The sequence below is a fragment of the Streptomyces sp. NPDC093085 genome, assembly GCF_040683935.1.
Classification (GTDB): Bacteria; Actinomycetota; Actinomycetes; order Streptomycetales; family Streptomycetaceae; genus Streptomyces.
Window position 1 is genome coordinate 113,685 of sequence record NZ_JBFBFB010000004.1, and the last position, 56,956, is coordinate 170,640.

The 56,956-nt window shown below is 73.1% G+C and carries 47 protein-coding genes, 1 tRNA gene, 2 pseudogenes and 1 riboswitch (2 of these 51 only partly in view); of the genes and pseudogenes, 26 read left to right on the forward strand and 24 right to left on the reverse strand.

Annotated elements, in window-relative coordinates; genetic code table 11:
- On the reverse strand, positions 1 to 952 hold the 5' portion of the coding sequence (locus AB0O07_RS14265) for an ABC transporter substrate-binding protein (RefSeq protein ID WP_365632997.1). 98 nt of this gene lie to the left of the window's left edge; 952 of the gene's 1,050 nt are visible here — the first part of the coding sequence; it begins with the start codon at positions 950 to 952; the stop codon falls past the left edge of the window.
- A 212-nt stretch (positions 953 to 1,164) separates the two neighbouring features.
- A riboswitch (cobalamin riboswitch) is annotated at positions 1,165 to 1,350 on the reverse strand.
- Between the two features lie 111 nt (positions 1,351 to 1,461).
- Here AB0O07_RS14265 and AB0O07_RS14270 point away from each other — a divergent pair.
- Positions 1,462 to 2,142 carry a response regulator transcription factor gene (locus AB0O07_RS14270; protein WP_365631830.1) on the forward strand — a complete coding sequence of 227 codons (681 nt, stop codon included), beginning with the start codon at positions 1,462 to 1,464 and terminating at the stop codon, positions 2,140 to 2,142.
- 144 nt (positions 2,143 to 2,286) lie between these two features.
- Here AB0O07_RS14270 and AB0O07_RS14275 read toward each other — a convergent pair whose 3' ends face one another.
- From AB0O07_RS14275 to AB0O07_RS14315, 9 genes and pseudogenes are all read right to left on the reverse strand, one after another.
- Complete coding sequence (locus AB0O07_RS14275; protein WP_365631833.1) at positions 2,287 to 3,612, reverse strand: hypothetical protein; 1,326 nt, start codon at positions 3,610 to 3,612, stop codon at positions 2,287 to 2,289.
- Positions 3,605 to 4,948, reverse strand: a complete 1,344-nt coding sequence (locus AB0O07_RS14280; protein ID WP_365631836.1) for a hypothetical protein — start codon at positions 4,946 to 4,948, stop codon at positions 3,605 to 3,607. The genes AB0O07_RS14275 and AB0O07_RS14280 overlap by 8 nt, the downstream gene beginning before the upstream one ends.
- Positions 4,949 to 5,495: 547 nt before the next feature.
- The gene (locus tag AB0O07_RS14285; protein WP_365631839.1) at positions 5,496 to 6,680 is read right to left on the reverse strand and encodes a 4-hydroxybenzoate 3-monooxygenase; all 1,185 of its coding nucleotides are present in this window, start codon (positions 6,678 to 6,680) and stop codon (positions 5,496 to 5,498) included.
- Between the two features lie 268 nt (positions 6,681 to 6,948).
- Entirely contained in the window at positions 6,949 to 8,334 is a 1,386-nt protein-coding gene (locus AB0O07_RS14290) for a S1 family peptidase (protein ID WP_365631842.1), read from the reverse strand.
- Between the two features lie 293 nt (positions 8,335 to 8,627).
- A pseudogene (locus AB0O07_RS14295) lies at positions 8,628 to 8,752 on the reverse strand (VapC toxin family PIN domain ribonuclease); the annotation flags it as partial.
- Between the two features lie 34 nt (positions 8,753 to 8,786).
- Positions 8,787 to 10,970 (reverse strand): iron ABC transporter permease, encoded by a 2,184-nt coding sequence (locus AB0O07_RS14300; RefSeq protein ID WP_365631845.1) that lies wholly within the window; start codon positions 10,968 to 10,970, stop codon positions 8,787 to 8,789.
- A gap of 52 nt (positions 10,971 to 11,022) precedes the next feature.
- The gene (locus tag AB0O07_RS14305) at positions 11,023 to 12,015 is read right to left on the reverse strand and encodes an iron-siderophore ABC transporter substrate-binding protein (protein WP_365631848.1); all 993 of its coding nucleotides are present in this window, start codon (positions 12,013 to 12,015) and stop codon (positions 11,023 to 11,025) included.
- A gap of 17 nt (positions 12,016 to 12,032) precedes the next feature.
- Positions 12,033 to 12,839, reverse strand: coding sequence for an ABC transporter ATP-binding protein (locus AB0O07_RS14310; protein ID WP_365631851.1), 807 nt, complete (start codon positions 12,837 to 12,839; stop codon positions 12,033 to 12,035).
- Between the two features lie 361 nt (positions 12,840 to 13,200).
- The gene (locus AB0O07_RS14315) at positions 13,201 to 13,374 is read right to left on the reverse strand and encodes a CsbD family protein (protein WP_365631854.1); all 174 of its coding nucleotides are present in this window, start codon (positions 13,372 to 13,374) and stop codon (positions 13,201 to 13,203) included.
- A gap of 152 nt (positions 13,375 to 13,526) precedes the next feature.
- Between AB0O07_RS14315 and AB0O07_RS14320 the strand changes: the two genes are divergently transcribed.
- Positions 13,527 to 13,697: a hydrophobic protein gene (locus tag AB0O07_RS14320; protein WP_365631857.1), complete on the forward strand. Its 171-nt coding sequence runs from the start codon at positions 13,527 to 13,529 to the stop codon at positions 13,695 to 13,697.
- Positions 13,698 to 13,833: 136 nt separating this feature from the next.
- Here the strand turns inward: AB0O07_RS14320 and AB0O07_RS14325 are convergent.
- Positions 13,834 to 13,905, reverse strand: a tRNA-Arg gene (locus AB0O07_RS14325).
- Between the two features lie 195 nt (positions 13,906 to 14,100).
- Complete coding sequence (locus tag AB0O07_RS14330) at positions 14,101 to 15,108, reverse strand: Ku protein (RefSeq protein ID WP_365631860.1); 1,008 nt, start codon at positions 15,106 to 15,108, stop codon at positions 14,101 to 14,103.
- Between the two features lie 84 nt (positions 15,109 to 15,192).
- On the opposite strand from AB0O07_RS14330, the gene ligD reads away from it, so the two are divergent.
- The gene (ligD, locus tag AB0O07_RS14335; RefSeq protein ID WP_365631863.1) at positions 15,193 to 16,089 is read left to right on the forward strand and encodes a non-homologous end-joining DNA ligase; all 897 of its coding nucleotides are present in this window, start codon (positions 15,193 to 15,195) and stop codon (positions 16,087 to 16,089) included.
- Positions 16,090 to 16,149: 60 nt separating this feature from the next.
- Here ligD and AB0O07_RS14340 read toward each other — a convergent pair whose 3' ends face one another.
- Positions 16,150 to 17,055: a nuclease-related domain-containing protein gene (locus AB0O07_RS14340; protein ID WP_365631866.1), complete on the reverse strand. Its 906-nt coding sequence runs from the start codon at positions 17,053 to 17,055 to the stop codon at positions 16,150 to 16,152.
- 160 nt (positions 17,056 to 17,215) lie between these two features.
- Between AB0O07_RS14340 and AB0O07_RS14345 the strand changes: the two genes are divergently transcribed.
- The 6 genes from AB0O07_RS14345 (at position 17,216) to AB0O07_RS14370 (ending at position 24,458) form a co-directional block, all read left to right on the forward strand.
- The gene (locus AB0O07_RS14345) at positions 17,216 to 17,587 is read left to right on the forward strand and encodes a zinc-ribbon domain-containing protein (RefSeq protein WP_365631869.1); all 372 of its coding nucleotides are present in this window, start codon (positions 17,216 to 17,218) and stop codon (positions 17,585 to 17,587) included.
- A gap of 124 nt (positions 17,588 to 17,711) precedes the next feature.
- On the forward strand, positions 17,712 to 18,605 hold the full coding sequence (locus tag AB0O07_RS14350; RefSeq protein WP_365631872.1) for a hypothetical protein: 894 nt from the start codon (positions 17,712 to 17,714) through the stop codon (positions 18,603 to 18,605).
- Positions 18,606 to 18,751: 146 nt separating this feature from the next.
- A complete protein-coding gene (locus AB0O07_RS14355; RefSeq protein WP_365633000.1) occupies positions 18,752 to 20,101 on the forward strand; it encodes a HAMP domain-containing sensor histidine kinase in 1,350 nt (449 codons plus the stop codon).
- A gap of 45 nt (positions 20,102 to 20,146) precedes the next feature.
- A complete protein-coding gene (locus AB0O07_RS14360) occupies positions 20,147 to 21,655 on the forward strand; it encodes an FtsW/RodA/SpoVE family cell cycle protein (protein WP_365631875.1) in 1,509 nt (502 codons plus the stop codon).
- Positions 21,652 to 23,115, forward strand: coding sequence for a penicillin-binding transpeptidase domain-containing protein (locus AB0O07_RS14365; RefSeq protein WP_365631878.1), 1,464 nt, complete (start codon positions 21,652 to 21,654; stop codon positions 23,113 to 23,115). Before AB0O07_RS14360 ends, AB0O07_RS14365 begins: the two co-directional genes overlap by 4 nt.
- Before the next feature lie 32 nt (positions 23,116 to 23,147).
- On the forward strand, positions 23,148 to 24,458 hold the full coding sequence (locus tag AB0O07_RS14370) for an amidase family protein (RefSeq protein ID WP_365631881.1): 1,311 nt from the start codon (positions 23,148 to 23,150) through the stop codon (positions 24,456 to 24,458).
- An 80-nt stretch (positions 24,459 to 24,538) separates the two neighbouring features.
- On the opposite strand, the gene AB0O07_RS14375 is transcribed toward AB0O07_RS14370, so the two are convergent.
- Positions 24,539 to 25,456, reverse strand: a complete 918-nt coding sequence (locus tag AB0O07_RS14375) for an ADP-ribosylglycohydrolase family protein (RefSeq protein WP_365631884.1) — start codon at positions 25,454 to 25,456, stop codon at positions 24,539 to 24,541.
- Positions 25,457 to 25,709: 253 nt separating this feature from the next.
- Here AB0O07_RS14375 and AB0O07_RS14380 point away from each other — a divergent pair, with 253 nt between their 5' ends.
- A complete protein-coding gene (locus AB0O07_RS14380) occupies positions 25,710 to 26,222 on the forward strand; it encodes an RICIN domain-containing protein (protein ID WP_365631887.1) in 513 nt (170 codons plus the stop codon).
- Between the two features lie 507 nt (positions 26,223 to 26,729).
- On the opposite strand, the gene AB0O07_RS14385 is transcribed toward AB0O07_RS14380, so the two are convergent.
- Positions 26,730 to 27,107 (reverse strand): nuclear transport factor 2 family protein, encoded by a 378-nt coding sequence (locus AB0O07_RS14385; RefSeq protein ID WP_365631890.1) that lies wholly within the window; start codon positions 27,105 to 27,107, stop codon positions 26,730 to 26,732.
- A 179-nt stretch (positions 27,108 to 27,286) separates the two neighbouring features.
- On the opposite strand from AB0O07_RS14385, the gene AB0O07_RS14390 reads away from it, so the two are divergent.
- Positions 27,287 to 27,586 (forward strand): hypothetical protein, encoded by a 300-nt coding sequence (locus tag AB0O07_RS14390; protein ID WP_365631893.1) that lies wholly within the window; start codon positions 27,287 to 27,289, stop codon positions 27,584 to 27,586.
- 69 nt (positions 27,587 to 27,655) lie between these two features.
- On the opposite strand, the gene AB0O07_RS14395 is transcribed toward AB0O07_RS14390, so the two are convergent.
- Positions 27,656 to 28,510 carry an SDR family NAD(P)-dependent oxidoreductase gene (locus tag AB0O07_RS14395; protein ID WP_365631895.1) on the reverse strand — a complete coding sequence of 285 codons (855 nt, stop codon included), beginning with the start codon at positions 28,508 to 28,510 and terminating at the stop codon, positions 27,656 to 27,658.
- Between the two features lie 144 nt (positions 28,511 to 28,654).
- On the opposite strand from AB0O07_RS14395, the gene AB0O07_RS14400 reads away from it, so the two are divergent.
- Positions 28,655 to 29,242, forward strand: coding sequence for a TetR family transcriptional regulator (locus tag AB0O07_RS14400; RefSeq protein ID WP_365631898.1), 588 nt, complete (start codon positions 28,655 to 28,657; stop codon positions 29,240 to 29,242).
- A 450-nt stretch (positions 29,243 to 29,692) separates the two neighbouring features.
- Positions 29,693 to 30,781 carry an NlpC/P60 family protein gene (locus AB0O07_RS14405; protein ID WP_365631901.1) on the forward strand — a complete coding sequence of 363 codons (1,089 nt, stop codon included), beginning with the start codon at positions 29,693 to 29,695 and terminating at the stop codon, positions 30,779 to 30,781.
- Between the two features lie 275 nt (positions 30,782 to 31,056).
- Here the strand turns inward: AB0O07_RS14405 and AB0O07_RS14410 are convergent, their stop codons facing one another.
- The 4 genes from AB0O07_RS14410 to AB0O07_RS14425 all read right to left on the reverse strand — a co-directional run bounded on the left by AB0O07_RS14410 (position 31,057) and on the right by AB0O07_RS14425 (position 35,990).
- Positions 31,057 to 31,701, reverse strand: a complete 645-nt coding sequence (locus tag AB0O07_RS14410) for an ATP/GTP-binding protein (RefSeq protein ID WP_365633003.1) — start codon at positions 31,699 to 31,701, stop codon at positions 31,057 to 31,059.
- 223 nt (positions 31,702 to 31,924) lie between these two features.
- A complete protein-coding gene (locus tag AB0O07_RS14415; protein ID WP_365633006.1) occupies positions 31,925 to 32,341 on the reverse strand; it encodes a DUF742 domain-containing protein in 417 nt (138 codons plus the stop codon).
- A 206-nt stretch (positions 32,342 to 32,547) separates the two neighbouring features.
- Positions 32,548 to 33,054 carry a roadblock/LC7 domain-containing protein gene (locus AB0O07_RS14420; RefSeq protein ID WP_365633009.1) on the reverse strand — a complete coding sequence of 169 codons (507 nt, stop codon included), beginning with the start codon at positions 33,052 to 33,054 and terminating at the stop codon, positions 32,548 to 32,550.
- Between the two features lie 35 nt (positions 33,055 to 33,089).
- Positions 33,090 to 35,990 carry a nitrate- and nitrite sensing domain-containing protein gene (locus AB0O07_RS14425; RefSeq protein WP_365631904.1) on the reverse strand — a complete coding sequence of 967 codons (2,901 nt, stop codon included), beginning with the start codon at positions 35,988 to 35,990 and terminating at the stop codon, positions 33,090 to 33,092.
- 765 nt (positions 35,991 to 36,755) lie between these two features.
- Between AB0O07_RS14425 and AB0O07_RS14430 the strand changes: the two genes are divergently transcribed.
- Positions 36,756 to 37,538, forward strand: a complete 783-nt coding sequence (locus tag AB0O07_RS14430; RefSeq protein WP_365631907.1) for a hypothetical protein — start codon at positions 36,756 to 36,758, stop codon at positions 37,536 to 37,538.
- Positions 37,539 to 37,674: 136 nt separating this feature from the next.
- Here the strand turns inward: AB0O07_RS14430 and AB0O07_RS14435 are convergent, their stop codons facing one another.
- Entirely contained in the window at positions 37,675 to 38,106 is a 432-nt protein-coding gene (locus AB0O07_RS14435) for a MarR family transcriptional regulator (protein ID WP_365631910.1), read from the reverse strand.
- Positions 38,107 to 38,379: 273 nt separating this feature from the next.
- On the opposite strand from AB0O07_RS14435, the gene AB0O07_RS14440 reads away from it, so the two are divergent.
- Complete coding sequence (locus AB0O07_RS14440; protein WP_365631913.1) at positions 38,380 to 39,276, forward strand: lysozyme; 897 nt, start codon at positions 38,380 to 38,382, stop codon at positions 39,274 to 39,276.
- Positions 39,277 to 39,495: 219 nt separating this feature from the next.
- Here the strand turns inward: AB0O07_RS14440 and lon are convergent, their stop codons facing one another.
- Positions 39,496 to 41,931, reverse strand: coding sequence for an endopeptidase La (gene lon / locus AB0O07_RS14445; protein WP_365631916.1), 2,436 nt, complete (start codon positions 41,929 to 41,931; stop codon positions 39,496 to 39,498).
- A gap of 254 nt (positions 41,932 to 42,185) precedes the next feature.
- Positions 42,186 to 42,824 carry a LysE family translocator gene (locus AB0O07_RS14450; RefSeq protein WP_365631919.1) on the reverse strand — a complete coding sequence of 213 codons (639 nt, stop codon included), beginning with the start codon at positions 42,822 to 42,824 and terminating at the stop codon, positions 42,186 to 42,188.
- Positions 42,825 to 42,931: 107 nt separating this feature from the next.
- On the opposite strand from AB0O07_RS14450, the gene AB0O07_RS14455 reads away from it, so the two are divergent.
- Positions 42,932 to 43,150: a hypothetical protein gene (locus tag AB0O07_RS14455; RefSeq protein ID WP_365631920.1), complete on the forward strand. Its 219-nt coding sequence runs from the start codon at positions 42,932 to 42,934 to the stop codon at positions 43,148 to 43,150.
- A gap of 48 nt (positions 43,151 to 43,198) precedes the next feature.
- Positions 43,199 to 43,672, forward strand: a complete 474-nt coding sequence (locus AB0O07_RS14460) for an N-acetyltransferase family protein (RefSeq protein ID WP_365631923.1) — start codon at positions 43,199 to 43,201, stop codon at positions 43,670 to 43,672.
- Here AB0O07_RS14460 and AB0O07_RS14465 read toward each other — a convergent pair.
- Positions 43,641 to 44,675, reverse strand: coding sequence for a rhomboid-like protein (locus AB0O07_RS14465; RefSeq protein WP_365631926.1), 1,035 nt, complete (start codon positions 44,673 to 44,675; stop codon positions 43,641 to 43,643). The genes AB0O07_RS14460 and AB0O07_RS14465 overlap by 32 nt on opposite strands.
- Positions 44,676 to 44,898: 223 nt before the next feature.
- Here AB0O07_RS14465 and AB0O07_RS14470 point away from each other — a divergent pair, with 223 nt between their 5' ends.
- The 9 genes and pseudogenes from AB0O07_RS14470 to AB0O07_RS14510 form a co-directional block, all read left to right on the forward strand.
- Positions 44,899 to 45,507: an RNA polymerase sigma factor gene (locus AB0O07_RS14470; protein ID WP_365631929.1), complete on the forward strand. Its 609-nt coding sequence runs from the start codon at positions 44,899 to 44,901 to the stop codon at positions 45,505 to 45,507.
- Positions 45,508 to 45,518: 11 nt separating this feature from the next.
- Positions 45,519 to 46,610, forward strand: a complete 1,092-nt coding sequence (locus tag AB0O07_RS14475; protein WP_365631932.1) for a zf-HC2 domain-containing protein — start codon at positions 45,519 to 45,521, stop codon at positions 46,608 to 46,610.
- A 71-nt stretch (positions 46,611 to 46,681) separates the two neighbouring features.
- A pseudogene (locus tag AB0O07_RS14480) lies at positions 46,682 to 47,359 on the forward strand (ABC transporter ATP-binding protein); the annotation flags it as partial.
- 392 nt (positions 47,360 to 47,751) lie between these two features.
- Positions 47,752 to 49,131, forward strand: a complete 1,380-nt coding sequence (locus AB0O07_RS14485; RefSeq protein ID WP_365631935.1) for a hypothetical protein — start codon at positions 47,752 to 47,754, stop codon at positions 49,129 to 49,131.
- Between the two features lie 166 nt (positions 49,132 to 49,297).
- Complete coding sequence (locus tag AB0O07_RS14490; RefSeq protein ID WP_365631938.1) at positions 49,298 to 50,071, forward strand: spermidine synthase; 774 nt, start codon at positions 49,298 to 49,300, stop codon at positions 50,069 to 50,071.
- 116 nt (positions 50,072 to 50,187) lie between these two features.
- Positions 50,188 to 50,925: a response regulator transcription factor gene (locus AB0O07_RS14495; RefSeq protein ID WP_365631941.1), complete on the forward strand. Its 738-nt coding sequence runs from the start codon at positions 50,188 to 50,190 to the stop codon at positions 50,923 to 50,925.
- Positions 50,926 to 51,127: 202 nt separating this feature from the next.
- A complete protein-coding gene (locus AB0O07_RS14500) occupies positions 51,128 to 52,201 on the forward strand; it encodes an ATP-binding protein (protein WP_365633012.1) in 1,074 nt (357 codons plus the stop codon).
- A 305-nt stretch (positions 52,202 to 52,506) separates the two neighbouring features.
- A complete protein-coding gene (locus tag AB0O07_RS14505; RefSeq protein WP_365631944.1) occupies positions 52,507 to 56,340 on the forward strand; it encodes a multifunctional oxoglutarate decarboxylase/oxoglutarate dehydrogenase thiamine pyrophosphate-binding subunit/dihydrolipoyllysine-residue succinyltransferase subunit in 3,834 nt (1,277 codons plus the stop codon).
- Between the two features lie 222 nt (positions 56,341 to 56,562).
- Positions 56,563 to 56,956: the 5' portion of a glucose 1-dehydrogenase gene (locus AB0O07_RS14510; protein ID WP_365631947.1), read on the forward strand. The gene runs 353 nt beyond the window's last position; only the first 394 of its 747 coding nucleotides appear in the window; it begins with the start codon at positions 56,563 to 56,565; its stop codon lies off the right edge, out of view.

Genomic DNA, 56,956 nt, shown 5'->3' on the forward strand with positions numbered 1-56,956 from the left:
CGAACCGCTTCTCCTTGACCGCGTCCATGTTCTTGGTGACCGGGTTCCTCTCCAGGAACTCGATCTTCTTCTCGGCCGTCTCCGCGGTCTCCTGCCTGCGCGTGAGATCCCCGATGACGAGGAAGGTGGGGTTGCGGTCGGCGACCGTCTCCCAGTTGATCTGGGGCCACTCGTCGTGTGTGTCGTCGAAGACGTTCCGCGCGCCGACCGCGTGGGTGATGATGCCGGGCGCGCCGCAGCAGCCGCCCATGTACGGGGAGTCGGAGTTCGCGAACCAGTAGAGGAACGTCGCGTCCCCCGCCTTCTTCGCGTCGATCCCCGCCACGGCCTTGGCCATCCGCGCCTTGAGCTCGGCGACGAGCCGGTCGCCGCGCTCCCGGACGTCGAAGATTGTGGCCAGGTCGCGGATCTCGCCGTAGATGTCCTCCATGGTCAGCGGCTTGGCGCGGGTCCCGTCGCCGTCGCCGCTGTTGTCCTTGACGCAGTCGGACGGCGAGACGTACGTGGGGACGCCGACCTTCGCGAACTGGGCCCGGGTGGCGACGCCGCCCTTGCCGAGGGTGGAGACGAAGGAGGCGGCGACGAAGTCGGGTTCGGCGTCCAGCACCTTCTCGAAGGAGGGGTTGTTCTCGGCCAGCCGGGGGACCTTGGCGTTCTCCTTCGCCAGGCCGGCGGGGAGCGGGTCGGTCCAGGTGGCGGTGCCCGCCATGCGGTCGCCGAGGCCGAGGGAGAGCAGGATCTCGGTGGTGCCCTGGTTGAGCGAGACGGCCCGGCGCGGGGGCGCGTCGACCCGTACCGTCTCGCCGCAGTTGGTGAGGGTACGGGCGGCGGCCGTGCCCTTGCCCGGCGCTCCGCCCCCGTCCGTGGCGCCGGAGGTTCCCGGCCCGCCGCAGCCGGTGACCAGCAGGGCCCCGGCGGCGAGGAGCAGCGCGGCCCGGCGGGCCCGGGATATACGGGGCCCGGAGAGGCGGGCGCGGAAGGGGCCGGCAAGGAAGGGGCCGGCAAGGGGGGTACGGGCCCGGGAGGTACGGGTCCGGGGGAGGCGGCCGGAGATGCGGGCGCCGAAGGGACGGGTGAGCTGACGTGCGATCGGCACGGGGTCGTTCCTCTGCGTCGAGGGCCCATGCGCGGAGCCCGGTCGTACGGTGCTCCCCCGCCGACGGTCCGCGGACGGGGGCCGCCAGCAGGTCTTCGGACTCGGGGTCACGCGGACGGAGCGCCTTCCCGGACCGAGTGCGGTCCAGTGGCCGATGCCCCGCCCGTCGCCCTCACCGCTGCGCGTCAGTTCCGGATTCCCACCGGATTCCCTGACCCAGGTGCCTGGGTACGACTGGCCCCGGCAAGCTATCACAGGCGGTTTTCCGCCCCGCCCCCCTACTTTTCGGGCACTTTCCCGGCCCGTACGGCCCTCGTCCCGGCAGGATGGCGGACACCCCGCGCCGGGGCGCCGGAGAATGCCGTATGGCCGAAACCACGTCACCGGCGACTGCCGCCACCGCCCCCGTGACGGTCGCGCTGATCGACGACCACCCGGTGGTCCTCGCGGGCATAGAGTCCTGGTACGCGGCCTCCGAACGCCCCATCACCGTGGTCGCCAAGGGGCCCTCCGTCGCGGTGGCGACCACCGGTCCCGGCCGGGAGGCGGATGTGGTGGTCCTCGATCTCCAGCTCGCCAACGGCGTGCCCGCCTACCCCGAACTGCGCCAACTCGTCGCCGGGGAGCGGCAGGTCATCGTCTACACGATGCAGGACAGCCAGGAGACCGCCCTGACCTGCCTGGACCTGGGCGCGTTCACGTATCTCACCAAGGCGGAGGGCGAGCGCCATCTGATGGCGGCGACGCTGGCGGCGGCGGACTGCCGCCCGTACACGCCGCCCGCGCTGGCCGGGGCGTTCGGCAGCGACGCGCGGACGGGGCGGCCCTCGCTGACCCCGCGTGAGGTGGAGGTGCTGCTGGAGTGGTTCCAGTCGGAGTCGAAGGCGATGGTCGGGGAGAGCCTGGGGCTCTCGGTCCGTACGGTCAACACCTATCTGGAGCGGGTGCGCATCAAGTACGCCAACGCCGGGCGCCCCGCGACGACCAAGGCGAACCTGGTCGCGCGGGCCATCCAGGACGGGTGGACCTCGCTGGACGAGCTCTGAGCGGGGCGGTGGCCGGCCGGCGGGTGGACCGGCCGACGACGCACCGGCCGACGGTGGACCGGCCGACGGTGGGCCCACCAACGCCGGCCCGGCCAGCCGCAGGCCGGCGGTGGACCGGCCAGCCGCAGGCCGGCGGTGGACCGGCTAGCCGCAGGCCGAGGCGTCGGGGGCGGCTGAGACAGGGCTTCGGGTACGGGTACGAGGCTTCCCTGACCCGGCCCCCGGCCCCCCGGCCCCTCCCCCGGCACCTCCCGCGGTCCCTCCCGCGGCCCCGGCGCCGACGGTGCAGGACGCCTCGACCCGGAGCCGCCCCTCGCTCCGTACGGTACGCACCCGCACCGCCGCCCCGGCCCCTTCGCCGCCGTCGCCACCGTTGCCGTCGCCGCCCTCCGTCGCCCCCGGGATCTCCGTCCCCGGCGCGTCCGTCACCACGCTCACCCGGATCAGGCCGCCGCCCCGGATCACCGTGGCGCGGGCGCTGCGTTCGGCGGTGGCGAGGGCGGCGAGCACCGGCTCGGTGAGGGCGCGGCGCAGCCGCCGGTCGACCGGGGCCGAGGCGCCGCGCACGGCGAGCTGGACATCGACGCCGTGGCGCTCGGCGACATCGATACCGGCCCGCAATTCGTGGAGCAGCGGGTCGTGCGCGTGGTCGCGCTCCGCGAAGAGCCGCCGGAGCCGGGCCGCCTCGATGGCGGAGCGGCGCCGTACCGCCTCGTCCCCCGGTTCCAGCGTGCCGTCGGCGAGGCCGGTGAGCAGGGGCAGCACGGAGGAGTCGAGTTCGGCGTAGCGGGCCCGCTGGTCGGCGTGGATCTGGGCGGCCACGGCGGCCTCCGTACGGACCCGCTCCCGCTCGCGCCCCGTCGCGCTCGCCGCGGCGGCGCAGTCGCCCAGCGAGCGGGCGAGGATCGCGGCGGCGACCTGGAAGGTGCAGATGGCGAGGGCGCTGACGGCCATCCCGGCGGCGGCCTGCCGGCCCGGGTCGCCCGCGAGGAGCAACTGCCCGAGGGTGAGGAGGAGATGGCCGCCGATGAAGAGGAGCGTGGGCCCGAACCCGGCGTCGAAGAGCAGCAGCACCCCGAACCAGCCGATCTCCAGGAAGGTCCAGTGCGGGGTGCCGACGAAGTCCCCCACGGGCAGGTCGCCGGTGGAGACGGCGGAGGCGACGAGGGCGCAGGCCAGCCCGAGCGCCACCCACCAGCGGGGCCGCCCGCGCCGGTCGGCGCCGAGCAGCGCGTCCGCCATGATCAGGAGGGTGAGCAGGGTGAAAGCGGCGAGCTGGACCCAGGGCCGCTGGTAGCCGCGCAGGCTGGCGAGGAGGGCGGGCAGGGCGAGCCCGAGGTGGACGGCGGTGAGGATGAAGAGCCCGGCAGCGCGGAGCCCGGAACGGAGCGCACGGGCGATCCGCTCGGCCCCCGGGTCGGGCCGGGGGCCGGGGGCGTTGCCGCCGGGGGGCCGCGCGCGGTCAGCCACGGGGCCACTCCAGCCGTACGGTCGTCCCGGCGCCGGGCCGGGAGTCGACGGTGGCCGCGCCGCCCGCCGCCGCCATCCGCTCGACGACGGAACGGGCCAGCCCCCGGCGGTGCGCGGAGACCCGGGCCGGGTCGAAGCCGTGCCCCTCGTCGCGGACGACGACGGTGACGGTGAGATACACCCCGGCGTCCAGGGCCCGCGCGTAACCCGTACGCGGTGCGGGCCGGTCGGGCCGGCCGGATCCGCCGGGTCCGCCGGGCCGGTCGGGTCCGCCGGGCCGGTCGGATCCGCCGGGCCGGTCGGATCCGCCGGGTCCGCCGGGCCGGTCGGATCCGCCGGGTCCCCCAGGTCTGCCCCGGGTGGCCGTCACCGTGGCCGTACGGACCCCCGCGTGCCGCGCGACATTGCGCAGCGCCTCGCCGAGGGCACCGCGCAGGGCGACGGCGACGGGGCCCGGTACCTGGCCGAGGGAGCCGGGCGTACGGTCGAACGCGGTACGGACGGAGAGCGGGTGGCCGTCGAGTTCGGCGAGGAGTTCCCGGGTCAGATCGGCCGGGGCCGCCGGGTCCGGGGCGGCGGGGCCGGCCGGTGCGCCCGGGGCGGCGCCCGGATCCCGGGCGGCCGGCGGGTCGGCGAGGGCGAGGCGCCGCAGGTCCTTCGCGGCCTGGGCGCGGACCACCGCCGGGCTGAGCGAGCGGCCGTGCGCCGAGACCATCAGCAGCGTGGCGCACGCGGTGTCGTGGAGCGTGGCGAGGTGTTCCCGCTCGGCGGCCCGCTGCGCCTGGGCGATCTCGTGCCGCCGCCGGGCCCCCTCCGCCCGGGCCGCCGCCGCGTCGGCGGCTCTGCTGCCCCGCAGAATGAGCCGGTACATGGCCTGGCAGAGGAGGGTCTGCACAAAGAGCCAGCCGACATTGGGCAGTGCGTACGTCCAGCCGTCGGGCCGGTCGAGGGCCACCCCCGCCAGGTCCACGGCGGCGAGCAGCGTGGCCACCGGCAGCGCGATCCTGGCCGGGTGGGTGAGCTGGTAGGCCACCGCGACGATGCTGATGACGACCAGCACCCACGTACTGCCGTACCGGGTCTGGGAGTCGGGGACGGTCAGGTGCTGCGTGAGACAGACCCCGGCGAACACGGCGAGGTCCGCGCCGAGGAGCCCGCGCGGATGGCGGCCGGCCAGCGCGAGCCGGCAGTACAGGACGCTCCAGGCGATGACGGCGGCGGAGACGGCCGAGGCGGCGGCCATCTCGGGCACGGGCATGGCGGGGACGGCGAGCGCGGCGCCGGAGCAGACGACGACGGCCCGGATCGGGTGGGCGTAACGGAACACGAACGCCACGAACTCACGCTCGGCGGGCCCGGGGGCGGGTGCGGGTGCGGGCCCGGGTGTGGGTGCGCTCACGGGAACCCGGGCCTGGTCCGGCCCCTGACCGCCCGGACTGTCAGGACCGTCAGGGCCGCCCGGACCGCCCGGACCGCCCGGACCGTCCGGGCGGCCCTGACTCTGTTGAGGGAGGCCCCTTAAGGGACCCGTGTCGTTCTCATCCGGCTCATGCACCATGCGGCGCCTCATCCGTCGCTCTTTCTCCGGCAATTGTCGGTCGAATGACCGTCACACGTCGAGGGCGTCCGGCGATACCGTTTCACGCGTCAGGGCCCTGGCGCCGCGACCGCTCTCGGGGGTGAGCGGCCACCGCGGCCGCACGCACCCCTGCCTCATGGGGGTGGGCAGGGGTACGTGCGGAAAGGGCCCCAGTGTACGGGCGGCCTCGGCGGAGATCCGAGCTCTGGCCAACGCTGAGCCGGGCCGGCACGCGGCGCCCGGGAACTCGGCCGGCACCGCCCCCGAGTCCGCTCCCCGCCGAGTCGGCTGCCCCCCGACTCCGCTACCCCCCGAAAGCCAGGCCCGTGTAGTTGTCGGCGAGTTCCGCGGCGGCGTGCGGGGACGCGGCGATCCGGTCGAGTTCGGAGAGCTGGAGCCGGGTGTCGAAGGCGGACTGCGCGGGGTCGGTATGGAGGGTGGTGGTCATGAAGTACGAGAAGTGCTCGGCCCGCCAGACCCGGCGCAGCGCGGTGGCGGAGTACGTGTCGAGGAGTTCCGTGGACCCGGTCGCGTACCGCGCGGCGAGGGCGCGGGCCAGGACGATGACATCGGCGGCGGCCAGATTCAGCCCCTTGGCCCCGGTCGGCGGGACGATGTGCGCGGCGTCCCCGGCCAGCAGCACCCGGCCGTACCGCATCGGCTCGGTCACCGAACTCCGCATGGGGAGCACGGACTTGGCGGTGACGGGCCCGCGCTCCAGCCGCCACCCGGGCGCCGCGTCGAGCGCGAACCGGGCGTCCAGCTCGTCCCAGATCCGGGCGTCGGGCCAGTCGGCGGGGTCGGTGCCGTTGGGGACCTGGAGGTAGAGCCGGCTGACGCTCGTGGAGCGCATGCTGGCCAGCGCGAAGCCGCGCGGCGAGTGCGCGTACACCAGCTCCTCGTACACGGGCGGCGCGTCGGCGAGGATGCCGAGCCAGGAGTACGGGTAGGTCCGCTCGTACGTCGTCCGCACGCCCTCCGGTACGGCGTCCCGGGCGACCCCGTGGAACCCGTCGCACCCGACGACGTAATCGCAGGTCAGCACCTGCTCCCGCCCCTCGTGCCGGAACCGTACGGCGGGCGTGTCGGTGTCGGCGCCGGTCACCGCGAGCGCCTCCGCCCCGAAGAGCAGCGGCCCGCCCTCGGCGAGCTGGAGGGCGATCAGGTCCTTGACCACCTCGGTCTGCGCGTACACCATCACCCGCCGCCCGCCGGTGAGTCCGGGGAAGTCGATCCGGTGGCCCCGCCCGCCGAAGCGCAGCTCGATCCCGTCATGGACCAGCCCCTCCCGGTCCATCCGGGCCCCGGCCCCGGCGGCGCGCAGCGCGTCCACGGTGGGCTGCTCCAGGATCCCGGCGCGCTGCCGCCGCTCGACGTACCCCCGGTCGCGGCTCTCCAGCACGACGGAGGCGATGCCCGCGCGGTGCAGCAGGCGGGCCAGCAGCAGACCGGCCGGGCCGCCGCCCACGATGCCGACGGTGGTACGCATCAACTTCCCCCGCCCGTCCCGTTGTCCGACGGTATTCATCCGGAAGGAGCCGGAGTCCGTCCTTTTCCGGGCCCCGAGTCTGTGCTGACCAGGGACACCTGTCAACGCCCCCGTACAACGAAAGCCCACCCCGGTGGACGGCGGAGAAGACTGAAGACGACTGGACACGACTGGACACGGCTGGACACGGCTGGACACGGCTGGACACGGCTGGACACGGCTGAAGGGCCCCACCCGGCGGTGAGGCCCTTCAGCAGCTCAGTAGCGACTACTGGTTGTTGTGCCCGTTGCCGCCGCCCTTGCCATTGCCGTTGCCATTTCCGTTGCCGTTGTTGCCCTGGCCCTGGCCCTGGTTGCCGTCACCGGCACCGGCGTCGCCCGCGTCACCCGCGCCGGCATTCACAGCACCCGCGTCGTCCGCCGCACCGGCGCCACCATTGCCGTTGCCCTGGTCAGCGCCCTGAACGGCGCCCTGGTCGGCGCCACCGTCACCATTGCCGCCGTTGCCGTTACCGGCATTGCCGTTGCCGCCGCCACCGTTGCCGCCGTCGCCGATCTGCGCGCCGACCGCGTCCAGCGCGGTGGTCACCGGCTGGAAGAAGGTGATGCCGCCGACGGTGCAGTCGCCGCTGCCGCCGGAGGTGAGGCCGACGGCCCCGCCGTTCGCGGTGAAGAGCGAGCCGCCGCTGTCGCCCGGCTCGGCGCAGACGTCGGTCTGGATGAGGCCGTTGACGATGTCGCCGTTGCCGTAGTTGACGGTGGCGTCCAGCCCGGTGACCGCGCCGTCGCTCAGCCCGGTGGTGGAGCCCATCCGGATGACTTCCTGGCCCACGGTCGCCTCTTCGGCGCCGACGATGTTCACGGTCTGGTTGCCCGTGTTGACGGTGCTGGGCGCCTCGGTCGTGGGGTCGTCGTACGTGGCGAGGGCGAAGTCGCCGCCCAGGTCGAAGGTCGCGTCCTGGATGGTGGCGACCGGCTGCCCGTTCTGGGCGTCCGACCACTCGGCGGCGGCGACGCCGCAGTGCCCGGCGGTGATGAAGCCGGGGGCGCCGTCCGCCGTCACGACATTGAACCCGAGGGAGCAGCGCGCGCCGCCACCGAAGATGGCGTCACCGCCCTCGGCCAGCGGCTTGAACGCGCCCGCGCTCCGCTGGATCCGGGCGACGTCGGAGCCGAGCGACTTGACGGTCGACTCGATCCGGTTCCACCCGTCACCCGTGACGGTGCTGTCGGCGGTGACCTGGACCTGGTTGGTCCTGGGGTCGATGGACCAGGCGGTGCCGGGAACGGTCGCCTCGGCCTTCAGCGTCTTCGAGGCGGCCTTCAGCGCGGCCGTGCTGTTCTTGACGTTTCTGACGACGGCACCGGCCTGCTTGACCTGGAGCTCGACCTTGTTGTTGCTGCCGACGACATTGATGACGACCTGCTGCTTCTGGGAGTCGTAGAACGACCCGGCGACCGCGTCACCCAACTGGGCCGCGATCTGCGACGCGAGCTCCCCGGCGGCCGCGGCGTTGACCTTCTTCGGCGTCAGCTCCGGCTCGCCGTCCTGCGAGGCATTGGCGTTCGGCAGCAGGATCGCGGCCGCCGCAATGGCTACAGCGCCACCCCCGGCGAAGACGAACTTCCGCTTGGGTATGCGTTTGTGGCTCAACTCAAGACCTCCTGTGGGGGACGGGAGTCCGCTCGCCGGCAGCAGACGTGGAACGCGCTATGGGCCTGAATACGGACGGGGCCCGAGAGGCGTTCAACACAACTTCCCCGCAACCGAGTTCACCCCCTCCGCAGCCCTCCCCCACGCCCGTCCCCACCTGCTGGGATCCCTGTCGGGGCGCCCCGCGAAAAAAATCAAGGGAACGGGCCCTGCGGGGCCGTGCGCCGGATCCCGCCGTCAGCGGCCGTGAAGAGCCACGGGGCGTGTGACCGGCACGGCGGCCTCCGCGCCGACGGAATGGGGGCGAACCCGTTCTCGGCACGCTGGAGCACATCGAGCCGCCGAGCCCGTTCGGCGGCTCGTCGTAGCCGGACTGCTCCTCGTCGCGGCGGACCTCGTGGGGCCCGGCGGAGAGTTCCCGGGGGTCGAACCGCCCCTGCCCCGCGCTCCCCCTACCCCTCCCCCCGCGACCGCCAGAGCAGCCAGCCGAAGTAGGGTGCGCCGATCACCGCTGTGACGAGGCCCACCGGGATCTGGGCGGGGGCGATGACGCTCCGGCCGACGGTGTCGGCGACGACCACCAGGACCGCGCCGATCAGCGCGGTCACCGGGAGGACCCGGGCGTGCCGCCGCCCCACCAGGGCACGCGCCGCGTGCGGGGCGACCAGGCCGACGAAGCCGATCACACCGACCGCGGCGACGGCCCCCGCGGTCAGCGCGACGGCGAGGGTGAGGAGTCCCAGGCGGGCGGTGGCGGGCCGGATGCCGAGGAGGCGGGGGGTGTCGGCGTCGAGGCCGATCAGGTCGAGGACGCGGCGCAGGACGACGAGGGCGGGCACCGCGACGGCCAGCGCGAGGGCCACCGGGATCAGTTCGGGGAACGTACGTCCGTACGTGGAGCCGGAGAGCCAGACCAGCGCCTTCGTCGCGTTGTACGGGTCGGTCAGCACGATCAGCAGGCTGACCAGGGCGCCCGTACCGGCCGAGACGCCGATGCCGATGAGGACCAGCCGGTTCTGCTCCAGGCCGTGGCGGGCGGCGAGCCCGAAGACCAGTCCGGCCGCCGCGCCCGCGCCCGCCAGCGCCGCGCCGCCGATCAGCCAGAACCCGGCGAAGGGGACGAGGGTGAGCACGGTGACCGCGCCGACGCCCGCGCCGCCGACGACGCCGAGGACGCCCGGTTCGGCGAGCGGGTTGCGGGACACGGCCTGGACGACGGCCCCGGCGAGCGCCAGCGCCGTACCGGCGAGGAGGGCGCCGGCGACCCGGGGCAGCCGGGTGTCGAGGACGAAGGTGACCAGGCGGCCGGAGCGTCCGGTGAGCCAGTTGGCGACATCGCCGAGGAGCAGGGTGGCGTCGCCGAGCAGGGTCGCTGCGACGAGCGCGCAGACCAGCGCCGTACCGGTGACGAGGAGGGTGAGGAGGTACGTACGCCGGCCGCGCAGCCGGGTGAACGCGGTCGCCCCGCCCCCGCCGCCGCTCCCGGCCCCGCTCCCGGCCCCCGTGGAGCCGTCGTGGCGGGCCCGGTGGGCGAGCGCGACCAGGAGGACGGCGCCGAAGAAGGTGGTGACGACGCCGGTCGGCACCGCGACCCCGGCGCCCGCGCCGAAGAGGGCCCGCAGCAGGACATCGGCGCCGAGCACCACGAGCACCCCGGCGAGCGCGGAGACCGGCAGGAAGACCCGGTGGCGCAGGAGCCCGGGGGCGCGGGCCCCGGCGAGCCGGACGAGGGCGGGCGCGCAGAGGCCGACGAAGCCGATGGGCCCGGCGATGGTGACGGCGACGGCGGCGAGCAGCACGGCGAGGACGACCGCGAGGACGCGGGTCAGCCGGGGGTTGACGCCGACGACCGCGGCGCCGTCGTCGCCGAGCGCGAGGATGTCGAGCCGTCCGCCGAGCAGGACGAGCCCGAGCAGCGCGGCGAGCCCGACCGGCGCGAGCGGGGCGATGGTGCCCATGCCGATCTGGGCGAGGGAGCCGTTGCCCCAGGCGAAGAGCCCGGTGGTCTGCTGGGCGCGCAGCAGCAGGAGGGTGCCGCTGAGGCCGCCGAGCGCGAGGGTGAGCGCCGACCCCGCGAGGACGAGCCGGATCGGCCCGGCCCCGGCCCGCGAGAGCGCGAGCACGACCCCGGCGGCGAGCAGCCCGCCGGCGAAGGCGGTGGCCCCGGCGGGGAGCGCGGGCAGTTGGATGCCGAAGGCGGCGACGGCGACAACGGCGAGGTAGGCACCGGCGTTGACGGCGAGCGTGTCGGGCGAGGCGAGCGTGTTCCGCGACACGGACTGCAACGCCGCCCCCGCCGCCCCGAGCGCGCACCCGACGGCCACCCCCGCGGCGAGCCGGGGCAGCCGGGAGGCGAGCAGCACGGCCGACGCCTGATCGCCGGGGGCGCGCCAGAGGGCGGAGAGGTCGACGGCGGCGGTGCCCTGCCCGAGATGGACGGCGGCGAGGCCGGCCAGTACCACCAGGGCACCGCAGACGGCGAGCCAGGTGCGGAGACGGCCCGAGGCGGGCGGTGCGGCAGCGCGGCCGGCGGCGATGTCGTCGGCGGCGGTACGACCCGCATCGGCACGGCCCGTACCGGTACGGCCCGCGCCGGTACGGCCCGCGCCGGTATGACGTCTGGTCCCGATACTCATGACAGCAAGTTCAACCGGTTATGGGGCGGATCTGATGATGGGGCAGCTCTGATCAGCCGGTGAGGGCGGTGACGACGGCGTCCACATAACTCCGCATGGAGGCGGTGGACCCGAACATCCAGATGCCGTCGGGCAGCCGGTGGACCTCGTCCTTCTTCACGAACGGCAGGGACTTCCAGACCGCGTTGTCCTTGAGCCCGGCCGCGAACGGGTCCTCGGCCTCGTCGTTCGTGATGTACATGAACCGGGCGCTGCCGATCTTCGTCAGCCCCTCGACATCGGTGGAGGCGAGTCCGTACGCCTTGTCGCCCTTGAGCTTCCACGGGTTGGTGAGCCCGAGTCCGGTGTTGACGTCACCGAGCAGCGAGCCCTCGGCGTACGGGCGTACGGTGACCTGGTTGCCCTCCTTCCAGCCGTCTGCGAAGGCGACCTCGGCGCCGCCGAGTCCGGCCGTCGCGAGCTTCTTCCTGCCGTCCGCGACCTTCTCGCGGTACGCGGCGATCTCGGCGCGGGCCTTCTCCTGGGTGCCGGTGGCCTCGGCTATCAGGTTGAGGTTGTCGAGCATCTGGTCGATCTGCCGGCTCGCGTCCGCCGACCGCACCACCACGACGGGCGCCACCTTGGAGAGCTGGGCGATGGCGGAGTCGGAGAGGTCGTTGGTGGCGACGACGAGATCGGGCTTGAGCCCGGCGACGGTGGCGGCGCTGGGCTCCCCGCGGGTGCCGATGTCCTTGACGCCGCCGGAGAGCGGCGCGGCGTGGTCGTACGCCTTGTACCCCTTGATGTCGGCGGCCCCGACCGGCTGCACGCCCAGCGTGACCAGGGACTCGACGACGTTCCACTCGGTGCCGACGACCCGCTTGGCAGGACCGTCGAGGGTGACCTTCTTCCCACGGGCGTCGGTGACGGTGACCCCGGACTCCGGGGAGGAGCCCGGGCCGGCAGGTGTCTCCGTGGTCCCGCACCCACTGACCACCAGCGCGAGGCCCACACCGAGGCCCACACCGACGACACACCGGCCGAGACGCCGGGGAGCAATAGCCATGACAGCCATGACGAGATTCAGGACCTTTCCGTTCTGAGGTGATGACGGCCGACCGCACGGGTGCGCGGAATGCCGGTGGAGGCGTCGGGTTCGACCTCGATGTGAATCCCGTACACGTCGCTGAGCAGCGCGGACTCGTACACCCGCGCCGGTGCGCCGGCCGCGACGACGCGCCCGGCGGAGAGCAGGACGACCTGGTCGGCGACGGCGGCGGCCTGGTCCAGGTCGTGCAGGACGACGCCGACGGTCACGCCGTGGGTGTCCGCGAGGTCGCGTACGAGGTCGAGGATCTCGACCTGGTAGCGGAGATCGAGATAGGTGGTGGGCTCGTCGAGGAGCAGGACATCGGTGTCCTGCGCGAGACAGCAGGCGAACCAGACGCGCTGCAACTGCCCGCCGGAGAGCGACTCGACCCCCCGGTCGGCGAGCTCCGCGACATCGGTGACGGCGAGCGCGCGCTCGACCATCCGCGCCCCGTCGGGATCGCTCCCCCGCAGCCGGCTCCGGTACGGATGCCGCCCGAACCCGACCACGTCCCGCACACTCAGCCCGGCGGGCGTGGCCCGGCTCTGGGCGAGCAGGGTGACGCGCCGGGCGAAGTCCGTACGGGAAAGCGCGAGCGCGTCCACGACAGCGCCCCCCGCGTCCGAGTGCTCCCCCGCGACCCGGACACTCCCGCTCCGGGCCTTCTGCAACCGCGCGACGGCCCGCAACAGGCTGGACTTCCCACTCCCGTTGGGCCCGATGAGCACGGTGACCTGCCCCCGGGGCAGCACGAGATCAGCCTCGTGCACCACATCGCCCCGGTCGTACGCGACGGTCATCCCCCGCACATCGAGCCCGACGGCATCGGGCCCGGCACGGAGGCGTGACGAGGGGTCTTCTCGCTCAGGAGCAGCAACATCCACGGAGCTAAGGCTAGCCTAACCAAACCTCCAGTGATCCCCCACAGGACGACCCAACCCCCAATACCCCCCGGAAACAACGGAGTTCACCCCGAAAACCGAACCACCCACCCCTCGGAAACACCGAATGGCGCCCCCTCACAGGGAGCGCCACCCGAAATCCCGCCTCAAGCCGTACCTACGAATCCGAGCACCCCGAACTCGATGAACCCGAAATCCGGTGAGCCCGAACCGGGACTCGAACGCCCCGGCTCCGGACCCGGCCCGAACCCGGACCGGCTCAGTCCTTGAAGATGTCCTTGACCTTCTCCTTGGCGTCGCGGACCTTCCCCTTGACCTCCTCGCCGCGCCCTTCCGCCTCCAGGGACTCGTTCCCCACGGCACCCCCGACGACCTTCTTGACCTTGCCCTTGAGCTGCTCGCCCTTGGCCTGCGCCTTCTCGTCCGCACTCATGATCATCCACATCTTTCCGGTTGGGAATGCCGATAACGCGCCTCTTCCCGCCAACGCCGCCCCCAAACCAGAAAAGTTTCCACAGGGAAAAGGTCCCCTCCGCGCGTACGATGGATGGACCGGGGAACCAGAGGGCTCGGAGGTTGATAGAAATGGGTCCGATTCTTCTCGTACTTCTTCTCGCCCTGATTCTTTTCGGGGTGGGCTTCGCGGTAAAGGCCCTGTGGTGGCTCGCCGTGATCGTCCTGATCGTCTGGCTCCTGGGCTTCGTCATCCACCCGCCCACCGGCGGCGGCCAACGGGGCCGCTGGTACCGCTGGTAGCCCACACACCCGACAGTCCACACACCCGACAGTCCACGCACAAACACGAAAGAGCGGGAGTCAGTAGTACTGACTCCCGCTCTCCCTGTCGGCATCCACCCGATCAGGACCTGGTCCCAGGTCCCTGACCGGCGAGTGCCCCCGGCAGGATTCGAACCTGCGCACACGGCTCCGGAGGCCGTTGCTCTATCCCCTGAGCTACGGGGGCGTGTTGCCGGTGTTGCTTGGCGACGGAGGAAACACTACCAGCTTCCACGGGGTGGCCGTGAACAGGTATTTCCGGGGCCCGGGCGCGGGAGGGGCGAGGGAGGCGGGAGGGGGTGGGGAGGGGCGTGGGCGCGGGGCGTGGGCGCGGGGCGTGGGCGTGGGGAGGGGCGGGCGCGGGAGGGGGTGTGGCGGGCGGTCAGGCCGAGGCTCGTTTCTGGGGGGTGGTCTTCTTCTGGGGGGTTTTCTTCGCCGCCGCCTTCTTTGTGGCTGCTTTTTTCGTCGCCGCCTTCTTCGCCTGGGGTTTCCGGTCTGCGGCTGGGGCGGGGGGCTTGCGGCGGCGGGAGGGGAGGGCCGTCACCTCTGCCACCGGCTTCTCATCCGTCTCGCCCCTCCCAACCTTCTCGCCCTTCTCGCCCTTCTCGTCGGCCCTGGCTTCCTTCGCCGCTCGTACGCTGTTCTCCAGGGCCGCCATCAGGTCCAGGACCCGGCCGCCCGCCGCCTCGGACGGTGCGCTCGTGAGGGGTTCGGCGCCTTCGCTCTTCGCCGCGATCATCTGTTCCACCGCTTCGCGGTAGTCGTCGTGGAGGGACGACAGGTCGACCGAGCCCAACGTGTCCATCAGGGCGTCCGCCAGGTCGAGTTCGGCGTCGCGTACGGTCACCTCGGTCTCCGGGGCGACGCCCTCGGGGGCGCGGATCTCGTCCGGCCAGAGGAGGCCGTGCATGGCGATCACGTCGCCCACGACCCGCAGCATCCCCAGCCGCTCCCGCCCCCGCAGGGCGAACTTCGCGACCGCCACCTTCTGGCTGCGCTTCAGCGCCTCGCGCAGCAGCGTGTACGGCTTGGCCGCCGGGACGCCGCTCGCGGAGAGGTAGTACGCGGTGTCCATCTGGAGCGGGTCGATCTCCGACGCCGGGACGAACGCCACGATCTCGATCGTCTTCGCCGTCGGCAGCGGCAGCCCGGCCAGATCCGCGTCCGTGATCGGGATCATGGCACCGGTCGCGTCCTCGTACGCCTTGCCGATGTCGGGGGTGGCCACCTCCTCGCCGTCCAGTTCGCAGACCTTCCGGTAGCGGATCCGGCCGCCGTCCTCCTTGTGGATCTGGCGGAAGGAGATCGAGTGGTTCTCGGTGGCGTTCACCAATTTGATCGGGATGCTGACCAGCCCGAAGGAGATCGCGCCGTTCCATAGGGATCGCAAGGTCTCCCACCTCTCAGGGGGAACATCACAGAGGGCGTGCGTCACAGAGGGCACACAGGGATATATGTGTGGGAATGTCATTTTATGACGCCAGTCACCGAGGTGGAGGGGCGGCGCCTGAGGCTCAGCAACCTCGACAAGGTGCTGTACGCCGCCACCGGCACCACCAAGGGCGAGGTCCTGCACTATTACGCCCGTACGGCGGCCCCCCTGCTGGCCCATCTCGCCGACCGCCCCGTCTCCTTCCTCCGCTACCCCGACGGCCCCGCCGGCCAGCGTTTCTTCACCAAGAACCCGCCCCCCGGCACCCCCTCCTGGGTGCGCGTCGCCGACGTACCCCGGCGCACCGCCGACACCGGGCGGCAGGTGGTCGTGGAGGGGCTGGCGGCCCTGATGTGGGCAGCAAACCTGGTCGTGGAGTTCCATACGCACCAGTGGCGGGCGAGCACCCCCGGAGAGGCCGACCGGCTCGTTCTCGACCTCGACCCCGGCCCGCCGGCGACCGCCGTCGAGTGCTGCGCGGTCGCCCTCTGGCTGCGCGACCGGCTGCGTACGGACGGGCTCGACGCCTATGTGAAGACCTCCGGCGCCAAGGGGCTTCATCTCCTTGTGCCGGTGGTACGGACGGACTCGGCCCAGGTCTCGGCGTACGCGAAGGGGCTCGCCGTCGAGGCCGAGGAGGCGCTGCCGGATCTGGTCGTCCACCGGATGACCCGCGCGCTCCGGCCGGGGAAGGTCTTCGTCGACCACAGCCAGAACGCCGCCGCCAAGACGACCGCCGCCCCGTACACCCTCCGGGCCCAGCGGGAACCTACTGTCTCGACGCCGCTGACCTGGGGAGAGGTCGAGGAGTGCGTCGGGCGGAGCGGCGGTCCCGCCCCGCTCGTCTTCCGGCTGGACGACATCGCGGGGCGGCTTGAACGGTACGGGGATCTACTCGGGCCGCTCGCACGCGGGGAGGGGGCCGCTCCCCTGCCGTGAGGGGCCGGGGAGGGGGCGTTCTCCGGATCTCAGACTTGGTGCCAGGTGTGGCGGTCCGCCTCAGGCTCGGTGCCAGGTGTGGCGGTTCCTGGCCGTCGCGTACAGCGCCTCGATGTCCGCCGGCTTCAGTACGCCGCCCAGCGCCGCGAGCCGCGCGATGTCCGCCTCGCCCAGGATGCGTACGTCCGCCGCCACCGGCAGCGGGTGCGACGCGTGCGCCCCGGCCACCGCCAGCACCGGGTCCACCGCCGTGGCCAGCGCCGAAGCGGCCCGTTCCGCGTCCCGGCGGGCCCAGCGCAGATGCGGGCGCGCCTCGCCCCGGCCGAGCGCCACCAGCGGGTCGTCCACCCGTACGCGGCGGCCGTGGCCGGCGACCGTCCGTACCGTCAGAACCCCCGCCGGGCCGATCGCCAGGTGGTCGATACGGGCCGCCCCGGGCAGCGGGATCGCGTGCAGGACCCGCCACCCCGCACCCTCCAGCGCGTCCAGCGCCGCCCCGACCGCCTCCTGCGCTGCCAGTTCGGCGGCGAGGCCACGGGGAGCACTACGGAAGACATGACCCGGGCCTGGGCCCCTTCGCCACGGGGGAATTCGCCACGGGGAAGACGGGGAGGCTGGGAAGGACAGGGAAGACGGGGATCTGTGGCGGGTGTCCGGGCTCTCCGACGCCTCGTCCAGTCGCGCGTGCAGCGCCTCGCCGGGGCGGTTCGGGGCCAGGTCGTCGTCGGGCGGGAGCGAGAGCCGGTCGAGCTCCGCCGGGGTCGGTACGGGCGCCGGGCCGATCGTGACCTCGCCGGTGAGGTACGGCGCCAGCGCGGCCAGGATGTCCTCGTGGCCCGCGCCGGTGAGCAGGTTGACCCGGCCGGTGCTCTTGTCGTACCAGGCGACGGTTCTGCCGTCCCGTCTGCTGACATAGAGGCGGTCCCGCCCCCGCCGGTACCCGGGGGTGACCCGTAAGCGACTCATCTCCGCCCCACCACCTGCCATGACCCCTCAATACCCTCCGTCCCAGGGTCTGAACGGTCCGGCCGGGAACGACCGGGAACGGTCCGGACCTTCCCCTGTCGGGGGGATGCGGCACACTCTCCTCACAACACTTCCGGCCATTCCCGGTGAGGAACGACTTATGATCATCTTTGGTACCAGGGGCTACCTCTACCAACTGGCGATATTGACGCTGGTCTGCGGCCACTGCGGGAACCCCTCGGCGCACACGCTGCGCAAGCGCGTCACCAAGTTCACGCTCTTCTTCATCCCACTGTTCCCGTTCTCCACGAGCTTCGCGACCCAGTGCACCTTCTGCGGTATGGAGCAGCGGATCTCCAAGGAGCAGGCCGACCAGCTCCTCGCCCAGAGCGCGGCACACGGCACCGGCGTCCCGCAGCAGCCGGGCCAGGGGAACCCGTACGGCCAGCCGGGGCAGCCGGGGCCGGGGAATCCGTACGGCCAGCCCGGTCAGACCGGCCAGCCGAGCCAGGGGAACCCGTACCGGCAGTGAGGTCCGGCGGGAGGTCCGGGCGGGCTTCTGCCGGGGGTCCGGTGGCGAACCGTACACAAGTGGGCTATCACCCCATAAGGTGATGGAACGACCGACCCGGTTCCGCCGCCGCCCCAGGAGCCCCGTGCACCCTCGCCGCCGCACCGCCGCCACCGCGCTGGCCGTCACCGCCGCGCTGGCCCTCACCCTCTCCGCCTGCGGTGACGAGAGCGGGCTCAAGAGCGCGGGCCCCACCCCCACCGCCGCCGGCCCCGTCCGCCTCTGGCCCGGTCTCCCCGCCGCCTCCACACCGCCCCTCCAGGTCGGCGAGAGCGACCGGCGGCGCGTGCCCGGGATCGAGGTGGCGCACGGCGATGTCGCGGCGCTGGACCCGGTCGCCGTCGTCCGCGCCGACGACGCCGGGCGGCCCGCCGACGACTACGGCATCGACGGGCTCCCCAGCGCCACCGCCACCGCCCTCGACCACTGCGGCCGGAACGGACAGGAACGGGGACAGGTGCAAGGGCAGGGGCAGGGGAACGAGCAGGGGCAGGGGAAGCCGGGCGAGCAGGGGCTCGGCGGGCTGTCCGCCTGCCCGGTCCTCAAGGCGTACCACCGGGATCTCACCGGCGACGGCCACGACGAGCTGATCGTCGGCATACGCCTCCCCGACCACGAGCTCTCCGTACGGTGCTATAGGGCCGAGAACGGCGGCCTGACCCGGATCATGTCCACCTCCGACCCCATCACGGGCGTCGAACTCGCGGGCCGCGAGCTGATCCTGCGCGTCGTCGCGGGGGACCTTCCGGGGTACGCGTACCGCACCACCTGGTCGTGGAACGCCCAGCGGGGCACGATGCTGCCCACCCACGACGAGATCGTCCCCAACCCGGCCGACGGCCCCGACCGCACCATCCCGGCCCGCCACGCCACGGCCGCCCCGACCCGTCGCGAGACCCAGCGCGCCACGCACACCACGCACACCACCCGGGCCACCCCGGTCACCCCAGCCGCCCCCGCCCCGTCGGTGACACCGTGAGCCCCCGCCCGCCGGCCTGGCTCCGCCCACCGAACCGGCGGCGACCGGCCTGGCTCCGACTCCCGAACCGGCGGCCTCCGGCCTGGTTCCGGCCGCCCGCCTGGACCGCTCGGCTGACCTGGAAGGCCGCCGTCTTCATCACGGTGATGTGCTGCGCCCTCGCCACCCTCCTCGGCATCCTCGTCCATGTCTCCGTCACCCGGCAGACCGTCGACGCCGCCCGCGCGAAGGCGCTCTCCCGGCTCACGGAGGTCACGCGGATCTACGAGTCGGGGCGCCCCCTCCCCCGGTTCGCCGGGGTCGATCCGCCCGGCCTGCCGGAGCCGCTGCGCGTACTCGCCACGCACGGGGAGCGCGGCACGATGGTCGCCGCCTTCCGGGGCCGGCCGACGATGTGGGCCGCCGGGCCCGCCGACGGCCACGCGCTCGCCGCCCACGTCGACTACTCCCTCAGCCAGTCCACCATCACCCACCTGGACCGCGCGATCCTCGGCTCCTCGGTGCTCGCCATCGGCGCCACACTCCTCGTCGGCGCCTTCGCCATGACCCGGGTGACCCGCCGCCTCCACCTCACCGCGCAAGTCGCGCGCCGGATCAGCGCGGGCGACCTGGACGCCCGGGTCGACGACCCCCGCACCCGGCCGCCCACCGCCACCTCCGCATCCGCATCCGGGTCCGGGTCCAGGCGGGTCCCGTACCCCCGCGACGAGGTCGCCACCGTCTCCGCCGCGCTGGACGCCATGGCCGCCACGCTCCAGCGGAAGCTGCTCAGCGAGCAGCGCTTCACCGCCGATGTCGCCCACGAGCTGCGCACCCCGCTGACCGGCCTCTCGGCCGCCGCCGAACTCCTCCCCGAGGGCCGCCCCACCGAGCTGGTACGGGACCGGGTCCGCGCCATGCGGAAGCTGACCGAGGACCTGCTGGAGATCTCGCGCCTCGACGCCCGTACGGAGAAGGTCGACCTGGCGGTCCACGCGCTGGGGCCCCTGGTGGAGGGGGTGGTACGGGCGGCGAGCGCCCCCGCCCCCGGGACCACCTCCGGGACCACCGAGGTCCGTATCCTCCGCGACGCCGCCGTCGAGACCGACCGCCGCCGCCTGGAACGCGTCCTCGGCAACCTCGTCGCCAACGCGCACCGCCACGGCCGCGCCCCCGTCATCCTGACCGTGGAAGGCCCGGTGGTGACCGTACGCGATCACGGCGCGGGATATCCGGCGTACCTGCTGGAGCACGGCCCGCAGCGGTTCCGTACCGAAGGCACCGCAGTCGGCCACGGGCTCGGCCTGACCATCGCCGCCGGGCAGGCCGAGGTGATCGGCGCCGAGCTGGCCTTCCGCAACGCCCCGGAGGGCGGCGCCCTGGCGCAGGTCACGCTCACCGCGTACGTACCGGCCGAACCGCCCGAGCAGTACGAACCGCCCGAGCAGCAGGAGCGGCCCGGGCAGCACGAGCCACCCGTACCCTCCGATCGGTCACGAAACCCCGCATCCCCATAAGCGGACATACAGCCGCATCACACTCCCCCTTGCTACGTTGCAGGAATGACCGCACCGAGGGCACCACGCGCCGAGGCACCCCTCCCCGAGCTGCGCGCCCCCCGGCGCCGAGGCGTCGAACTCTCCCTCCTCCTCTGCGCCGTACTCATCGCGCTCTACGGTTACGTCGCCGTCGGCCTCGGCCGGAACCACACCGTCCCCCCGGACGCCCTCGGCTACGGCGCCGGGCTCGGCGCGCTCGCGCTCCTCGCGCATATCGCGGTCCGGCTGCGCGCCCCGTACGCCGATCCGCTGCTCCTGCCCATCGCGGTGCTGCTCAACGGGCTCGGCCTCGTCCTGATCTACCGGCTCGACCTGGAGACCCCGGACAACCGGGCCGCGCCCACCCAACTCGTCTGGTCCACGCTGGGCGTGGCGCTCTTCATCGCCGTCGTCGCGTTCCTCCGCGACCACCGCGTCCCGGCGCGGTACGCGTATCTCTCCGTCGCGACCGCGCTCTTCCTCCTCGTCGTGCCGATCGCCTTCCCGGCGGTGAACGGGGCGAAGATCTGGATCCGGTTCGGCGGACTCTCCTTCCAGCCCGGGGAGTTCGCCAAGATCCTGCTGGCCGTCTTCTTCGCCGCGTACCTCGCCGCCAACCGCAACGCCCTCACCTACACGGGGCGCCGCTTCCAACTGCCCCGGGGGCGGGTGCTCGGGCCGCTGGTGGCGATCTGGCTGCTCAGCGTGCTCGTCCTGGTCCTCGAACGCGATCTGGGGACCTCGCTGCTCTTCTTCGGGCTCTTCGTCGTCATGCTGTACGTCGCCACCGGGCGCACCGGCTGGATCGCGGCCGGGCTGCTGCTCGCCGCCGCCGGGGCGTTCGTCGTCGGCTCGCTCGAACCGCATGTCCACAGCCGGGTGGAGGACTGGCTCGACCCGTTCGCCTCCATCAGGGCGGGCCAGGGCCCCGGCCAACTCGCCCAGTCCCTCTTCGCGTTCGCGGCCGGCGGGATGCTCGGCACGGGGCTCGGGCTCGGCAAGTCGATCCTGATCGGGTTCGCCGCGAAGTCGGACTTCATCCTGGCGACGGCGGGTGAGGAGCTGGGCCTGGTCGGCCTGACGGCGCTCTTCCTGCTGTACGCGCTGCTGGTGGCCCGGGGTTTCCGGATCGGCCTGGCCCTGCGCGACCCGTTCGGCCGGCTGCTCGCCATCGGGCTCGCCTCGATCCTGGGGCTCCAGGTCTTCGTCATCGCGGGCGGGGTGATGGGGCTGATCCCGCTGACCGGGATGGCGATGCCGTTCCTGGCGCAGGGCGGCTCGTCGGTCGTCACCAACTGGATCATGGTCGCGCTGCTGATCCGGATGAGCGACTCGGCCCGGGGGCCGGACGGGGGACCGGCCAGGGAGCCGGACGAGGGTCCGGACAGGGGGCCGGACAGAGGTCCGGCCAGAGGTCCTGACGGAGGCCCGGCCAGAGGTGCTGACGGTGGCCCGGACGGAGGCCTGGACGGAGGTCCTGACGGAGGCCCGGACAGGGATCCGCTCGACCCCGTGCAGGTGACCGCCCGATGACCCGGCACATCCGCCGCACCGCCGTCCTCTTCCTCGTCCTCCTCGCCGCCCTGCTGGTCAACGCGGCCAGGATCCAGGTCGTCGACGCCGACTCGCTCGACCACAACCCGGCCAACCGCCGTGACACCGTGGCCCGTTACTCCCAGAAGCGCGGCGACATCCTCGTCGACGGCAAGACCGTCACCGGCTCGCGCGACTCGGGGCAGCAGTTGCGCTGGGAGCGCACGTACCGGCACGGCCCGCTGTACGCGCCCGTCACCGGCTACGCCTCCCAGACGTACGGCACGACGCTGCTGGAGAACGCCGAGGACCCGGTCCTCTCCGGTACGGACCCGATGCTCGCCCCGTTCCCCTTCTGGAACGAACTCACCGGCGCCCGTGCCCCCGGCGGCTCCATCGCCACCACCATCAAGGAGCCGGTGCAGCGCGCCGCGTACGACGGACTGGCCGGGCGGCGCGGCGCGGTGGCGGCGGTCGAGCCGTTCAGCGGCCGGATCCTGGCGCTGGTCAGCAGCCCTTCGTACGACCCCGAGGTGCTCTCGGGGACGGGCGGCGCGGTGACGGACGCGTGGACGCGGCTGACCGGGGAGCCCGCGCAGCCGATGCTCAACCGGGCGATCCGGCAGACGTATCCGCCCGGCTCCGCCTTCAAGATCGTGACCGCGGCGGCGGCGCTGGACTCCGGCACGGTCAAGGACGTCGACGCGCCGACCGGCATCCCGGAGCCGTATGTCCTGCCGGGCACCCGCACCACGCTCCCGAACGAGACGGAGGGGTGCGACCGGGCCTCGCTCGCGTATGCGATCCAGTGGTCGTGCAACACGGTCCTGGCCGGGCTCGGGGTGGAGACCGGGCTGCCCCGGATGCTCGAAACGGTGCGGAAGTTCGGCTTCAACGACGACACGCTGCGGATTCCGTCCCGCGTCGCCGCCTCGAACTTCGACACCCGGATGAGCGACGACCGGCTCGCGCTCTCCTCGATCGGGCAGTACGACACCCGGGCGACGCCGCTCCAGATGGCGATGGTGGCCTCGGCGGTGGCGAACGGAGGGGACCTCAAGTACCCGTTCCTGGTGGACCGTACGCTGACGTCGAAGGGTGCGGTGGTCTCCCGCACGGGGCAGCGTTCGTACGCGCGGGCGATGAACCCGCTGACGGCGCAGCGGCTGCGGACGATGATGATCGACGCGGTGGAGGACGGCACGGGCGGCAACGCGGCGATCGCGGGCGCGACGGTCGGCGGCAAGACGGGCACGGCCCAGCACGGGGTGGACAACACCGGGACGCCGTATGCCTGGTTCATCGCCTGGGCCCAGTCGGGCACATCGGGCCGGCCGGCGGTCGCGGTGGCGGTGGTCGTGGAGGACGCGGAGGCGGACCGGGCGGACATCAGCGGCGGGGGCGACGCGGCGCCGATCGCCCGGGGGGTGATGGAGGCGGCGTTGAGGGAAGGGGATTGACCGGGGTCGACGGGGATCAGGGGGAGGCAGTGATGACGGACTCGGCTTGGGTTTCGGCGTCGGGGTCGGCGTCGGCGTCGGCCGGGATATCGGTGGCGGAGGCGCTGGACCGGATAGCGCGGCGGGATCCGGGGCTGAACGCGTTCCTGGACGTGTGGGATGTACGGGCCGCGCCTCCCCCGGGCAACCCGGAACTCCCCCTGGGCCTGGGCCTGGAGCTGAGGCCGGGCCTGGAGCCGGGGCTCGGCCTGGGGCTGTCGGGGATGCCGTTCGCGGTGAAGGGCCCGACCGGGATCCGGTCGTACGCGGCGCGGCGGCTGATCGCGGCGGGCGCGGTGCCGGTGGGGTCGACGGCGGTGCCGGGCCCGGGTACGTACTGGCAGACATGGGGCCAGGGCAGACACGGCCGTACGGTCAACCCGTACCGCCCGGACCGTACCCCCGGCGGTTCCTCGGCCGGCGCGGCGGTGGCGGTCGCGGCGGGCATGGTGCCGCTGGCGACGGGGAGCGACGGCGCGGGGTCGGTACGGATCCCGGCGGCCTGGTGCGGCGTCTTCGGCCTGAAGACGACGAACGGCCTCCTCCCCTCACCGGACCGCACGGGCCTGGCCTCGGCCGGGGTACTGACACCTTCGGCGGCGGGGGCCCGGGCGTATCTGGCCTGCGTGCTGGGGCCGCCCCCTGAGCGCACCCCGCTGCCGCTCCCCCTCTCCGCCCGCTACTCCCCCGACCTGGGGTTCGCGGAGACGGACCCGGAGGTGGCGGCGGTGGCGGGGGCGGCGGTGGACCGGTTGGCCGCGGCGGGTGTCATACGGAGGCCGACCGGCGACCGGGCCGGTGGGGCTCCGTTCACGCTGCTGGAACCGCGCGAGGCGTGGCAGACGATACGGAGCGGAGCGCACCAGGGGACGGTTCCGACGGCACGGGCGGAGGAGGTGCGGCGGGCGGAGGAGGTCCGGGCGGAAGAGGTCCGGGCGGAGAACAACCGCCGGCTGGACACCCTGTTCCGAGGCCGAGGCCGAGGCCGCGGCCCAGCTCCAGCCCAAACCCCAGCCCCGGCCCCGGCCCCAGCCCCCGGAACCTCTTTCGCCCCCGGCACCTCGCTCCTCCTCACCCCGACCACCCCCAATCGCCCGCATGGGCATGAGGGTCCGGGTGAGACGACGTATTCGACGGCGCTGACATGGGCGTTCAACGTGAGCGGGCACCCGGCGGCGAGCATCAGGGCGGGGTTCACGGCGGACGGCTGCCCGGTGGGGTTGCAGTTGGTGGCGGACCGGGGCGAGGACGCGAAGCTGGTGGAGGCGGCGGCAGCGGCGGAGGCGGCCCTGTCGGCACCGTGACGTCGGCCCCTGAGCCCCTGGACCGCCGAACCGCTGGCCCGCCGAGCCGATGGACCGCCGAGCCGATGGTCGCCGGCCCGCTAGGCCAAGGGCTCCCGCCGCTCCCGCCACTCCGCCGGAACCGCCCCCACCCCCGTACGGGCAGCGACGATGCCGCCCGTGATGGCGCAGGTCGTATCGACGTCGCCGAACCCTTCCGCCGTGGCCCAGAGCGCGGCGGTCAGGTCGTCGCGGTGCCGGGCGGCCGTCCAGACGGCGAAGGGCACGGTGTCGTCGGCCCGGACGCGCGCACCGCTGCCGAGGAGTGCGGCGGCCTCGCGGGGCGGGGTGGTGAAGGGCAGTTCGGCGGCGCGGGCCAGCCCGTCCCGTACGGGCCCTTCGGGGGTGGCGCGGGCGACGGCCGTGACGGTGAGTTCGCTCCGTACCGAAAGACCCGCCGCCACGGCGACGGCCACCGCGCCCGCGATGCCCTGGGGGTGCGCGTGGGTGACCTCGGCGGAGAGGGCGGCCTGGTGCGCGGCGTACGCGAGGTCGGCGGCGAAGCGCGCGCCGAGCGGTGCGACCCGCATGGCGGCACCGTTGCCGAGGCTGCCCCCGTCGAAGAGACCGGGCGCGAGGGTGCGCCACTCCTGGGGCCGTTCGAGGAGGGCGGGGAGCAGCATGTGCATACCGTGCCCGTACCCCCGCCCCTGGTCGGTGTCGAAGGCGAGCGCGAAGGCGGAGGCGAGCCGGTCCTGCTCGACGGAGCCGCACTCGTCCAGCACCCGGTGCAGGGCGAGGGCGAGGGCGGTGTCATCGGTCCAGGGCCACTCCAGCTCGGCGGGGGTGACCCGGGCGGCGATCTCGGCGGAGGCGCGGTCGCGGTCCCGGAAGAGCGGGAACCAGCGCTCGCCGAAGGCGTCGCCCAGGGCGAGCCCTTCGAGGCTGCGGCGGGCGGCGGCGCGGTCGGTACGGTCGGCACCGTCGGCACTGTCGGCGCGTAATCGGTGGGTGGTCATGGCCCCCATGGTGCCGCAGGAGCGGGGTTCCCCTCAGCCGCGTATTCACCGTAGCCGTACCGGCACAGGGCCCGGTTCCGCCGACGTACCCCCGTTCCGCCGACGTACCCCGATTCCACCGACGCCCCCGCTCTCCCGAACTTCCCTGCCAAAAAAGGAAGTTGACCAAGCAACCTTCTCCCGCGCCACACCATCCCCTCTACCGAACAGCACCCTTTCGAGGTGCCGTCACCAGGAAGGCACAGCACGTCACATGTCAAGCAAGAGACCCTTCAAGCAGGTTCTGGCGACAGCCGCAGCGGCGACCGCCCTCGTCCTGGCCTCCCCGGCGACGGCCGACGCGGCCGCCGCTTCCTCCCTGTCGAACAAGTCCACGGGCCAGTGCCTGGCCGTGCCCGGCGGCAGCAAGGCCAACGGCACCCAGGTGATCCAGTGGCCCTGCGGGAGCACGAACACCAATGACCAGAAGTGGGAGCCGGAGATCGTCGGCAGCCAGATCAGGCTGAAGAACCAGCACAGCGGCAAGTGCCTCGCCATCCCCCAGGGGAACTCGGCCAACGGCGTGGTGGCCATTCAGTGGAGCTGCGGCAGCGGCAAGGATCAGCTCTGGGATCTGGCCCCGGACCCGTTCGGCCGCTACAGCACCGTCAAGAACGCCGCCACCGGCAAGTGCCTGGGCATCCCCAGCGGCACCACCAAGTCCGGCACCAAGGCCATCCAGTGGTCCTGCAACGGCGCGCAGGACCAGCAGTGGGCGTTCAACTGACGGAACGACTCCTCCCGCGAGGTCGCCGGACGCCGCCTGCCCTGATGACGGACAAGGACCGGCGCCGGGCCCGTGACACGGCCGATACGGCCGATACGGCCGATACGCCGTAAGGAGCCGCGCAAGACGGACGCGTACGTGAAGAGACGACTGTCAGCCGTACGCGTCCCCTCCCCGGGGCTCGATGGGACCCCAGGATGACGGACGACGGATGACGGCCGAGGGCTGAGGGTCACGGGTCACGGGTCACGGTGAGCGAAGGCGGCACCCCGGGGCTCACTTTCCGTCCACCCGCCGAGCGCCAGGACCTGACGGAACCGCCCCGCCCTCCACGACACGAACGGCTCCACTCCCCCGACCTCATCGCGACGCCAAGCTCGACCGGATCGAGCAGTTCAGGACCGCTCCCGGACCGGCTCTTCGTCTTCGACGAGCTGGGGCCGTTGGGGATCCGGCCCGCCGGCCGAAAGGGACGGGTTCACGAGAGGCCAGCGACAGCAGGACGCCTCAGGAAGCGGACTGCTCGATCTCCCCCGCAAAGACGATGACCTGGTCGATGAGGCTCCGCCGCAGATGGACGACGTCCGTTCCCGCCAGACGCGGGCCTCCGTCCGGTGTGGTGAAGACCCACTGGTACCGGGCCCACTCGTCAGGCATGTCCACCGCTGAGCAGCGCACCATCGTTCCGGTCCCCGCCGGGTGGCGCCGGATGTCCAGCACGAACCGTTCGACCGCCGCGATGCCTTCGCTGCGGCCCAACGGCCCCCAGAAGACCACGTCCGAGGTCAGGGCCTGGGAGAGCAGGGCAGTCACATAGCTGTCGTCCGAGGCGTTGAACGCGGAGATGAACGTGTCGATCGCGGAGCGTGCCGTCTCTTCCTGCATGCCCCAGTAATACCAGCCGTTGCGCGTGCGCCCGCCCCCCGCCCCGTCAAGCTCCACGCCTTCATCCGCAGCGCCGAAGCCGGGAGGTTCGGCCAGGTGAGCCGGTTCGAACGCCTCGCCTGGCGCTCCGGGGCCCGGGCGATCGCAGGCCCCGCCCCTTCCTCGGCGAGACTGGGCCCGTGAGAAGTGAAGACACTCTGTTCACCGGTGGGCCGCTCGACGGGCGGGTGCTGCCTGTGCTGACCGGGCCCACCGGCAATCCGCCCAAGTGGTACGAGGTGCCCGTGCCCTCCGCCGATGGCGGGGCGCCCACCGTGTACGCGTACGTGCGGGAGCCCGCCGGGTACAGCAAGCGGCTCGGGATCCAGCGGGGCTGGCGGTACGTGTACGTCCCCGAGGGGCGCGGGCCGCGCGGGCCCCGGTGGCCCTGGTCCAAGCCCCCTGCCCCGGGGGCTTCTCCGAACGCCGGGGAGGAGTGACCCCGGGTGGCACCCGGGGGGCGTCGCTCTCGGGCCGATGAGGCGGCCCCGCCCGGTGGAATGGGTGTGTCAGGAAGGGAGCCGTGCGCCCAGGAGTTCTTCGGAGCGTTTCCACAGGCCGCGGGCCAGGTCGGGGTCCTGGGCCTGTGAGTGGCGCGGTTCGCTGTCCCTGCGCTTGTAGTAGTAGGCACCTGAGCGCCAGTCGGTGCCCGGGGTTCCCTCGGCCAGCCATACGATCTGGTCCGCGCCCTGTTCACTGGTGGAGAGGGCGATCTGCCGGATGCCCGGCTTCGTCCCGAAGAAGCGGACGAACCTGATGATCGGGCTCGTGGCCTGCGCCCCGAAATTCGTCGCGACGTTGCCGGGGTAGAACGAGGCCGCCGAGATGCCGGCCGCGTGGTAACGCCGGTGGAGTTCGGCCGTGAAGAGAATGTTCTCCAGCTTCGCCGCGCCGTACGCGTCCACGGCGTCGAAATCGCGGTCGTGGTCGAGGTCGTTCAGATCGATCTGCTTGGCGAAGCGCACGGTGCTCGACGTCTGCAGGACGGACGCCCCCGAGGCGATCAGGGTGTCCAGGAGCAGGCGCGTGAGCAGGAACGGCGCCAAGTGGTTGACCTGGAAGGTCTTCTCGAAGCCGTCGACGGTCTTCGTCCGGGCGCCGAAGACTCCGCCCGCGTTGTTCGCCAGCACGTCTATACGGGGGTACGCGGACTTCAGCTCGGCGGCCAGGCGTACGACCTCGTCCAGACGCGTGAAGTCCGCGACGTAGGAGTCGACGCCCAGTTCGGCGGCGACCGCCCGGGTCTTCTCGGGCGACCGGCCCACGACGACCACCGTATGGCCGTCCGCGTGCAGCCTCCGCGCGGCGGCGGCGCCTATGCCGTCGCTCGCGCCGGTGATGACGACGGTCTTCTTCTCGCTCATCGCTTCCCTGCTTCCTTTTCCCGGACTTGCCCGGCCTTGCCCGGCCCTGCCTGGCCTTGCCCGGCTTGCCCGACCTCACCGCGTGAGACTTGGTGCCACTCGTGAGACACAGTACCAAGTTTGGAAGGTAGTACCATTGCCGCCATGAGCGTGAAGGGTGGCGCGCGGGAACGTGCCCGCAGGGCGATGCGGGCGGAAGTCTCGGCGGTTGCGGCGGAGCTGGTGCTCGACCAGGGCTACGAAGAGACGACGGTGGACGACATCTGCTCGGCGGCGGAGATTTCGCGGAGCACGTTCTTCCGGTACTTCCCGGCGAAGGAGGACGCGCTGTTCGGGGATACCGCCGAGGCCGGTGAGGTGCTCCGGGACGTACTCGCCGCGCGGCCGGCGGACGAGGCGCCCTGGGTCGCCCTTCGGCGGGCGCTCGATCCCCTGATCAGCCGGTACGAGGCGGACGACGAGCAGATGTGGCGGCTGACCCGGCTCGTCGTGAACACGCCTGCGCTGGCCGCGCACCACCGCGCGAAGAACGCCCGGTGGCATGAACTGCTCCGCCCCGACATCGCGCGGCGCCTCGGCGCGGACCCGGCGGACATGACGGACCCGCGCACGGATGCGGTGATCGCCGCCGCCCTTGGGTGCGTCGAGGCCGCCCTGAAGGCATGGACCTCGGGGGACGAGCCTCGCGCGCTGCCCGAGCTGCTGGACCGGGCCATGGGGGCGGTCGGGTGAGGGTGTCGGGTGAGGGTGGGGCGGGCGGGTGAGGGCGGGCTCGCGGGAGCGCGGTGGTCCGCAGGGGTGACTGCGTTGCCCCGCGTGGCGGATTGGTGCGCTTTTCTCATCATCTGATGCCACGTCATCTCCTAGGACTGGACGGACCGCTGGGCGGCGTCCCGCCCCGTGCCGGCCCGACCCGGAGGTGATGTCGTGTCACGTAGCGCGCTGCGATCCGTCTGTACGGCCGCGCTGGCCACCCTCACCGTGCTGGCGGTGCTGCCCTTCCCGGCGTACGGTGCGCCGCTCCCCCCTGGGGCCGACGGGCCCGAGCCCGCGCTCTCCGGGGAGGCCGGGTCCTCGGGTGAGGCCGCGCCCGCCAGAGATCCTGGCCCTGACACTGACCCTGGTCCTGCTCCTGGACCTGGCCCTGCTTCTGGGCCTGCGTCTTCGTACGCGGGCGGCTCCGTGTCCGGACTGCTGGGCAAGTTGCAACTGCTCTACCGTCAGACCGAGCAGGCCTCGGAGGCGTACAACGCGACCGAGGTGGAGTTGATCCGGCAGCGCGTCGAGGCGAAGAAGCTGGGCGCGGACCTGGACCGGGCCCGTACCGCGCTGGAGCGGAACCGGGTCGACGCGGGGCTGCTGGCGCGGCGGCAGTATCAGGGGCAGTCCGACCTCTCCGCCTATCTGCGGCTGCTGCTCTCGCCCGATCCGGCGCGGCTCCTGGACGACGGGTACCTGCTGGAGCGCGCGGCGCGTTCGCGGGCGGCGACGATGCGGGGGCTGACGGAGGGCGAGCGGCGCGCCGCCGCGCTGGAGAGTGCGGCGCGTACGGCGCTGGAGCGGCAGCAGAAGCTGGTCGCGCAGCAGAAGCGGCAGCGCGACACGGTCACGGGGCGGCTCCGCGAGGTGGAGAAGATGCTGGCCTCCCTCAGCGGTACGGAGATCGCGTCGATCGCCGCGCTGGAACGGGCCGGCACGGAGCAGGCCCAGCGGGATCTGATCGCCTCCGGCGCGCTGGGGGACGGGGTGGGCGCGGCGGGCGTGACGGGTACGGCGGGGGCTCCTGGCGCCCCGGGCACGGCGGCCTCGCCCGGGGGTACCCCCTCGGTCGCGGGCGGCCGGGCGGTGGAGTTCGCGGTGGCGCAGATCGGCAAGCCGTACGAGTGGGGGGCGGAGGGGCCCGGTTCGTACGACTGCTCCGGGCTCACCTCCCAGGCCTGGGCCCGGGCCGGGGTGCCCATCCCCCGTACCAGCCAGGACCAGTGGCGCGACCTCGCCCGGATCCCGCTCCGCGAACTGCGCCCGGGAGACCTGGTCGTCTACTTCCCCGAGGCCACGCACGTCGCCCTCTACCTGGGCAACGGCCTGGTCGTCCAGGCCCCCCGCCCCGGAGCCAGCGTCAAGGTCTCGCCGCTGGCCGCGAATCCGCTCCTGGGCGCGGTACGCCCCGACCCGGAGGCCGTGGCACTGGCCCCGTCCGCGTACACCCCGCCGGTCCTCCCGGAGGGGGCGACGGACGGTTCCGATCTGGGGTTCGGGGGGACTTCGTGAGGCCTGAGCGCCTCTGAAGCCGCAGGTCACGAAGAGTGCGCCCCGCGCGAGCGGGGACCCCACCCCCATCGCCCCGACCACTAACGGACAACCGAGGGCGGCCCGATTTGCGTGCCCATGACACGCCCCGCCCCGGCCTCGTCCCCCGTGCCATTCGGCGTCAAGGGGGCCCGTATCCCCTCCCCTGTGACGGTAAGCGGGGCCGTCTTCGCAGTGAGGCGGGAAGGGGCGGTGCGGCGGCGTGTGGGTACGGCGCCGCCTTCCCTGCCTCAGTGCTACTCGGGCGAGAACTTCAGCGCGTGGCGCACCAGCGCGAAGAGTGAGTCGACTGCCGTGCTCCGGTCCCGCGCGTCCATGATCACCACCGGGATGTCCTCCGGGATCGTCAACGCGTCGCGTACGTCCTCCGGTTCGAACGGGTCCGCCCCGTCGAACTGGTTGACGGCCACGATGTACGGCAGCCCGCAGCTCTCGAAGTAGTCCAGCGCCGGGAAGCAGTCGGAGAGGCGGCGCGTGTCCACCAGTACGATCGCGCCGATCGCGCCCCGCACCAGGTCGTCCCACATGAACCAGAAGCGCTGTTGGCCCGGCGTGCCGAAGAGGTACAGGACGAGGTCGTCGTCGAGGGTGATGCGGCCGTAGTCCATCGCCACGGTGGTGGTGAGCTTGTCGGGCGTCTGGCTGAGGTCGTCGATCTCGGCGCCGGCCTCGGTCATCAGGGCCTCGGTGCGCAGCGGCGCGATCTCCGAGACGGCGCTGACGAAGGTCGTCTTGCCCACGCCGAAACCGCCCGCGATCACGATCTTGGTGGAGATCGGGGCGCGGGTGCGGTTGAGCTGCCAGGCGTGGAGTTTCTCCTCGGGCCGGGGGCCTTCGGAGGCGGAGGGTTCTCCTTCGGGGTCGGTGAGTTCCCCCTTCAGGGGGGAGAGGTCCTCCTTCAGGGGGGAGAGGTCCCCCTCCGGGGTGGAGAGGTCCTCCTCCGGGCGTCCTCGGCCCGGTTCGGGCCCCGGCCCCGGGTCCCGTACGGGGGCCTGCCCCGGGTCCCGTACGGGGGACGGCGCGGCCTCCCCTACGAGGGCCGGGGCGGCTCCCCCTGCGGGGGATCTCCCGGCGGTGGTGGTGACGTCCGAGCGTTCGGAGACGTCAGAGACGGCGGAGTCCACTGAGCACCCTTTCCAGCAGCGCGTGGTCCGGCTGGTCGGCTTCACGACCGGTTCCGTACACACGGATCTTTCCCTGATCGGCCAGGTCGCCCAGGAGCACCCTGACCACGCCCAGCGGCATCTTGAGCAGCGCCGAGACCTCGGCGACGGTCCGCATGCGCCGGCACAACTCGATGATGGCGAGCATCTCCGGCATGACCCGGGCCGGAGCCCCGCCGTCCGTCAGCTCCGGATGGACCTCGCCGGGTTCCAGCGCGGCGACGAACGTCTCCACCTGGAGGACATGCCCGGAGTGGGTCCGGCCGCCGGTGAGCTGGTACGGGCGTACCCGCGAGGGCCGCTCCTCCTCGGCCGAGGGGTGGTCGTCCCCGGCCGGGGAGTGGTCCTCCCCGGCCAGAGGGTCGTCATCCTCGGTCGTCTCGCCGGACGGCACCGTGCCGGACGGCATCGCGGCAGCCGACGCCTCCGGTAACGGCGTACCGCACTCCGCCCGCCGCGCCCCGTGCCCGGCCCTGCGGGTCCCGTGCCCGGACCCGCGCACGGGGAGGCCGTGCGCGGGGGCTCCGTGGGCCGGGTGCCCGTGCGCGGGGCCGGCCGACGGGGTCATCCGGTGCTCTCCATGGTGGCGCGCAGCTCTTCGCGGAGTTCGGGCGTGAGCTTGTGGCCGGCCCGACCGACGAAGAGCGCCATGTGGTACGCGATGACGCTCATGTCGCACTCGGCGGTGGCGTGCACGCCGAGCAGCGAACCGTCGCTGATGGCCATGACGAAGAGGCTGCCCTCGGCCATCGCGACCATCGTCTGCTTGACGCCGCCGCCGTCCATGAGCTTCGCGGCGCCGATGGTGAGGCTGCCGATGCCCGAGACGATGGTGGCGAGGTCGGCGCTGGAGCCGCGCGGCCCCTCCGCCCGTACGGTGGCCTCCGCCTCCGCCGCCTCGGCGGTGGCGCCGGGGTCGGAGGAGAGCAGCAGGAGGCCGTCGGAGGAGACGACGGCGACCGCGAGGACGCCGGGCACCTCCTCGACGAGGTTGCTCAAGAGCCAGTGCAGATTACGGGCCTCATGGCTCAGCCCGAATGTGCCGGTGCCCGTGCCGCCCGTACCGCGCATGGCGGTACCGCTGTCCGTGCCTGTACCGGTCGCCGTCAACTGCGTGCCTCCTTGACTGTCTCCCCCGCCGTCTCCCCCGCGTTCGCGCTCTCGCCGGTGCGGTGCTCCGGGATCGGCTCGGGGGTGGTCGGTCGCGAGGGCGTGCTCTGCTGCGTCAGTTCCGTCAGTTCCGCCTCGACGTCACGACGGCCCTCGATCGCTCCCCGCTGGAAGCCCCCGAGCCTGCGGCGGAGTGCCTCCGGGTCCACGGGGGTGTGCACGGTGGGGGCCGCGGCGCGCTGGATGACGCGGGGGGTGCGCTTGGGCAGGCCCTTGGTGGTGACGGGGGCGGCCCCCGCACCGGTGGGGACGGGTGCGGGCGCGGGCGCGGGCGCGGAGGGTGTCGTGGGGGCGGAAGGGGTCAGGGATGTGAGGGGTGTGGAGGGTGTGGATGCGGGGCGGCGCTTGGGCAGCCGCATCTGGAACGTGTCCTGGTCGGTCCCCGTCGTACGCGGCTCCGCGGTGGCCCCCGTCGTACGGGGCTCCGTACGGGTGTCCTGGTCCGGGACGCGTTCGTGGCGGTCCGGGCCGATGCCGTACGGGGTGGACGCGGCCTGCGGGGACGCGGTGCGCTGGGAGTCCTCGGCGCGCTTCGCCTCCTCCGCCCGGCGGATCGCCGCCTCGGCCGCGATCACCAGGGGGTCCCGCTCGCCGTCCGTGTTCCGGGCCAGGGTCGTGGGAGGGGTCGTGGGAGGGGTCGTGGAAGAGGACGGCGTGGGGGAGGCCGTACGGGCGGGAGTCGTACGGGGGGAAGGCGTGCGGGTCGGGAGTTCCGGGCGGGCGAACGGGGCCGCCGCCGGGTCCGGGTCCGGCTCCGGGAGCACCGACTGGGGCAGCACGACGATCGCCGCCACGCCGCCCTCCTGGTGCTCCCTCAGCTCCACCTGGACGCCGTGCCGGGCCGCCAGCAGCGCCGCGACGCGGAGGCCCAGGCCCTCGGGCTCGGCACCGGGTGCGCCCGGGGCCGTACCGTCGCCGCTGCCCGTGGAGCCGCGCGGGGCCCTCGGCGGTTCGCCGGGGGGCACGGGGGCGGCCAGCCGCTCGTTCAGCTCGGCGAGCCGGTCGACGGACATGCCGGTGCCCTCGTCCTGCACCGAGATCATCACCTCGCCGGACTCCAGCCGCCAGCCGGAGAGGCGTACCCGGGTCTCGGGCGGCGAGAACGACGCGGCGTTCTCCAGCAGTTCGGCGACGAGGTGGCTCAGGTCGTCCGCCGCGGAACCGGCGACCTGGGTGCGCGAGGGCAGCTCCTGGATGGTGACGCGCTCGTACCGTTCGATCTCGCTGACCGCCGCGCGCAACACGTCGACCAGGGGGACAGGACCGGTGGAGCCGTGGCCGTGTTCGTGGCCGGCGAGGACGAGCAGGTTCTCGCTGTGGCGGCGCATCACCGTCGCGAGATGGTCGAGCTTGAAGAGGGTGGCGAGCCGCTCCGGGTCCTGCTCGCGGTCCTCCAGCTCCTCGATGACGCCGAGCTGACGCTCCACCAGGCCGAGCGTGCGCAGCGAGAGGTTGACGAAGGTGTGGTGGACGGTGTGGCGCAGGCTCTGGAGCTGGACGGCGAGGTCGGCCGTACGGTCCTGGAGCTCGGCCCGCTGTTCGGCGACCTGTTCGCGGGCGCCGAGGAGGTCGGTGCGGGCGGTGTCGAGGCGTTCGGCGCGGCCCGCGAGGTCGCGGAGCTTGCTGTGCAGGGCGTTGACGGAGCGTACGACCTGGGCGAACTCGTCGTTCCGGCCGGTGAAGCGGAGCGGCTCCTCGGTGGCGGGCGCGGCGGAGAGCCGGGCGGCGCCGATCCGGACGGCGGCGAGGGGGCGGGTGAGCGAGCGGGCGACGGCGGTGGAGACGCCGACGGCGAGGACGAGGCAGCCGCCGAGCAGGGCGATGCTCAGTTCGAGGTCGGTGACATCGTCGTCACGGAGCTGCGCGAGGCGTTCGAGCTGGCTCGCGCCGAGCCCCGACTCGACGCCGCGCATCTGGTCGATCCGGGCGGAGAGCGCGGACTCGACCTTGGACTCGTCGGCCTTCCGGTCGGACTCGGAGAGTTCGGGCCGGTCGGTGAGGCGGGTCAGATACCCCTCGGCCGTCTTGATCTCGGGCCCGGTGACGGTGTTGACCAGGGACTCGCGGGCCCCGGTGTCCGCGCTCTGGTCGAAGTCGGCGAGCGCGGCGAGTTCGCGGACCCGGGACTTCTGCGCCTCGGCGCTGAGTTCGTCGCGGAGCGCCTCGTTCTTCTCGGCCTCCGTACCGGCGCCGCCGTCCGAGGACTCCACGGGGAGTCCGGTGACCGGGTCGTACTGCGGGGTGCCGGAGGTGGCGGCGGGCACGGCGAGGGCGGCGAGCAGCAGCCCCCGGGTGGCGGAGGCCTGTTCGACGGCGCGGCCGAGCGCGGCGGGGGCGCGGGTGCCGTCGGCGGCCTCGGGCGGGGTGTTCTCGGCGAGTTCGTCGGCGAGGGCCTGGAGCTTGTCGATGACGTCCGAGTAGGCGCGGTACGCCTCGACGGCCGAGCCCTTGCCGGTGAGCGCCGCGCGCCGGATGGAGGGGACGGTGGAGAGGTCCCGGAGGAGCCCGGGGGAGGCCGCGGCGGCGGTGCGGATCTCGTCGATCTGCCGGTCGACGCGGGCGCTGCGCGTCTCGGAGAGCGCGTACTTGGGCTTCCCCTTGTCGGGGTCGACGGGCTGGCTGTCGCGTCCGGCGGCGATGTAGACGACGACTTCGTCGCGTTCGTCGGCGAGGGAGTGGCCGAGGGTGACGGCCCGCTGGTTGAGTTCGGCGAGGGTGACGAGGTTCTGGGCGTCCTTGAGGTCGGTGGAGGCGCGCAGGACGGCGGGGGTGCCGGCCGCGATCACCGTGATGCCGACGAAGGCGACCCCGGCGACGAGGCGGTTGCGCACCCGCACCCGGCGGCCGTCGGCTCCGCCCGTGGCCGTACCGCCGCCGGCCGTGCCGATTCCACCTGTACCGCTGCCGGGCGTACCGATTCCACCCGTACCGCTGTCCGCCGTACCGATGCCGAACGTTCCGCTGCCGACCGCTCCGCTTCCGGCGGTACCGCTCCCACCCGTGCCGCTACCGCTACCGGTACCGGCAGAGGTCGCGGCGTCTGTGGCCGTGACACTGTTGCCCCGAGGCCGCTTCTTCTGCACCGGTGCTCGCATTCTTGACTCGTCCGCCCATGAAGCAGAGGTGACGGCCGGCCCGTCCGGACACATCGGCCCGTTCGGACGTCGCGGTCCGCTCGGACGACGCAGTCCGTCCGGACAACGCGGTCGACGCGGTTACCCCACCTCCACGCCTGGTTTGGCTTGGCTGCCGACCATTCCAGCGCGCTCGGGAAGAGAGGCGCGCATCGGCCGCTCCGCCACCTGGACGAGTGAACATCACGACGAGTTGGCGAACAACTCTTCCCAGCCGGGAGGCCGCTGGAACATGGCGAGCCGGGTGGACCTTCGGGACGGCCTTTGGCAGGATGCCCGCCCGCAGCTCGCCGGAGCCCTCCCGTCCGCTCACGCCGCCGGTCCGACCGGCGGCACCACCGCTTCCGTACGCGCTCATTGTGACCGAATCCCACTGGTTGACCTGGCGGAACGGGGAGACCGACATGACATGGAGAGTTTGCGAAGGAACCATGAGCGTACTGGGGCGGCTGAGGCAGACTGAAGGGCATGCGCATCGAACAGGCCACCGCTCCCGGCACCGTCACCCGCCCCAATGAGGACTGGACAGGCGTGGTGCTTCCGGCGGCGGGCGAGGGCGGGGCGCTGGTCATGCTGGACGGGGTGACTCCCCCCGCTGGTGACGACGGTTGTGTGCACGGTGTGCCGTGGTTCACCGCGCGGCTCGGCGGGGCGCTCGTGGAACTGTCCGGTTCACGACCGGATATGACGCTGGCACAGGTCCTCGCGACGTCGATCGCCCGCACGGCGGCGTCCCATCGGGACACCTGTGACCTTTCTCACCCGCGCACCCCGCAGGCCACGGTGGTCCTGGCGCGCTGGGGACGCGGGGCCGTGGAGCATCTCGTCCTCTCGGATTCGAGGCTGCTGCTGGAGTCCCCGGACGGGGCGGTACGGGCGGTGGTGGACGACCGGCTCGACCGGGTCCCGCGCGAGGTGCTCCGCTCGGTCGCGGCGACGGACGCGCTGCGCAACGCGGAGGGCGGCTTCTTCACCGCGGCGGCGGAACCGTCGGTCGCGGAGCGCGCGGTGACGGGCCGTACCCCGGCGGGCGAGGTACGGAGCCTGCTGGCCCTGACGGACGGCGCCGCCCGGTGGGTGGAGGTGTTCCGGGAGGGCGACTGGGCGGAGTGCCTGGCGCTGGTGCGGAAGAGCGGGGCGCGGGAGCTGATCGACCGGGTGCGGGCGGCGGAGTCGGCGGACCCGGAGGGGACGGCGTTCCGCCGGGGGAAGGCGAGCGACGACGCGACGGTGGCGTACGTGGAGCCGTAGGGCTCCTCGCCTTTTCACTGCCGCACGCCCCGTATTCCCACTGCCGCGCATCCCCTGTCTTCACTGCCGCGCGCCCCGTATTCCCACTGCCGCACGCCCCGTATTCTCACTGCCTTTCACTGCCGCGCGTCCCGTATCAACTGTCGGCGATGGCGTTGAGCTGGTGGAGCAGCCGGGCCAGCTCGGCGATCTCGGCGCGGTCCCAGCCGGCCAGCTTCTGTACGTACAGTTCCCTGCGCGCCCCGCGCACCCGGCGGAAGCGCTCGCGCCCCTCGTCGGTGATCCGGATCAGCCAGGCGCGCCCGTCGGCCGGGTCGGGCTCGCGGCTCACCAGGCCCAGTTCCTCCAGCGCGCGCAGTTGGCGGCTCATGGTGGCCTTGCCGACGCCGAAGTACCCGGCGAGTTCGGTGGCCCGCTGGGTGCCGCCGTCCTCCAGCCGTACGAGCAGCCCGTACGCGGCGGGCTCCAGCTCCGGGTGGACCTCCCGGGCCATTTCGCCGGAGTTGGCGCGGGCACGGCGCAGAAAGACCGCCAGTTCCCTTTCGAGGGCGAGGAATTCGTGGTCCATACCATTTTCCGGCTGGGGGTCCGGTTCCCTTTCCGTACCGCTCCCGTGCACGTCAGCAGCCATCCCGCGCTTTCCGCTCATGAAAATTTCTTTCGCCCGCGGCCGTTGCCGCAGCTCGTTCAGTATTTCAGGGGTTTATACCAACGGCACCGGCGTGGCACCCTTCCGCCGTCCGGGTCTACGTGCGTAGCTTCGATAGTGACATGTTCACTCCAGTGACATGTCGGCAGGTCATGATCTCCCCCCACCACCGAGGTCTTCGGAGGCACACCCATGCCCGTCCCCAGATCCCGTAAGCCTGGATCCCTGGCCGCATCCCGTCCGGCCGGATCCCGCGTCTCCCGCCGCGCCAAGTTCGCCGCGGCCACCTCCCTCCCCGCCGTCCTCGCGCTGCTCCTCGCCCTGCCGGGTGCGGCGAGCGCGGCGCCGGTCCCGGCGGACCCCCCACAGCAGAACGTTCCCACCCGCGGCTCGGCCCACATGGGCATGGGCGTCGTCGAGCACGACGGCCAGGGCGCGCTGCCGCGCGGCGGCGACCGCGTCGCGCAGACCGAGGGCGTCGACGTCTCCAGCCACCAGGGGAACGTCGACTGGCAGGCCCTCTGGAACAGCGGGGTGTCCTGGGCCTATGTGAAGGCCACCGAGGGGAACTACTACAAGAACACCTACTTCACCCAGCAGTACAACGGTTCGTACAACGTGGGCATGATCCGGGGTACGTACCACTTCGGCACCCCGAACGACTCCAGCGGCGCCAACCAGGCGAACTACTTCGTGGACGGCGGGGGCGGCTGGTCGCCCGACGGCCGTACGCTGCCGGGCGTCCTGGACATCGAGTGGAACCCGTACGGCGCGACCTGCTACGGCAAGACGCAGGCGCAGATGGTCGACTGGATCCGCGACTTCGTGAACACGTACAAGGCGCGCACCGGCCGGGACGCCGTGATCTACACGGCGACGAGCTGGTGGAAGGAGTGCACGGGCAACTACGGCGGTTTCGGCGCCACCAACCCGCTGTGGATCGCGCGCTACAACACCACCGTCGGTGAACTGCCGGCCGGGTGGGGCTTCCAGACCATCTGGCAGTACACGTCGACCGGGCCGATCGTGGGCGACCACAACCGGTTCAACGGCGCGTACGACCGCGTACAGGCGCTGGCCAACGGCTGACGGCCGGACGGCCGACGTCGTCCGGACGGCCGACGGCTGACGCCGTCCGGCCGGGACAGTCACCGACGGCCGCGGGGAGCGGCTCCGGCAGGGCGCGGAGGGTCTGCCGGATCCGTCACCGCTCGACCGCGACGGGACACGCGTACCCGGCCGCCCCGGCCACCTCACGGGAGGTGACCGGGGCGGCCGTACGCGTACGAGGGGGCGCTCAGGGACGGCTCAGGCGGCGGCCGCGACCCGCGGAGGCTCCGCGTCCGGTACGTCCCCGATCCCCTCGGCCGGGGCGAGGGCCAGCTCCAGGACCTGGCGTACGTCCGTCACCGGGTGGACGTCCAGCGTGGCGAGGATCTCGGCCGGGACGTCGTCGAGGTCGGCCTCGTTGCGCTGCGGTATCACGACGGTCGTGATGCCCGCGCGGTGCGCGGCGAGCAGCTTCTGCTTGAGGCCGCCGATGGGCAGGACGCGGCCGGTCAGCGAGACCTCGCCGGTCATGGCGACATCCGTGCGGACCAGCCGGCCGCTGAGCAGCGACGCGAGCGCCGTCGTCATCGTGATGCCCGCGCTCGGGCCGTCCTTGGGCACCGCGCCCGCCGGGAAGTGGATGTGCACGCCCCGGTCCTTGAGGTCGGCCACCGGGAGCTCCAGCTCCGCGCCGTGCGAGCGGAGGAAGGAGAGGGCGATGTTCGCGGACTCCTTCATCACGTCACCGAGCTGTCCGGTCAGGGTCAGCCCGGCGCCGCCGGTCTCGGCGTCGGCGAGCGACGCCTCGACGTAGAGCACGTCGCCGCCCGCGCCGGTCACCGCGAGCCCGGTCGCCACACCGGGGACGGCCGTCCTGCGCACCGCCGGGTCCTGCGCCGACTCCGGTACGTGGTGGGGCCGGCCGATCAGGGCGCGCAGGTCGTCGGCGCCGAGGGCGGCGGGCAGCTCGCGGTCGCCGAGTTCGTGCTCGGCCGTGACCTTGCGGAGCAGCCGGGCCAGCGAGCGTTCCAGGTTCCGTACGCCCGCCTCGCGGGTGTACTCCCCGGCGAGCTTGCGGAGCGCGTCGTCCGCCAGGGTGACCTCGCCGGACGCCAGGCCGGCGCGCTCCAGCTGCCGGGGCAGCAGGTGGTCGCGGGCGATGACGACCTTCTCGTCCTCGGTGTAGCCGTCGAGCCGTACCAGCTCCATCCGGTCGAGCAGCGGCTCGGGGATGGCCTCCAGGACGTTGGCGGTGGCGAGGAAGACGACGTCGGAGAGGTCCAGTTCGACTTCGAGGTAGTGGTCGCGGAAGGTGTGGTTCTGCGCCGGGTCGAGGACTTCGAGGAGGGCGGCCGCGGGGTCGCCCCGGAAGTCGGAGCCGACCTTGTCGATCTCGTCGAGCAGGACCACCGGGTTCATCGAACCGGCCTCCTTGATCGCGCGGACGATCCGGCCGGGCAGCGCGCCGACGTACGTACGCCGGTGGCCCCGGATCTCCGCCTCGTCCCGTACGCCGCCGAGCGCGACCCGGACGAACTTCCGCCCCATGGCGTGCGCGACGCTCTCGCCGAGCGAGGTCTTGCCCACACCGGGCGGCCCGACGAGGGCGAGGACGGCGCCTCCCCTCCGTCCCCCGACGACCCCGAGGCCCCGGTCGGCGCGGCGCTTGCGGACGGCCAGGTACTCGGTGATGCGCTCCTTCACATCGGCGAGCCCGGCGTGCTCGGCGTCGAGGACGGCGCGGGCGCCCCGGATGTCGTAGCGGTCCTCGGTCCGCTCGTTCCACGGCAGCTCCAGCACGGTGTCGAGCCAGGTGCGGATCCAGGAGCCCTCGGGGGACTGGTCGGAGGCGCGCTCCAGCTTGTCGACCTCCTTGAGGGCGGCCTCCCGTACCTTCTCGGGCAGGTCGGCGCCGTCGACGCGGGCCCGGTAGTCGTCCGGCTCGTCCGCCCCGTCCGAGGCGTCGCCGTTCAGCTCGCGCAGCTCCTTCCGTACGGCGTCGAGCTGGCGCCGGAGCAGGAACTCACGCTGCTGCTTGTCGACGCCCTCCTGGACGTCCTTGGCGATGGACTCGGCGATGTCCTGCTCGGCGAGGTGGGCGCGGAGCTGTTCGGTGGCGAGCTTGAGGCGGGCGACCGGGTCGGTGGTCTCCAGGAGTTCGAGCTTCTGGGTGAGGGTGAGGAAGGGCGAGTAGCCGGAGTTGTCGGCGAGCGCCGAGACGTCCTCGATCTGCTGGACGCGGTCGACCACCTGCCAGGCGCCGCGCTTCTTGAGCCAGTCGGTGGCGAGTGCCTTGTACTCGGTGACCAGCTCGGTCACCGCGCCGGGCAGCGGCTCGGGCGCGCTCTCGTCGGCGCCCGCCCCCTCCACCCAGAGCGCGGCCCCAGGCCCGCTGGTCCCGGCCCCGATCCGGACCCGCCCCCGGCCCCTGATCAGCGCCCCGGGATCGCCGCCGGAGAGCCGTCCGACCTGCTCGACGGTGCCGAGGACGCCGGTCCCCGCGTAACTCCCGTCGATCCGGGGCACGAGCAGCACCCGCGGCTTCTCCCCGCCCAGGGCGGCCGCCTGCGCGGCCTCGACGGCACCCCGGACCTCGGCATCGGACAGATCGAGCGGCACCACCATGCCGGGCAGCACGACCTCGTCGTCGAGCGGCAGCACGGGAAGCGTGAGCGGTGTGGGCGTGGAAGCCATGGTCTCCCCTTCGGCGTTATGGCCAGGCAGGACCCGCGCGACGGAGCACGTGGACCGGCCTCAAGCAAGTTGAGCTATATGCACTCAATGCTTATGAGCCGATGGTTGTTCCCCGGGGCCTGTTCGCTCTGAGCGATCGCGCCGGTACGGCGCCGTTCGGCCGGTCACGGGACGGGGCAGAGGGCGGGGCGGGGCCCGGCGCGCGGGGCGGGGGGCCGGGCGGGGCGCGGGGCGGGAGAGCCGAGCCGGAGGGGTCAGTCCTTGCGCCCCGTGGCCGCGACGGTGACTCCGAGTCCGATCATGGTGAGCCCGCCGATTCCGCCGACCATGGAAAGCCGCCGGGGTGAGCGCGCGAACCAGTCCCGGGCGGTGGCCGCGACCAGCCCCCACACCAGGTCGGACACCACGGCGATGACGGTGAAGACCAGGCCCAGCAGGAGCATCTGCGCGACGACATGGCCCTGGGCGCGGTCGACGAACTGCGGCAGCACGGCGGCGAAGAACACGATGGTCTTGGGGTTGGTCACGCCGACCGCGAACCCCTCCCAGAACGTCCGCAGACCCCCCTGGGCGGCCCCCACCCCGTCGACCGCCGCCTGAAGCGAGCCCCGCTCACGCCACGCCTTGACGCCGAGGAAGACCAGGTACGCGGCGCCCGCCAGCTTGAGCACCGTGAAGACGAGAACCGAGCGTTCCACCACCGCCCCGACCCCGACGGCCACGGCCACGATCAGCACGTAGGCGCCGGCCGTGTTGCCGGCCACCGTGGTCAGCGCGGCACGGCGACCCTGCGCCAGCGCCCGCCCGATCACGAACAGCACGCTGGGCCCGGGAACCACGATCAGCAGGAACGACATGGCCGCGAAGGCGAGGAGACGGTCAGCAGACACCATGAAGCTCATGCAAGCACGGGGAGACACCGCCCTTCCAGCCTCCGGGGGACGAACCGGTCCCGGCCGTCCGGCCGAAGGGCGCGGGGGCGGCACGTAGGCTCGTGGGCATGGATGCGCTGCTGCCGTTTCTGATCGCGACCGGCACACTCGCGGCCGTGCTGGGCGTCTTCACGTCGCCGGCCGCGCAGGTACGGCGAAGGGGGCTCGCCGGCGGGGCGATGAGCGGCGCCCCGGCCTCGTACACCTCGCACGAGGAGGCGTTCCGCATCGCGTCCCACGAGTCGTACCTCGGCCGGTGGATCGGGCGGCTGCGGCGGGGGCGCTGACCGGTGCCGCGTCCACAACCGTCCACGACGGGCTTCCGGGTGGCCGCCATGCGGCCCGACCACGCCGACGAGGTGCTGGGCATCTACCGGTCCGGGATCGAGGAGGGGAACGCGACCTTCGAGACCGCCGCCCCCACCTGGGAACGGTTCGACGCCGGCAAGCTGCCCGCGCACCGGTTCGTCGCCCTGGACGGTGCCGACCGGGTGCTCGGGTGGGCCGCCGTGGCCGCGGTCTCCGCCCGGGGCGCCTACGCGGGGGTGGTCGAGCACTCCCTGTACGTCCATCCGGAGGCCCGGGGGCGGGGCGTCGGGCGGGCGCTGCTCGACGCGCTGGTCGCCTCGGCCGACGCGGCCGGGATCTGGACCGTGCAGTCCGGGATCTTCCCCGAGAACACCGCCAGCCTCGCACTGCACCGGAAGGCGGGGTTCCGGGTCATCGGGACCCGGGAGCGCATCGGGTGCCACCACGGCCGGTGGCGCGACGTCGTCCTCATCGAACGCCGCAGCCCCGTCGTGGAGTGAGCTCCGGTGAAGTGGACTCCGGTGGTCGCGGGGTGGGTTCCGCCGGTCGTGGAGTGGACTCCGGCGGAGTGGGCGTCTCCCGGGTCGCGGCCCTGGCTGCCGCCCGGCGGGCGTCCCGGGCGCGGCGGGCCCGGCGGACCGGGCGCCAGCAGGCGATGCCGATGAGCAGGGCGATGGGGTGGCCCCAGTTGGTGAGCGGGTCGCCGAAGTCGAGCAGGTCGTCGAGGAGCGTCAGCCCGACCCAGGCCAGCAGCACCACACGCGGGACCGGCGGCATCGCCCCGGCCAGCGCGCCCACGCACGCCAGCAGGCCGAAGCTGATGCCGTAGTCCATGCGGTGCAGGGAGGACTCCGGGAGGTGGCCGGCCAGGACGGAGAAGGCGACCGGCACCTCCGTGGCCAGCGTCGCCCCGACATGGCCCGCCAGGAAGACCCCGGCCGTGCGCCAGCCGCCGATCCGGCGTTCCAGCGCGGTCAGGGTGAGGAGAAAACCGATGGCGTACGCGGACTCCAGGCCGCCCGCGAGCCACATCCCACTGGCGATCAGCACCAGCAGCGGGTCGGCGGCGAGGTGCGCGACATCCGTGCTGGAGGCGTGGAGCAGGGCGGAGACGGTGGCGTGGTCCGCGTGCTGGGCGTAGTAGGTCGTGGAGAGCAGGAGCAGGCAGTAGACGAAGGTGAACGGCGTGGTGACCGGGTCCGGCAGCACCCGCGCCGTACGGAGGAGAAGGGTGCGGACGGTACGGGCGGTGCGGGCGTACGTGGCGGTACGGGCGTACGTGGCGGTACCGCCCTGCGACGGCGGAGGCGGAGGAGGAGGCGGCGGGGTGGGCAGCGAGGGCACGGTGCCGCGCGGGGCCGGGATCCGGTCCAGCCGCCCGTCCGGGCCGGCCGTACCGGCACGGGCCGCCTCCGCGCCGTACGCCTCGGAGCGCGCCCCCTCCGCACCGTACGTCCCGGCTGTCCCCCGCGTCTCGGCGGTCGGCACACCACGTCGCTTCACCGGGCCAGGCTCCTTCTCCACGGGCGGTCGCGTCTATGACCTGGCCCACAACAGGCAACCCTGATGGGGTTTTTCGCGTCCGGGGCCGGTCCGGTGGGCGAGCCTATGCGCCCGGGGATACGGATGCCGTGAACCGGAGCTGTGCGCCGGAGCCGTGCGCCGAGCCGTACGCCGGAGCCGTGGATCCGTGAACCGGTTGCGTCGCGCCCGGCGATAGAGGGGTGTGAGACTGTTCCGCCCCGTGGGGGCAGACCGCGACGACGCCGCGCTGCTGCGCGCCGTGGCCCAGGGCGGCGCGGCGGGCGCCGAGGCGCTGGCCGAACTGTACGACCGGCACGCCGGATGGCTGCACGCCCGGCTGACCCGGCGGTGCGCCGATCCGGAGACGGTGCGCGAGGTCCTCCAGGACACGTTCCTGACCGTCTGGCGCTCGGCCGCGACCCACCGGGGCGGCGAGGCGGGCGGCTGGCTCTGGGTGATCGCAGCGCGGCGGCTGGTGGACGCGGTACGGGCGCGCTCCCGGGCCGAGCGCGCCGAACGCGCCCCCTACGAGCGGCCCGAGGCCTACGCAGCGCCGGAGACCGCGCCCTCCGCCGAGGAACGGGTGCTGGCCGGGCTGGAGTACGGCGACGTCGGCGCCGCCCTCGACCGGATCTCGCCCGAACTCCGCGATGTGCTGCGCGCGACGGTCGTGGACGGGCTCACCACCCGTGAGGCGGCGGGGCTCCTCGGTATACCGGAGGGCACCGTCAAGACCCGGGCGAGGCGGGCGCGCAAGGAGCTGCGCGCCGCGCTGGAGCGGGTCGCTCCGCTGGGAGGCACGGCGTGGTGAGGAGGCTCGGGATGAGGAAGTTCGGCCTGCGGAGGGACGGCGTGCGGGAGCGGCGGGGGCGGGCCGCCGGGGCGGCGGCCGGGGCGTGGCATGTGGACGAGGCGTCGGCGGCCCGGTACGCGACGGGCACGGCCCGCGAGCCGGACGCCTGGTCGCTGGAGCGCCATGTCGAGACGTGCGGCGCGTGCGCCGCCCGGGTGTCCGCGGCGGTACAGGGGTCCGCCGCGGGCACCGCACTCTCCGGGGTACGGAGCGAACTGCTGGCCGCGATCGCACCACGGGCCGAGAGCGTCCCCGTACCCGGACCCGTCCCAGTCCCCGTACCCGGACCCGCCCTCGCTCCCCTTCCCCTTCCCCTTACCGTTCCCGTTCCCGTTCCCCTTCTCCCGCCCGTCACCGGCCCGGGGCGCTTCGCCCGGGTGCTGTGGGCGGCTGGGCCCGCGCTGCGCGGGCCCTGGCTGGTGGCGCTGGTGCTGGTCGCGGCGGGGGCGGTGGGTCTGGCGTACGCCACCGGCTCGGCCGGGGTACGCCCACTGCTGCTCGCGCTGGCGCCGCTGCTGCCGCCCGCCGGGGTCGCGGTGTCGTACGGGCGTCACACGGACCCGATGTACGAGATCACCGCCTCGACCCCGGGCGGCGGGGCGCGGCTGCTGCTGACCAGGACCGCCGCTGTCCTGGCGGTGAGTCTGCCGCTGCTGACGCTGGCGGGGGCCATGGCGGGGGCGGTGCTCCCGGCCGGCGCCCCCGGCCTCCCCGGCGCCCCGGGCCCGGCGGCCTGGCTGCTGCCGGGGCTCGCGCTGACGCTGGCGGCGCTGGCGCTCGGCTCGTACGTGGGGTGCCGTACGGGGGCGGCGGTGGTCGGCGCGGCCTGGGCGCTCCCGCTCGCCGCGCCTCTCCTGCGTCTGCGTCCCGCCTCCGCCGCCGTCCCCGCCGCCGAAGCCCTCGCCGCGCTGTCGGAGCAGGTGGCGCTGGTCCTCTCCGGGGCGGTGGCCCAGGGCCTGTGGGGCGCGGGGGCCGCGGTGTGCGCGGCGGTGCTGGTGACGCGGCGGCGCGCCTTCGACCGGCCGTCGTCCCTCGCCTTCCCCTCGGGGGGCCTCGGATGAACCACAGCGGAGCGAACGAGAACGAGAACGAGACGGAGAACCCGGCGACGATGGCGACGGCGATGAAGGCGATGACGGCGACAGTGACGGTGGACGCGTTGACGGTCGCGTACCGCAAGAAGGTGGCCCTGGACGGCGTCGCGCTCGCCTTCGGCGGCGGCGTGCACGGTCTGCTCGGCCCGAACGGCGCGGGCAAGACCTCCCTGATACGGGTGCTGGCCACGGTCGCCGCCCCGGCCGGGGGCCGGGTGACGGCGCTCGGCCACGACCTCACGGCCCACCGGGGCCGCACGGAGGTACGGCGCCGGCTCGGCTACTTGCCGCAGGAGTTCGGCTACTACCCCGGGTTCACGGTGCGGGAGTTCGTCACGTACGTGGCGTGGCTCAAGGAGATGGACCCGGCGCGCGTACCGGAGGCGGTGGCGCGCGCGGCCGGCCGCGTCGGGCTGGCGGACCGGATCGACGCGAAGGTGAAGACGCTGTCGGGCGGCATGGTGCGGCGCGTCGGAATCGCCCAGGCGATCGTCAACGACCCGGAACTGCTGCTGCTCGACGAGCCAACGGCGGGGCTCGATCTCGAACAGCGCGTCGAGTTCCGCGCGCTCCTGCGCGAACTGGGCACACGGGCCACGGTGATCGTCTCGACCCACCTCGTGGAGGACGTCGCTGCGGCCTGCACGGAGGTGACCCTCCTGGAGGCGGGCCGGGTGGCGTTCCGGGGCACGACAGAGGAGTTGACCGCCCTGGGTGCGTACGGCGCGGGGGGCGCCGGAGGCGCCGCAGGCATCGGGAGCGCGGGGGTCGTGGGAGGCGCCACGGGCGCGGGCAGCGCCACGGGCGCGGGCGGGACCGAAGGCGCGAGAGGCGCGGGAGGCGCCACGCGCACGGACGGCGCCGCGCGCACGGACGGCGCCACGCGCATGGACGGCGCCGCGCGTGCGGGCTGTTCGGCGGAGGCTGCCGGCGGGGCCGGGGAGACCCCCGTCGAGCGGGGTTACCTCGCCGCCCTGCGGGCCCACCGGGCCGCTGCCGCCGCAGGGACGGCCGCCGGCACCGGCACCGGCACCGGCACCCCTTCCGGAACCGCCGCCTCCTCCGGAACCGCCGCCGCCACCGCCGCTCGCTCGCCGGAAGGGTCCCGATGACCGGCACCGCCCCTGCGGGCCCCGCGCGCCCCTCCCCCGCCGGATCCGGGCCCGCCGGCACCGCCCCCGTACCGTCCCGGCGCCGCTCCCCGGGGGTGGTGGGGGCCGAACTGCGCCGGGGAATCGGGCCCTGGGCCGGGCTCGTCGTGCTCGGGCTCTGCTGGTTCGTGCTCCTCCCCCGGCTGTCCCAGTGGCAGGGGCACTGGCCGCAGACGGGCAATCTGCTGCGGCCCGCCGGGGTGCTCTTCGGCGGGCCGGTCGCCGTCGCCCTCGGGTGCCGGCAGGGCGGGCGGGAGCGGCGGGCCCGTACCGAGGAGCTGCTGGCCTCGCTCCCCCGGGGCCCGCTGCGCCGGGCGCTGCTCGCGGTGGCGCCCGCCGCGTTCTGGCCGGCCGCCGGGTATCTGGTCGCCGTCGCGGGGTGCGCCCTGGTCACCTGGCCGTACGCGAGCACGGGCGGGCCCTTCCTCTCGCTGATCGGGGCGGACGCCGTGGCGCTGGCCTCGCTCGGGGTGCTCGGATTCGTGGGCGGGCGGCTGGCCGGGACGCGGTTCGCGGCGCCGGTGCTCGCCGCCGTCGCCTACGCGGTGCTCGCGCTCCCGCTCTATCTGGGCCACGAGTCCTTTCCGCTCGGTCCCGCCGCCCAGCACTGGTACGCCTGGGACCGGCCGGTCTGGTGGTACGGGCCCGCGTCCATGCTGTGGACCGCCGGGCTCGCCGGGGCGGCGCTGCTCGCCCTCGCCGCCCGGCGCCGTACCCTCGCGCTGCTCCCGCTCGTGGCCGCGTGCGCCGCCGCCGTGGTACTCGTACGGACCGGGGAGGGCGTGTGGCGCCCCGATCCGGCGGCGGCCCGGCTGGTCTGCGACGACGGGACGCCGCAGGTCTGTCTCACCGCCGTCGACCGGAAGCTGCTGCCCTCCGTGTCGGCCGCGCTGACCGGCGTCAACGCCAGGCTGCGCGGTGTCCCGGGCGCACCGGTCCGCTGGGCCGACGGGCCCTCGGCTCGCGGCCGGGACGTCCGTACGGGGCGCGAGGGGGCCTGGGAGGCGCAGCTCCCCCAGCCCTTTCAGCTCTCCGAGCGCGGCCGGGTCTCCGACCCCGCGTACTTCGCCAACTGGGCCGCGAGCAACCTCCTCTCACAGGACTGCCCCGACGCGAGCGGCAAGCCCTACAGCGAGGCCGCCCGGCGGGCCGACGCCGTGACCGACGCGGTCGTACGGTGGCTCGCGCCGCCCACGGTGGATCTGCTCGGGCCGCCGGACGAGGCCGCGGGCCATCTGCGGCGGCTCCACGCCATGGACCCGGGCGAGAGCCGCGCGTACCTCGCCCGCTTCCTCGCCGCCGACTCCTGCCGGCCGGCCGAGGTGCCCGTGCCCTGACGCCCTGGCGGCGGCCCCCGGAATCCGATTGGCCCGGCGCGGCCCGCCCGGGTCAGGATGGTCCGGGTCAGGATGGTCCGGTCCGTACCGTCGACAGTCCGTCGACAGCCCGCCCACCGCCCATCCACCGCCCGTCGACCGCCCGGCCGCCGCACCAGGAGACCCCATGTCCGCCCCCGGCCCCTTTCCCGCCTTCCCCGCCTTCCCCGTCCCGGAGTCCGGGCCCGTCACGCTCGACCGGCGCGAGGGTCCTTACGGCGAGGTCGTGCTGCGGCGGCGCGGGGAGCACCTGGAGATCATCGCCAACGGGTGCTTCCTGATGGACACCTCGGACGGGCGGTCGGAGCGGCTGCTCGTCGATGCCGCCCTCGGCACCCTCGGCACCCTCGCCGAAGGCGGGAGAACCGCCCTCGCCGACCCCGCCGCCCCCTCCGCCACCACCGCCCCCACCGGCCCCTCCGTGCTCATCGGCGGCCTCGGTGTCGGCTTCTCGCTCGCGCACGCCGCAGCCGAGCCGCGCTGGGGCGCCATCGCCGTCGTCGAGCGCGAGCAGGCCGTCATCGACTGGCACCGCGACGGGCCCCTTACGCGCATTTCGGGCGATGCGCTCGCGGATCCGCGCGTTGTGATCCATCACACCGATCTTGTGAAGTACGTACGAACGGCCACGGAGCGTTACGACGCCCTCTGCCTGGACATCGACAACGGGCCCGAGTGGACCGTCACCGACGACAACGAGAACCTCTACTCCCCGGCCGGACTCGCCGCCTGCCACGAGCGGTTGACCCCGGGCGGCGTGCTCGCCGTATGGTCGGCGAACCCCTCTCCGAGATTCGGTGAAGCGTTGCGGAATGCCGGGTTCGAAGGGGTAAGGGAGGAAGAGGTGCGGGTTGCCCGAGGCGTACCGGACGTGGTCCATCTCGCTGTTCGCACTGCGTAGCCGGAACCCTCCCGCTGCCTCTACGCTGCCTTCCACACACGGATGTGCATACTTCATGCAGATCGCGGATCAGAACGCGGATCAAGGATCGCGGAACGCGTACCAGGGGCGGGGCGATGGAGCAGACACACACCAGCCACAACGGGGTCGCGGCGACGCCAGGTGCCCAGCGCCGGGTTCTCGTCGTCGAGGACGACGCGACGATCGTGGACGCCATCGCCGCCCGGCTGCGGGCCGAGGGCTTTCTCGTCCAGACGGCGGTGGACGGGCCCGCGGCGGTGGACGCGGCCGAGGCATGGCAGCCGGACCTGATGGTGCTCGACATCATGCTGCCCGGTTTCGACGGGCTGGAGGTCTGCCGCCGGGTCCAGGCGCAGCGCCCGGTGCCGGTGCTGATGCTGACGGCGCGGGACGACGAGACCGACATGCTGGTCGGGCTCGGGGTCGGCGCCGACGACTACATGACCAAGCCGTTCTCCATGCGGGAACTGGCGGCCCGGGTCCATGTGCTGCTGCGCCGGGTGGAGCGGGCGGCGCTCGCCGCGGTGACGCCGCGCAGCGGCATACTGCGCCTGGGCGAGCTGGAGATCGACCACGCGCAGCGCCGGGTGCGGGTGCGCGGTGAGGACGTCCATCTGACGCCCACCGAGTTCGACCTGCTGGTCTGTCTGGCGAACACGCCGCGCGCGGTGCTCTCCCGCGAGCAGCTTCTCGCCGAGGTGTGGGACTGGGCGGACGCCTCGGGCACCCGTACGGTCGACAGCCACATCAAGGCGCTGCGCCGGAAGATCGGCGCCGAGCGGATCCGTACCGTCCACGGGGTCGGCTACGCGCTGGAGACGCCGGCCGCATGACGGGGGATCCTGGCCGTACGACAGGACACGTCCGGCGACCGGGCGGTACGACGGGACGCGTCCGGCGACCGGACGAGGGGCCGGACCAGGGACCGGGCCAGAGACCGGGCCAGAGACCGGGCCAGGGGGTCCGGTGAGCGGACCGGGGGGCCCGGGGAAGCGCGGGGGCGACCGGCGCGGAAAGCAGCGGTGGCGGTTCGGGGTGACCGACCGGTCCCGGCCGCTCTTCTCGATCAAGTCCAAGCTGGTCACCCTGGTCGTCGTCTCCGTCCTGATCACCACCGGGCTGCTGATCGTCGCCTCGCGCACCGAGACCGAGCTGCGCTTCATCACGGTCTTCTCGATGATCGCGACGCTGCTGATCACCCAGTTCGTGGCGCACGGGCTGACCGCGCCGCTGGACGAGATGAACACCGTCGCGCGGGGCATCTCGCACGGCGACTACACCCGCCGGGTGCGCGCGGACCGCCGGGACGAGCTGGGCGATCTCGCCGCCACGATCAACCGGATGGCGGACGACCTGGAGGCCGAGGACCGGCACCGCAAGGAGCTGATCGCCAATGTCTCGCACGAGCTGCGCACCCCCATAGCGGCGCTGCGCGCGGTGCTGGAGAACGTGGTGGACGGGGTCTCCGCCTCCGATCCGGAGACGATGCTGACGGCGCTGCGGCAGACCGAGCGGCTCGGCCGGCTCACCGAGACGCTGCTCGATCTCTCGCGCCTCGACAACGGGGTGGTCCCGCTGCGCGCGCGCCGCTTCGAGGTGTGGCCGTATCTGTCGGGTGTGCTCAAGGAGGCCAATCTCGCCTCCTCCCAGCGGGTCCAGACGGTCACGGCCGGCTCGGGCCACCACACCAGGACCGATGTCCATCTCCATCTCGACGTCTGCCCGGCGGAGCTGACCGCGCACGCGGACGCGGAGCGGCTGCACCAGGTGGTGGCCAATCTGATCGACAACGCGGTCAAGCACTCCCCGCCGCACGGCCGGGTCACGGTACGGGCCCGGCGCGGCGAGGGGCCCGAGTCGCTCGACCTGGAGGTGCAGGACGAGGGGCCCGGCATCCCCGAGCAGGAGCGCCACAAGGTCTTCGAGCGCTTCAACCGGGGCACGGTGTCTTCCCCGCACGGCCCGGGCAGCGACGGCGGTACGGGGCTGGGGCTGGCCATCGCGCGCTGGGCGGTGGATCTGCACGGCGGACGGATCGGGGTGGCCGAATCGGCGCGCGGCTGCCTGATCCGCGTCACTCTTCCGGGGGTACCTCGGGCTCGCGCTTGACGTAGGGTTCGAGAGAAAGCGCGAAGAGAAAGCGCTTGAGTCTCTCCGGGTACGGAGTCGGGGACGGGCGGGCAGCGGCCATGGAGCGGGCGGGGCAAGGGGTGACCGGTAAATGAGGGATACGGTCATCCGCCACCGGCACCACGGAACCGGGTTTGTTTCCCGCCATTTCATACGCCGAAACCCATTGTCTGATGTGACGTGCACGACGATGGCGTGCCCGGCCTGCACCTCAGGGCCTGGTAGGCGTAGCCTTGATTCCCGCTGTCCATCACCTTGTGAAGCGGAAGAGGGCGGTTCACGCCGTGTCGTCTCAGTCCCCCAGTAACACGAGCATCTCGACCGACGGAGCGGGCCAGGGCGTCAACCCTGCCGCCGCCTTCGGAGCCAATGAGTGGCTCGTAGACGAGATCTACCAGCAGTACCTCCAGGACCCGAATTCGGTCGACCGTGCCTGGTGGGACTTCTTCGCCGATTACAAGCCAGGCACGCCCGGCACGGCGGGCAGGTCCGAAGAGGCCACGACCGCGACTGCGGCGGCGGGGGCCGCGGTACCGGCCGCCCCGGCCGCTCCGGCGCGGACCGCCGCACCGGCCGCCGCACCGCCCGCCCCCGCCGCACCGCAGGCCCCGGCCGCGCCCGCGGCCCCCGTCGCGAAGCCCGCCGCCGCTCCGGCCGCCCCGGCCCCGGCGAAGCCCGCCGCGCAGGCCCCGGCCGCCGCTCCGGCGAAGGCCCCCGCGAAGGCCGCGCCCGCCACCGAGGCGCCCGCCGGGCCCGAGTACGTGACGCTGCGCGGCCCGTCCGCCGCCGTCGCGAAGAACATGAACGCCTCGCTGGAGCTGCCCACGGCGACCTCCGTGCGCGCCGTCCCGGTGAAGCTGCTCTTCGACAACCGCATCGTCATCAACAACCACCTGAAGCGCGCCCGGGGCGGGAAGATCTCCTTCACCCACCTCATCGGGTACGCGATGGTGCAGGCGATCAAGGCCATGCCGTCGATGAACTACTCGTACGCCGAGCGCGACGGGAAGCCGACGCTGGTCAAGCCGGAGCACGTCAACTTCGGTCTCGCCATCGACCTGGTCAAGCCCAACGGCGACCGCCAGCTCGTCGTCGCGGGCATCAAGAAGGCCGAGACGCTCAACTTCTTCGAGTTCTGGCAGGCGTACGAGGACATCGTCCGCCGCGCCCGCAACAACAAGCTGACGATGGACGACTTCACCGGCGTCACCGTCTCGCTGACCAACCCGGGCGGCCTCGGCACCGTCCACTCCGTGCCGCGTCTGATGCCCGGTCAGTCCGTCATCATGGGCGTCGGCTCGATGGACTACCCGGCCGAGTTCCAGGGCACCTCCCAGGACACCCTGAACAAGCTGGGCATCTCCAAGGTCATGACGCTGACCTCGACCTACGACCACCGGGTCATCCAGGGCGCCGCCTCCGGCGAGTTCCTCCGGATCGTCAGCCAGCTCCTCCTCGGCGAGAACGACTTCTACGACGAGATCTTCCAGGCGCTGCGCATCCCGTACGAGCCGGTCCGCTGGCTCAAGGACATCGACGCCTCGCACGACGAGGACGTCACCAAGCCCGCCCGGGTCTTCGAGCTGATCCACTCCTACCGGGTGCGCGGCCATGTCATGGCCGACACGGACCCGCTCGACTACCTCCAGCGCAAGCACCCCGACCTCGACATCACCGAGCACGGGCTGACGCTCTGGGACCTGGAGCGCGAGTTCGCCGTCGGCGGCTTCGCGGGCAAGTCCATGATGAAGCTCCGCGACATCCTCGGCGTGCTGCGCGACTCGTACTGCCGCACCACCGGCATCGAGTTCATGCACATCCAGGACCCGAAGCAGCGCAAGTGGCTCCAGGACCGCATCGAGCGCGGCGCGCACGCCAAGCCGGAGCGCGAGGAGCAGCTCCGCATCCTCCGCAGGCTCAACGCGGCCGAGGCGTTCGAAACGTTCCTCCAGACCAAGTACGTCGGCCAGAAGCGGTTCTCGCTGGAGGGCGGCGAGTCCGTCATCCCGCTGCTCGACGCGATCATCGACTCGGCCGCCGAGTCCCGCCTCGACGAGGTCGTCATCGGCATGGCCCACCGGGGCCGGCTCAACGTCCTCGCCAACATCGTCGGCAAGTCGTACGCGCAGATCTTCCGCGAGTTCGAGGGCAACCTCGACCCGAAGTCGATGCACGGCTCCGGCGACGTCAAGTACCACCTGGGCGCCGAGGGCACCTTCACCGGTCTGGACGGCGAGCAGATCAAGGTCTCGCTCGCCGCGAACCCCTCCCACCTGGAGGCGGTCGACCCGATCCTGGAAGGCATCGTCCGCGCCAAGCAGGACATCATCAACAAGGCGGGCACGGACTTCACGGTCCTGCCGCTCGCGCTCCACGGCGACGCGGCCTTCGCGGGCCAGGGCGTCGTCGCCGAGACGCTCAACATGTCGCAGCTCCGCGGCTACCGCACCGGCGGCACCGTCCACGTCGTCATCAACAACCAGGTCGGCTTCACCGCCGCCCCGGAGTCCTCGCGCTCCTCGATGTACGCGACGGACGTGGCCCGCATGATCGAGGCGCCGATCATCCATGTGAACGGGGACGACCCGGAGGCCGTGGTCCGGGTCGGGCGGCTCGCCTTCGAGTTCCGCCAGACGTTCAACAAGGACGTCGTCATCGACCTCATCTGCTACCGCCGCCGGGGCCACAACGAGGGCGACAACCCGCAGTTCACCAACCCGCAGATGGTCCGCCTGATCGACAAGAAGCGCTCGGTGCGCAAGCTCTACACCGAGTCGCTGATCGGCCGGGGCGACATCACCATGGAAGAGGCGGAGCAGGCTCTCCAGGACTTCCAGGGCCAGTTGGAGAAGGTCTTCGCCGAGGTCCGCGAGGCCACCTCGCACGCGGGCCCGGTCCAGGTCCCCGACGCGCAGGCCGAGTTCCCGGTCGCCGTCGACACGGCGGTCTCCCAAGAGGTCGTCAAGCGGATCGCCGAGTCGCAGGTGAACATCCCCGACACGGTCACCGTCCACCCCCGCCTGATGCCGCAGATGCAGCGCCGCGCGGCCTCGGTGGAGGACGGCACGATCGACTGGGGCATGGGCGAGACCCTGGCCATCGGCTCGCTGCTGATGGAGGGCACCCCGGTCCGGCTCGCCGGCCAGGACAGCCGGCGCGGCACCTTCGGCCAGCGCCACGCGGTCCTCGTCGACCAGGGCACCGGCGAGGACTACACGCCGCTCCAGTACCTCACCGCCGAGCAGGCCCGCTACAACGTCTACGACTCGCTGCTCAGCGAGTACGCGGCGATGGGCTTCGAGTACGGCTACTCGCTGGCCCGGCCGGACGCGCTGGTCATGTGGGAGGCGCAGTTCGGTGACTTCGTCAACGGCGCGCAGACCGTCGTGGACGAGTTCATCTCGTCGGCCGAGCAGAAGTGGGGCCAGACCTCCGGCGTCACGCTGCTGCTGCCGCACGGCTACGAGGGCCAGGGCCCGGACCACTCGTCCGCCCGCCCGGAGCGCGTCCTCCAGCTCTGCGCGCAGAACAACATGACGATCGCCATGCCGACGCTCCCGTCGAACTACTTCCACCTGCTGCGCTGGCAGGTCCACAACCCGCACCACAAGCCGCTCGTCGTCTTCACCCCGAAGTCGATGCTGCGGCTGAAGGCGGCGGCGTCCTCGGTGGAGGAGTTCACCAGCGGCGGCTTCCGCCCGGTCATCGGCGACTCCACGGTCGACCCGGACGCGGTCCGCAAGGTCGTCTTCTGCACCGGCAAGGTCTACTACGACCTCGACGCCGAGCGGCAGAAGCGCGGTGTCACGGACACCGCGATCCTCCGTCTGGAGCGGCTCTACCCGCTGCCGGGCGCGGAGCTCCAGGCCGAGATCGCCACGTTCCCGAACGCCGAGAAGTACCTGTGGGCGCAGGAGGAGCCGGCGAACCAGGGTGCCTGGCCGTTCATCGCGCTCAACCTGATCGACCACCTGGACCTGGCGGTCGGCGCCGACATCCCGGGTGCCGAGCGGCTGCGGCGCATCTCGCGCCCGCACTCCTCGTCCCCGGCGGTCGGCTCGGCCAAGCGCCACCAGGCGGAGCAGCAGCAGCTCGTGAACGAGGTCTTCGACGCCTGACCCGTACACCCCCGCCGTACCCCCTGAGGGCCCGGCCCGCGGTCACCGACCGCGGGCCGGGCCCTCAGGCGTTGCCGGAGAGCACTCCCCGAGCCCGGACCATGGATTTCGGTACTGAGGCCCATTATTATCCCGAGGGCCTGGCCGGCCCTGGACGGGGCCGCTCCGGCACGGCGCCCACCAGGCGTTCGTCACAGGCAGTAACCATGGAAGGCACAGCGCATGGGCAAGCTGGACGGCAAGGTCGCGATCATCACCGGGGCCGCGCAGGGGATGGGCGAGTCGCACGCCCGCAGGTTCGTGGCCGAGGGTGCCAGGGTGGCGCTCACCGACCTCAACGAGGAGCGGGGCGAGCGGATCGCCGCTGAGCTCGGCGGGAACGCGCTCTTCCTCCGCCACGACGTCACATCGTCCGCCGACTGGGGCCGGGTGCTCCAGGAGACCGAGGACGCCTTCGGCCCGGTCACGGTCCTGGTCAACAACGCGGGCATCCTCGGCCCGGTGACCCCGACCGCCGAACTCGGGGAGGAGGAGTACCTCCGGGTCTGCGCGGTCAACCAGCACGCGCAGTACTTCGGCATGAAGACCGTCATCCCCTCCATGCGGCGGGCCGGCG

Excerpts from the sequence above, each read along its gene's own strand:
- AB0O07_RS14440 (WP_365631913.1), top strand. The coding sequence starts at position 38,380 with ATGCCCGTCCCCAGATCCCGTAAGCCTGGATCCCTGGCCGCATCCCGT.
- AB0O07_RS14485 (WP_365631935.1), top strand. The coding sequence starts at position 47,752 with ATGACCGGCACCGCCCCTGCGGGCCCCGCGCGCCCCTCCCCCGCCGGA.
- AB0O07_RS14310 (WP_365631851.1), bottom strand. The coding sequence starts at position 12,839 with ATGACCGTCGCGTACGACCGGGGCGATGTGGTGCACGAGGCTGATCTC.
- AB0O07_RS14475 (WP_365631932.1), top strand. The coding sequence starts at position 45,519 with ATGAGGAAGTTCGGCCTGCGGAGGGACGGCGTGCGGGAGCGGCGGGGG.
- AB0O07_RS14400 (WP_365631898.1), top strand. The coding sequence starts at position 28,655 with ATGAGCGTGAAGGGTGGCGCGCGGGAACGTGCCCGCAGGGCGATGCGG.
- AB0O07_RS14315 (WP_365631854.1), bottom strand. The coding sequence starts at position 13,374 with ATGAGTGCGGACGAGAAGGCGCAGGCCAAGGGCGAGCAGCTCAAGGGC.
- AB0O07_RS14300 (WP_365631845.1), bottom strand. The coding sequence starts at position 10,970 with ATGAGTATCGGGACCAGACGTCATACCGGCGCGGGCCGTACCGGCGCG.
- AB0O07_RS14370 (WP_365631881.1), top strand. The coding sequence starts at position 23,148 with ATGACGGACTCGGCTTGGGTTTCGGCGTCGGGGTCGGCGTCGGCGTCG.
- AB0O07_RS14375 (WP_365631884.1), bottom strand. The coding sequence starts at position 25,456 with ATGACCACCCACCGATTACGCGCCGACAGTGCCGACGGTGCCGACCGT.
- AB0O07_RS14460 (WP_365631923.1), top strand. The coding sequence starts at position 43,199 with ATGCGGCCCGACCACGCCGACGAGGTGCTGGGCATCTACCGGTCCGGG.
- AB0O07_RS14490 (WP_365631938.1), top strand. The coding sequence starts at position 49,298 with ATGTCCGCCCCCGGCCCCTTTCCCGCCTTCCCCGCCTTCCCCGTCCCG.
- AB0O07_RS14455 (WP_365631920.1), top strand. The coding sequence starts at position 42,932 with ATGGATGCGCTGCTGCCGTTTCTGATCGCGACCGGCACACTCGCGGCC.
- AB0O07_RS14365 (WP_365631878.1), top strand. The coding sequence starts at position 21,652 with ATGACCCGGCACATCCGCCGCACCGCCGTCCTCTTCCTCGTCCTCCTC.
- AB0O07_RS14450 (WP_365631919.1), bottom strand. The coding sequence starts at position 42,824 with ATGGTGTCTGCTGACCGTCTCCTCGCCTTCGCGGCCATGTCGTTCCTG.
- AB0O07_RS14360 (WP_365631875.1), top strand. The coding sequence starts at position 20,147 with ATGACCGCACCGAGGGCACCACGCGCCGAGGCACCCCTCCCCGAGCTG.
- AB0O07_RS14435 (WP_365631910.1), bottom strand. The coding sequence starts at position 38,106 with ATGGACCACGAATTCCTCGCCCTCGAAAGGGAACTGGCGGTCTTTCTG.
- AB0O07_RS14420 (WP_365633009.1), bottom strand. The coding sequence starts at position 33,054 with ATGCGCGGTACGGGCGGCACGGGCACCGGCACATTCGGGCTGAGCCAT.
- AB0O07_RS14340 (WP_365631866.1), bottom strand. The coding sequence starts at position 17,055 with ATGAGTCGCTTACGGGTCACCCCCGGGTACCGGCGGGGGCGGGACCGC.
- AB0O07_RS14395 (WP_365631895.1), bottom strand. The coding sequence starts at position 28,510 with ATGAGCGAGAAGAAGACCGTCGTCATCACCGGCGCGAGCGACGGCATA.
- AB0O07_RS14355 (WP_365633000.1), top strand. The coding sequence starts at position 18,752 with ATGTGCTGCGCCCTCGCCACCCTCCTCGGCATCCTCGTCCATGTCTCC.
- lon (WP_365631916.1), bottom strand. The coding sequence starts at position 41,931 with ATGGCTTCCACGCCCACACCGCTCACGCTTCCCGTGCTGCCGCTCGAC.
- AB0O07_RS14380 (WP_365631887.1), top strand. The coding sequence starts at position 25,710 with ATGTCAAGCAAGAGACCCTTCAAGCAGGTTCTGGCGACAGCCGCAGCG.
- AB0O07_RS14345 (WP_365631869.1), top strand. The coding sequence starts at position 17,216 with ATGATCATCTTTGGTACCAGGGGCTACCTCTACCAACTGGCGATATTG.
- AB0O07_RS14305 (WP_365631848.1), bottom strand. The coding sequence starts at position 12,015 with ATGGCTATTGCTCCCCGGCGTCTCGGCCGGTGTGTCGTCGGTGTGGGC.
- AB0O07_RS14285 (WP_365631839.1), bottom strand. The coding sequence starts at position 6,680 with ATGCGTACCACCGTCGGCATCGTGGGCGGCGGCCCGGCCGGTCTGCTG.
- AB0O07_RS14430 (WP_365631907.1), top strand. The coding sequence starts at position 36,756 with ATGCGCATCGAACAGGCCACCGCTCCCGGCACCGTCACCCGCCCCAAT.
- ligD (WP_365631863.1), top strand. The coding sequence starts at position 15,193 with ATGACGCCAGTCACCGAGGTGGAGGGGCGGCGCCTGAGGCTCAGCAAC.
- AB0O07_RS14320 (WP_365631857.1), top strand. The coding sequence starts at position 13,527 with ATGGGTCCGATTCTTCTCGTACTTCTTCTCGCCCTGATTCTTTTCGGG.
- AB0O07_RS14270 (WP_365631830.1), top strand. The coding sequence starts at position 1,462 with ATGGCCGAAACCACGTCACCGGCGACTGCCGCCACCGCCCCCGTGACG.
- AB0O07_RS14385 (WP_365631890.1), bottom strand. The coding sequence starts at position 27,107 with ATGCAGGAAGAGACGGCACGCTCCGCGATCGACACGTTCATCTCCGCG.
- AB0O07_RS14495 (WP_365631941.1), top strand. The coding sequence starts at position 50,188 with ATGGAGCAGACACACACCAGCCACAACGGGGTCGCGGCGACGCCAGGT.